General features: G+C 71.0%; 57 protein-coding genes and 2 pseudogenes (2 of these 59 running past the window's edge). 20 read left to right on the forward strand and 39 right to left on the reverse strand.

The window, feature by feature from the left end:
- From ACZ45Z_RS06020 to ACZ45Z_RS06050, 7 genes are all read right to left on the reverse strand, one after another.
- On the reverse strand, positions 1-83 hold the 5' end (the start) of the coding sequence (locus ACZ45Z_RS06020; RefSeq protein WP_468356750.1) for a cytochrome P450. The gene continues 1,336 nt to the left of window position 1, outside the view; only the first 83 of its 1,419 coding nucleotides appear in the window; its start codon is at positions 81-83; the stop codon falls past the left edge of the window.
- Complete coding sequence (locus ACZ45Z_RS06025) at positions 80-652, reverse strand: GTP-binding protein (RefSeq protein ID WP_468356753.1); 573 nt, start codon at positions 650-652, stop codon at positions 80-82. Before ACZ45Z_RS06025 ends, ACZ45Z_RS06020 begins: the two co-directional genes overlap by 4 nt.
- 10 nt (positions 653-662) lie before the next feature.
- On the reverse strand, positions 663-1,025 hold the full coding sequence (locus tag ACZ45Z_RS06030) for a DUF742 domain-containing protein (RefSeq protein ID WP_468356756.1): 363 nt from the start codon (positions 1,023-1,025) through the stop codon (positions 663-665).
- Positions 1,022-1,450, reverse strand: a complete 429-nt coding sequence (locus tag ACZ45Z_RS06035) for a roadblock/LC7 domain-containing protein (protein WP_468356759.1) — start codon at positions 1,448-1,450, stop codon at positions 1,022-1,024. Before ACZ45Z_RS06035 ends, ACZ45Z_RS06030 begins: the two co-directional genes overlap by 4 nt.
- Positions 1,447-2,907 (reverse strand): ATP-binding protein, encoded by a 1,461-nt coding sequence (locus ACZ45Z_RS06040; RefSeq protein ID WP_468356762.1) that lies wholly within the window; start codon positions 2,905-2,907, stop codon positions 1,447-1,449. Before ACZ45Z_RS06040 ends, ACZ45Z_RS06035 begins: the two co-directional genes overlap by 4 nt.
- A 228-nt stretch (positions 2,908-3,135) precedes the next feature.
- Positions 3,136-3,348: a DUF397 domain-containing protein gene (locus tag ACZ45Z_RS06045; protein WP_468356765.1), complete on the reverse strand. Its 213-nt coding sequence runs from the start codon at positions 3,346-3,348 to the stop codon at positions 3,136-3,138.
- Positions 3,345-4,166 (reverse strand): helix-turn-helix domain-containing protein, encoded by an 822-nt coding sequence (locus ACZ45Z_RS06050; RefSeq protein WP_468356768.1) that lies wholly within the window; start codon positions 4,164-4,166, stop codon positions 3,345-3,347. The genes ACZ45Z_RS06045 and ACZ45Z_RS06050 overlap by 4 nt, the downstream gene beginning before the upstream one ends.
- Positions 4,167-4,285: 119 nt before the next feature.
- Here ACZ45Z_RS06050 and ACZ45Z_RS06055 point away from each other — a divergent pair, with 119 nt between their 5' ends.
- From ACZ45Z_RS06055 to ACZ45Z_RS06070, 4 genes are all read left to right on the forward strand, one after another.
- Complete coding sequence (locus tag ACZ45Z_RS06055) at positions 4,286-4,483, forward strand: hypothetical protein (protein ID WP_468357393.1); 198 nt, start codon at positions 4,286-4,288, stop codon at positions 4,481-4,483.
- A complete protein-coding gene (locus tag ACZ45Z_RS06060) occupies positions 4,480-4,707 on the forward strand; it encodes a hypothetical protein (protein ID WP_468356771.1) in 228 nt (75 codons plus the stop codon). Before ACZ45Z_RS06055 ends, ACZ45Z_RS06060 begins: the two co-directional genes overlap by 4 nt.
- A gap of 38 nt (positions 4,708-4,745) precedes the next feature.
- A complete protein-coding gene (gene recO, locus ACZ45Z_RS06065; protein WP_468356774.1) occupies positions 4,746-5,492 on the forward strand; it encodes a DNA repair protein RecO in 747 nt (248 codons plus the stop codon).
- A 66-nt stretch (positions 5,493-5,558) separates the two neighbouring features.
- Positions 5,559-6,374 (forward strand): isoprenyl transferase, encoded by an 816-nt coding sequence (locus tag ACZ45Z_RS06070; RefSeq protein ID WP_468356777.1) that lies wholly within the window; start codon positions 5,559-5,561, stop codon positions 6,372-6,374.
- An 80-nt stretch (positions 6,375-6,454) separates the two neighbouring features.
- Here ACZ45Z_RS06070 and ACZ45Z_RS06075 read toward each other — a convergent pair whose 3' ends face one another.
- The 13 genes and pseudogenes from ACZ45Z_RS06075 to ACZ45Z_RS06135 all read right to left on the reverse strand — a co-directional run bounded on the left by ACZ45Z_RS06075 (position 6,455) and on the right by ACZ45Z_RS06135 (position 17,050).
- Positions 6,455-7,027 (reverse strand): hypothetical protein, encoded by a 573-nt coding sequence (locus tag ACZ45Z_RS06075; protein ID WP_468356780.1) that lies wholly within the window; start codon positions 7,025-7,027, stop codon positions 6,455-6,457.
- A gap of 59 nt (positions 7,028-7,086) precedes the next feature.
- Complete coding sequence (locus tag ACZ45Z_RS06080; RefSeq protein WP_468356783.1) at positions 7,087-7,530, reverse strand: hypothetical protein; 444 nt, start codon at positions 7,528-7,530, stop codon at positions 7,087-7,089.
- A gap of 467 nt (positions 7,531-7,997) precedes the next feature.
- A complete protein-coding gene (locus ACZ45Z_RS06085; protein WP_468356786.1) occupies positions 7,998-8,354 on the reverse strand; it encodes a WXG100 family type VII secretion target in 357 nt (118 codons plus the stop codon).
- Between the two features lie 583 nt (positions 8,355-8,937).
- Positions 8,938-9,528 (reverse strand): GTP-binding protein, encoded by a 591-nt coding sequence (locus ACZ45Z_RS06090; protein WP_468356789.1) that lies wholly within the window; start codon positions 9,526-9,528, stop codon positions 8,938-8,940.
- Positions 9,515-9,886, reverse strand: coding sequence for a DUF742 domain-containing protein (locus ACZ45Z_RS06095; RefSeq protein ID WP_468356792.1), 372 nt, complete (start codon positions 9,884-9,886; stop codon positions 9,515-9,517). The genes ACZ45Z_RS06090 and ACZ45Z_RS06095 overlap by 14 nt, the downstream gene beginning before the upstream one ends.
- The gene (locus ACZ45Z_RS06100; protein ID WP_468356795.1) at positions 9,886-10,290 is read right to left on the reverse strand and encodes a roadblock/LC7 domain-containing protein; all 405 of its coding nucleotides are present in this window, start codon (positions 10,288-10,290) and stop codon (positions 9,886-9,888) included. Before ACZ45Z_RS06100 ends, ACZ45Z_RS06095 begins: the two co-directional genes overlap by 1 nt.
- Positions 10,287-12,506, reverse strand: a complete 2,220-nt coding sequence (locus tag ACZ45Z_RS06105; RefSeq protein ID WP_468356798.1) for a sensor histidine kinase — start codon at positions 12,504-12,506, stop codon at positions 10,287-10,289. Before ACZ45Z_RS06105 ends, ACZ45Z_RS06100 begins: the two co-directional genes overlap by 4 nt.
- Positions 12,507-12,823: 317 nt before the next feature.
- Positions 12,824-13,197: pseudogene (locus ACZ45Z_RS06110) on the reverse strand (transposase); the annotation flags it as partial.
- Between the two features lie 359 nt (positions 13,198-13,556).
- Positions 13,557-13,753: pseudogene (locus ACZ45Z_RS06115) on the reverse strand (IS5/IS1182 family transposase); the annotation flags it as partial.
- Between the two features lie 38 nt (positions 13,754-13,791).
- Positions 13,792-14,220: a Fur family transcriptional regulator gene (locus tag ACZ45Z_RS06120; protein ID WP_468356801.1), complete on the reverse strand. Its 429-nt coding sequence runs from the start codon at positions 14,218-14,220 to the stop codon at positions 13,792-13,794.
- A 153-nt stretch (positions 14,221-14,373) separates the two neighbouring features.
- Positions 14,374-15,267: a metal ABC transporter permease gene (locus ACZ45Z_RS06125; RefSeq protein WP_468356805.1), complete on the reverse strand. Its 894-nt coding sequence runs from the start codon at positions 15,265-15,267 to the stop codon at positions 14,374-14,376.
- The gene (locus ACZ45Z_RS06130; RefSeq protein WP_468356808.1) at positions 15,267-16,034 is read right to left on the reverse strand and encodes a metal ABC transporter ATP-binding protein; all 768 of its coding nucleotides are present in this window, start codon (positions 16,032-16,034) and stop codon (positions 15,267-15,269) included. The genes ACZ45Z_RS06125 and ACZ45Z_RS06130 overlap by 1 nt, the downstream gene beginning before the upstream one ends.
- Before the next feature lie 41 nt (positions 16,035-16,075).
- Entirely contained in the window at positions 16,076-17,050 is a 975-nt protein-coding gene (locus ACZ45Z_RS06135; RefSeq protein ID WP_468356811.1) for a metal ABC transporter substrate-binding protein, read from the reverse strand.
- 188 nt (positions 17,051-17,238) lie between these two features.
- Between ACZ45Z_RS06135 and ACZ45Z_RS06140 the strand changes: the two genes are divergently transcribed.
- A complete protein-coding gene (locus ACZ45Z_RS06140; RefSeq protein WP_468356814.1) occupies positions 17,239-18,621 on the forward strand; it encodes a glycine--tRNA ligase in 1,383 nt (460 codons plus the stop codon).
- 226 nt (positions 18,622-18,847) lie between these two features.
- Here ACZ45Z_RS06140 and ACZ45Z_RS06145 read toward each other — a convergent pair whose 3' ends face one another.
- Positions 18,848-19,264, reverse strand: a complete 417-nt coding sequence (locus ACZ45Z_RS06145) for a hypothetical protein (RefSeq protein WP_468356817.1) — start codon at positions 19,262-19,264, stop codon at positions 18,848-18,850.
- 177 nt (positions 19,265-19,441) lie between these two features.
- Here ACZ45Z_RS06145 and ACZ45Z_RS06150 point away from each other — a divergent pair, with 177 nt between their 5' ends.
- Together ACZ45Z_RS06150 and ACZ45Z_RS06155 are read left to right on the forward strand one after the other, a co-directional pair.
- Positions 19,442-20,656: a sensor histidine kinase gene (locus ACZ45Z_RS06150; protein ID WP_468356820.1), complete on the forward strand. Its 1,215-nt coding sequence runs from the start codon at positions 19,442-19,444 to the stop codon at positions 20,654-20,656.
- An 8-nt stretch (positions 20,657-20,664) separates the two neighbouring features.
- Positions 20,665-21,303, forward strand: a complete 639-nt coding sequence (locus ACZ45Z_RS06155) for a response regulator (RefSeq protein WP_468357396.1) — start codon at positions 20,665-20,667, stop codon at positions 21,301-21,303.
- A gap of 45 nt (positions 21,304-21,348) precedes the next feature.
- Here the strand turns inward: ACZ45Z_RS06155 and ACZ45Z_RS06160 are convergent, their stop codons facing one another.
- Entirely contained in the window at positions 21,349-21,984 is a 636-nt protein-coding gene (locus ACZ45Z_RS06160) for a TetR/AcrR family transcriptional regulator (RefSeq protein WP_468356823.1), read from the reverse strand.
- Between the two features lie 178 nt (positions 21,985-22,162).
- Between ACZ45Z_RS06160 and ACZ45Z_RS06165 the strand changes: the two genes are divergently transcribed.
- Positions 22,163-22,552 carry a VOC family protein gene (locus ACZ45Z_RS06165; protein WP_468356826.1) on the forward strand — a complete coding sequence of 130 codons (390 nt, stop codon included), beginning with the start codon at positions 22,163-22,165 and terminating at the stop codon, positions 22,550-22,552.
- Between the two features lie 54 nt (positions 22,553-22,606).
- Positions 22,607-23,140, forward strand: a complete 534-nt coding sequence (locus tag ACZ45Z_RS06170) for an anthrone oxygenase family protein (RefSeq protein ID WP_468356829.1) — start codon at positions 22,607-22,609, stop codon at positions 23,138-23,140.
- A gap of 34 nt (positions 23,141-23,174) precedes the next feature.
- On the opposite strand, the gene ACZ45Z_RS06175 is transcribed toward ACZ45Z_RS06170, so the two are convergent.
- On the reverse strand, positions 23,175-24,650 hold the full coding sequence (locus ACZ45Z_RS06175) for an MFS transporter (protein ID WP_468356832.1): 1,476 nt from the start codon (positions 24,648-24,650) through the stop codon (positions 23,175-23,177).
- Positions 24,651-24,751: 101 nt separating this feature from the next.
- Between ACZ45Z_RS06175 and ACZ45Z_RS06180 the strand changes: the two genes are divergently transcribed.
- The 4 genes from ACZ45Z_RS06180 (at position 24,752) to ACZ45Z_RS06195 (ending at position 31,840) form a co-directional block, all read left to right on the forward strand.
- The gene (locus ACZ45Z_RS06180) at positions 24,752-25,675 is read left to right on the forward strand and encodes a helix-turn-helix transcriptional regulator (protein WP_468356835.1); all 924 of its coding nucleotides are present in this window, start codon (positions 24,752-24,754) and stop codon (positions 25,673-25,675) included.
- A gap of 187 nt (positions 25,676-25,862) precedes the next feature.
- Entirely contained in the window at positions 25,863-26,990 is a 1,128-nt protein-coding gene (gene dusB / locus ACZ45Z_RS06185; RefSeq protein ID WP_468356838.1) for a tRNA dihydrouridine synthase DusB, read from the forward strand.
- A 679-nt stretch (positions 26,991-27,669) separates the two neighbouring features.
- Complete coding sequence (gene ppdK / locus ACZ45Z_RS06190) at positions 27,670-30,405, forward strand: pyruvate, phosphate dikinase (RefSeq protein ID WP_468356841.1); 2,736 nt, start codon at positions 27,670-27,672, stop codon at positions 30,403-30,405.
- Between the two features lie 583 nt (positions 30,406-30,988).
- The gene (locus ACZ45Z_RS06195; protein WP_468356844.1) at positions 30,989-31,840 is read left to right on the forward strand and encodes an ArsR/SmtB family transcription factor; all 852 of its coding nucleotides are present in this window, start codon (positions 30,989-30,991) and stop codon (positions 31,838-31,840) included.
- A 115-nt stretch (positions 31,841-31,955) separates the two neighbouring features.
- Here the strand turns inward: ACZ45Z_RS06195 and ACZ45Z_RS06200 are convergent, their stop codons facing one another.
- The 10 genes from ACZ45Z_RS06200 to ACZ45Z_RS06245 all read right to left on the reverse strand — a co-directional run bounded on the left by ACZ45Z_RS06200 (position 31,956) and on the right by ACZ45Z_RS06245 (position 43,657).
- Positions 31,956-32,792 carry a carbohydrate ABC transporter permease gene (locus ACZ45Z_RS06200; RefSeq protein WP_468357399.1) on the reverse strand — a complete coding sequence of 279 codons (837 nt, stop codon included), beginning with the start codon at positions 32,790-32,792 and terminating at the stop codon, positions 31,956-31,958.
- A 115-nt stretch (positions 32,793-32,907) separates the two neighbouring features.
- Complete coding sequence (locus ACZ45Z_RS06205) at positions 32,908-33,858, reverse strand: carbohydrate ABC transporter permease (protein ID WP_468357402.1); 951 nt, start codon at positions 33,856-33,858, stop codon at positions 32,908-32,910.
- Between the two features lie 33 nt (positions 33,859-33,891).
- Complete coding sequence (locus ACZ45Z_RS06210) at positions 33,892-35,124, reverse strand: ABC transporter substrate-binding protein (RefSeq protein ID WP_468356847.1); 1,233 nt, start codon at positions 35,122-35,124, stop codon at positions 33,892-33,894.
- A 314-nt stretch (positions 35,125-35,438) separates the two neighbouring features.
- Complete coding sequence (locus ACZ45Z_RS06215) at positions 35,439-35,705, reverse strand: hypothetical protein (RefSeq protein WP_468356850.1); 267 nt, start codon at positions 35,703-35,705, stop codon at positions 35,439-35,441.
- 636 nt (positions 35,706-36,341) lie between these two features.
- Positions 36,342-36,656 carry a hypothetical protein gene (locus ACZ45Z_RS06220; RefSeq protein ID WP_468356853.1) on the reverse strand — a complete coding sequence of 105 codons (315 nt, stop codon included), beginning with the start codon at positions 36,654-36,656 and terminating at the stop codon, positions 36,342-36,344.
- 409 nt (positions 36,657-37,065) lie between these two features.
- On the reverse strand, positions 37,066-37,869 hold the full coding sequence (locus tag ACZ45Z_RS06225) for a maleylpyruvate isomerase family mycothiol-dependent enzyme (protein ID WP_468356856.1): 804 nt from the start codon (positions 37,867-37,869) through the stop codon (positions 37,066-37,068).
- Positions 37,870-38,107: 238 nt separating this feature from the next.
- Positions 38,108-39,049, reverse strand: a complete 942-nt coding sequence (locus tag ACZ45Z_RS06230) for an oxidoreductase (RefSeq protein WP_468356859.1) — start codon at positions 39,047-39,049, stop codon at positions 38,108-38,110.
- A 218-nt stretch (positions 39,050-39,267) separates the two neighbouring features.
- Positions 39,268-39,699, reverse strand: coding sequence for a nitrite reductase small subunit NirD (nirD, locus tag ACZ45Z_RS06235; protein WP_468356861.1), 432 nt, complete (start codon positions 39,697-39,699; stop codon positions 39,268-39,270).
- Complete coding sequence (gene nirB / locus ACZ45Z_RS06240) at positions 39,699-42,281, reverse strand: nitrite reductase large subunit NirB (RefSeq protein ID WP_468357405.1); 2,583 nt, start codon at positions 42,279-42,281, stop codon at positions 39,699-39,701. The genes nirD and nirB overlap by 1 nt, the downstream gene beginning before the upstream one ends.
- Before the next feature lie 137 nt (positions 42,282-42,418).
- Entirely contained in the window at positions 42,419-43,657 is a 1,239-nt protein-coding gene (locus ACZ45Z_RS06245; RefSeq protein ID WP_468356864.1) for an NAD(P)/FAD-dependent oxidoreductase, read from the reverse strand.
- A 402-nt stretch (positions 43,658-44,059) separates the two neighbouring features.
- On the opposite strand from ACZ45Z_RS06245, the gene ACZ45Z_RS06250 reads away from it, so the two are divergent.
- Positions 44,060-44,737, forward strand: coding sequence for an LPXTG cell wall anchor domain-containing protein (locus ACZ45Z_RS06250; protein WP_468356868.1), 678 nt, complete (start codon positions 44,060-44,062; stop codon positions 44,735-44,737).
- A gap of 136 nt (positions 44,738-44,873) precedes the next feature.
- Here ACZ45Z_RS06250 and ACZ45Z_RS06255 read toward each other — a convergent pair whose 3' ends face one another.
- The 3 genes from ACZ45Z_RS06255 to ACZ45Z_RS06265 form a co-directional block, all read right to left on the reverse strand.
- Positions 44,874-46,904 (reverse strand): glycoside hydrolase, encoded by a 2,031-nt coding sequence (locus tag ACZ45Z_RS06255; protein WP_468356871.1) that lies wholly within the window; start codon positions 46,902-46,904, stop codon positions 44,874-44,876.
- A 73-nt stretch (positions 46,905-46,977) separates the two neighbouring features.
- Positions 46,978-47,202, reverse strand: coding sequence for a DUF397 domain-containing protein (locus tag ACZ45Z_RS06260; protein ID WP_468356874.1), 225 nt, complete (start codon positions 47,200-47,202; stop codon positions 46,978-46,980).
- The gene (locus ACZ45Z_RS06265) at positions 47,196-48,023 is read right to left on the reverse strand and encodes a helix-turn-helix domain-containing protein (RefSeq protein ID WP_468356877.1); all 828 of its coding nucleotides are present in this window, start codon (positions 48,021-48,023) and stop codon (positions 47,196-47,198) included. The genes ACZ45Z_RS06260 and ACZ45Z_RS06265 overlap by 7 nt, the downstream gene beginning before the upstream one ends.
- 174 nt (positions 48,024-48,197) lie before the next feature.
- Here ACZ45Z_RS06265 and ACZ45Z_RS06270 point away from each other — a divergent pair, with 174 nt between their 5' ends.
- Both ACZ45Z_RS06270 and ACZ45Z_RS06275 read left to right on the forward strand, forming a co-directional pair.
- The gene (locus tag ACZ45Z_RS06270) at positions 48,198-48,515 is read left to right on the forward strand and encodes a hypothetical protein (RefSeq protein WP_468356880.1); all 318 of its coding nucleotides are present in this window, start codon (positions 48,198-48,200) and stop codon (positions 48,513-48,515) included.
- 40 nt (positions 48,516-48,555) lie between these two features.
- Entirely contained in the window at positions 48,556-49,344 is a 789-nt protein-coding gene (locus tag ACZ45Z_RS06275) for a sulfite exporter TauE/SafE family protein (protein WP_468356883.1), read from the forward strand.
- Positions 49,345-49,362: 18 nt separating this feature from the next.
- Here the strand turns inward: ACZ45Z_RS06275 and ACZ45Z_RS06280 are convergent, their stop codons facing one another.
- Positions 49,363-49,692: a cupin domain-containing protein gene (locus ACZ45Z_RS06280; protein WP_468356886.1), complete on the reverse strand. Its 330-nt coding sequence runs from the start codon at positions 49,690-49,692 to the stop codon at positions 49,363-49,365.
- Between the two features lie 412 nt (positions 49,693-50,104).
- Here ACZ45Z_RS06280 and cutA point away from each other — a divergent pair, with 412 nt between their 5' ends.
- Together cutA and ACZ45Z_RS06290 are read left to right on the forward strand one after the other, a co-directional pair.
- A complete protein-coding gene (cutA, locus tag ACZ45Z_RS06285) occupies positions 50,105-50,401 on the forward strand; it encodes a divalent-cation tolerance protein CutA (protein ID WP_468357408.1) in 297 nt (98 codons plus the stop codon).
- Position 50,402: 1 nt separating this feature from the next.
- Positions 50,403-51,542 (forward strand): trypsin-like serine peptidase, encoded by a 1,140-nt coding sequence (locus ACZ45Z_RS06290; protein ID WP_468356889.1) that lies wholly within the window; start codon positions 50,403-50,405, stop codon positions 51,540-51,542.
- A 35-nt stretch (positions 51,543-51,577) separates the two neighbouring features.
- Here ACZ45Z_RS06290 and ACZ45Z_RS06295 read toward each other — a convergent pair whose 3' ends face one another.
- On the reverse strand, positions 51,578-52,264 hold the full coding sequence (locus tag ACZ45Z_RS06295; RefSeq protein WP_468356892.1) for a SanA/YdcF family protein: 687 nt from the start codon (positions 52,262-52,264) through the stop codon (positions 51,578-51,580).
- Between the two features lie 230 nt (positions 52,265-52,494).
- On the opposite strand from ACZ45Z_RS06295, the gene ACZ45Z_RS06300 reads away from it, so the two are divergent.
- Positions 52,495-53,067 (forward strand): gamma-glutamylcyclotransferase family protein, encoded by a 573-nt coding sequence (locus ACZ45Z_RS06300; protein WP_468356894.1) that lies wholly within the window; start codon positions 52,495-52,497, stop codon positions 53,065-53,067.
- A complete protein-coding gene (locus ACZ45Z_RS06305; RefSeq protein ID WP_468356896.1) occupies positions 53,064-54,089 on the forward strand; it encodes an adenosine deaminase in 1,026 nt (341 codons plus the stop codon). The genes ACZ45Z_RS06300 and ACZ45Z_RS06305 overlap by 4 nt, the downstream gene beginning before the upstream one ends.
- A 108-nt stretch (positions 54,090-54,197) precedes the next feature.
- On the opposite strand, the gene ACZ45Z_RS06310 is transcribed toward ACZ45Z_RS06305, so the two are convergent.
- A protein-coding gene (locus ACZ45Z_RS06310) for a molybdopterin oxidoreductase family protein (protein WP_468356898.1) crosses the window boundary here: on the reverse strand, positions 54,198-55,140 show its final stretch. It continues 1,175 nt past the right edge of the window; only the last 943 of its 2,118 coding nucleotides appear in the window; the start codon falls outside the window, past its right edge; it ends in the stop codon at positions 54,198-54,200.

The following is a 55,140-nucleotide window of genomic DNA, read 5'->3' on the forward strand; positions in this document are numbered from 1 at the left end:
CAGCCCGCGGGCGGCTGGGGCACGTCCTGGACCGGGCAGCCCGGTGGCGGCGTGGCACCCGGCTGGTGGTGCGGGGAGGTCACGGGGTCTCCTGGGGCGTATGGGCCAGGACGTGGCCGACGAGCGCGATCAGCGCGTCGACGGACTGGTCCCGGTCGCGGGCGTCGCACAGCACGAGGGGCGTATCCGGGTGCAGGTCGAGGGCCTCGCGGAGCTTTTCGACGTCGTACTGCGGCGCGTCGGGGAAGGTGTTGACGGCGACGGCGTAGCGCAGCCCGGCCTCCTCGACGATGTCCATCACCTCGAAGGAGTCCGCGAGGCGGCGGGTGTCGGCGAGGACGAGGGCGCCCAGCGCGCCGCGGGCGATGTCCTGCCACAGGGGCCGGAAGCGCTTCTGCCCGGGCGTGCCGAACAGGTAGAGCACCAGGTCCCCGGGCAGGGTGAGCCGCCCGAAGTCGATGGCGACGGTGGTGGTGGTCTTGTCCCGGACCCCGGCGAGATCGTCGACGATCGCGCCGGTCTGCGTCATGACCTCTTCGGTGTGCAGCGGCGGGGTTTCGGACAGCGCCCGGATGAGGGTGGTCTTGCCGACGCCGAAGGGGCCCGCCACCAGGAGCTTGACCAGCGTCTGGTCGTCACCCGAGAGGTACATGTTGCCGGTGTTAGGACTTGAGAGAGCGGAGTCCATCGAGAACCCTCTCCAGGATCTGCCGGTCGAATTGCTCGGCTTCGGGAATGGGGACACGGGCGTGCAGACGGCCGGCGTCGACAAGGTCGGCGACCAGCACCTTCACCACGCTCACGGGCAGGTGGAGGTGGGCCGCGACCTCGGCCAGAGACAGCGCGCCGGGCTGGAGCAGCTCCAGGATCCGGTGCTCTTCCGGACGGACCTCACTGGTGATCGGCATCCCCGCGCTGTGCAGTAACGAGAGCCGGTCCAGTGTGTTGCGGCTGGGCCGGGCGCGTCCGCCGGTCGCCAGATAGGCCGGTACGAGGCGCCTGCCGCTGCTCTGGCGCGGGGTCATGCCGGGCTACCGAGATCCCGTGCCGGGCTGTTCATGACCTTCTTGCCGAGGGTCGTCACCTGGATCTGCATGTGATGCGCGACGACGCCCATGTTCACCTCCGGCCCGCAGAAGACGGCCAGGCAGGTGTTCTCGCCCGCCGGTATCGCGAAGACGAAGCCCTCGTCGGACTCGATGACGGTCTGCCGCAGCTTGGCGTCGTCCTGGCCGGCGAACGCCGCGGTCACCGCGCGCCCCGCCCCCTGGAGCGCGGACATCATGGCGGCCACGCCCTCGGCGGCGTCCCGCTGGAGGCCGGGCGAGCAGCCCTCGATGAAGCCGTCGCCGGAGATGACGGCCGCGTGGATCACGTGCGGCAGGTCGAGGAGCGGGGCCAGCACCCAGGACTTGTCCTCGGTGACACGGCGGCGGGTCGGGCTGTTCATGAGTGGGCGTTCCCTTCAGGACGGTGAGGGGGTTCTGTCTGGGCGGCGGCCGCCCGGCCGGATTCGGTGCCCTGCTGGAGCGCGGCCCAGCGGGTTCCGGTCTCCTCCGGGGACCGCTCGGGAGCCGGCTCGACGCGCGGCGCGGCGTCCTCGGGCTCGGACAGCGGCTTCCGGCGGCGCCGGCGCGGGAGTTCACCCTCGGCGGGCGCCGGGCCGTCGGCCGGGTCGGCGGGTACGTCCGCCCGGTGCCGGGCCGCGGCCGGAGCCGGTGCGGCACCGGTGGCGGTGGCGGTGGCGGTGGCCGGCGCCGCGGCGCCGGCCGGGAGGATGGGGGCGGACCGGTCCTGCGCACCGGAGTGGCGCGGCAGCGGGGCCATCACGGACATGGGCTGGGCGCTCTCGTCGAGGACGGTGAGGAGGGGGTCACCCGGGATGTACACGACCGCACGCACCCCGCCGTACGGCGACGACTCGACGTGCACTCCGAAGCCGTACTGGCGCACGAGCTGGCCGGCGGCCGCGAAACCGGACCGGGGCGGGTCGCCGAGCTGCGTGAGCAGCACGTCGTCGGAGCCGGACAGCAGCTCGGTCGCGCGCTTGATCTCGTCGTCGTGCATGCCGACGCCGTAGTCGTCGATGATGACCGAGGCGCCGCGGTTGCCCTGCTGGAGGGTGACGACGACGGGCAGCTCCTGGTGCGAGTGGTGCAGCGCGTTGGCCAGCAGCTCGGTGACGGTGATCGCGATCGGCTCGACGGCCCGGGCCACGACCGCCACCGGGTCGCGCAGTTGGTTGCTGACCTGGACGCGCTCGTAGCCGCGCAGCCGGGAGGTGGCGCCGACGACCAGCTCGGCGAGGTAGGAGTCCTCGCGGGTCAGGCCCGGCCAGGCGCCGCACACCACGCCGGTGGCCTGGACGCGCCGCAGCGCCTGCTCGTTGAGGAAGTCGGCGGTCAGCAGGTCCTGCGCCACGTTCGGGTCGTCGTAGCGGTGCTGCATCTCCTGGAGCGCCGTCTGGAGCTGGTAGAGCAGCGCCTGGATGGTGGTGGTCGCACCCCGCAGGGTGGACTGCGCGGCCGCGTCGACGCGCTGCCGCTCGGTGGTGACCGCGTCGCCGAGCTGGTCCAGGACGGCCGTCAGCGCGTGATCGGTCTCGCTGCCCGCGAACCGGGAGTCGAGCAGGCCGCGTACGGGCACGTGCGGGTGGGCGAGCGCCATCGTGAGGTCGGGGATACGGGCCCCGGCCAGGTGCCGGATCTCGGCTTCGGTGGCCCGCAGCCGGGCCGACAGCTCCGTATTGCTGTGAAGGGTGGCGCTGCTTCGTTCCTCGGCGGAGCTGAGACGCGCGCTCAGGTCCAGGCGCCGCTTACGGGCCCGGAACAGCAGCGCCGCCAGGACCACGGCGGCGGCCGTACCTGCGCTGAGGCACCACAACAGCGCCTCCGGTATGGATGTCATCGAGATCCTTGTGTGGGGTACTGAGGGGGGACGGCCGGCCATCACGGCGTCGGGCCGCCGATCATCACGCGATGCTACCGGGGAGTTGACGTCCCGTGAGGTGGAGTTCCCGGGCCGCGACTGAGAAGTACGGAAGGTCACGTTCCGCCCGCGATGACCGGACCGTAACGTGATGCGACCCCGCCATCCCAGGGGGGATGACGGGGCCGGTGGGTCGCTGAGGCCCGATCAGGCGCGCGGAAACGCCCCGCCCTTCACGCCGTCGATGAACGCGGTCCAGCCGGCGGCGGGGATGACCAGCGCGGGGCCGTGCGGGTCCTTGCTGTCGCGGACGGGGACGACGCCGGGAAGTCCGTCGCGGACCTCGACGCAGTTGTCCCCTGCGCCGCTGCTGTAGCTGCTCTTGCGCCACTGGGCGGTGGACAGGTCGTATCGGCTCATGTCGTCCTGTAGCTCTCCGCCGCCGACTCGATCATGGATAGGGACGCCTCCGGCGACAACGCGGCGGCCCTGAGGAGATCGTAGACCTCTTGAGCCTCTCTCACGATGGCTGGATCATCCAGCAGTTGGCCCCAGAACAAGCCCTCTGTATAGACGGTGGGTGGTGTGTCCTCGAACTCCATGACCCTGAGGGTCTTGTTCATGGCCGCGTAAGCTCCCTGTGCGTACGGGATCACCTGGATCAGCATCCGGTGGTTGCGCGCGACAGCCACGACGTGATCCAGTTGCTCGGCCATGCAGGCCCTACTTCCGACCGGGATTCTTAGCATCTGCTCGTGAACGATTGCCCAATACTCTGGCGGCGAGGGCGACTTGAAGATGTCTGCGCGCTCCAGCCGCGCTTTGACCCTCTCGTGCACGTAGCTGTCGGGGGCGAACGGAGTGGCTGCCACCACTACCGCGCGGGTGTAAGCGGCAGTCTGAAGCAATCCAGGTACGAGCACTGGCTCGAAATCGCAGATCTTGGTCGCAAGGGCCTCCAGCTCCGCAACGGCTGCGAAATAGTCGGTGAACCCCGAGACATCGATCAGCTTGCGCCACATCCGCTCGGAAAAACCGCCGGTTTGTAGCGTCTCGTCGATCCGAATCGCCACATCCAACTGAGGCTTACGGATCGCCTGCTCGAACTGGCCGATATAGCCGCCCGACACGAAGACCCGTAGGCCCAGGCTTTCCTGGGTCAAGCCGGCTTCCTCGCGGCGCCGCTTCAGCTCCGCGCCGAAGAACTCCCAGGCGGCCTGCCGTTGACCATTGGCCATGGACTAACTCCCTGACTGTACGCGGCGGTTGTAGTGCCCACCTCGTTGCGCAGCCTAGCTCCGCACCGTCACGCTCTGAATGCGAACGGTGAAAGATCTCACGGAAAGTGTGCATGGCGATGAAGCGGATCAAGGAAGTCGAAAGCGCGACGAGGGAATTGCGCGAGGCGCTCGCGCAGGCCGGCATCGTGCTGCCCTCGCTCGGCCCGGACCCCGTCTCGTGCGCCAATGAGGCGATGCTGCCGCTCGTCGAATTGGGGCGGTGCTCGATCGACGTGGCGCGGCGGCTGGCCGACGTACTGGTGGAGCGCGGGTGACCGGGCCGGAGGAGCCGGTGCCCGCCTCGTACGTCGTCGACACCCGGACCGGCCGGGTGGGCCGGGTGATGGGCCGGGAAGGCCCGTATCTCCTGCTGCGGCCGGTCGGGGGCGGGCGGGAATGGGAGTGCGCGCCCGGCGCGACCCGGTGCGCCACGGCGGGCGAGCGGCTGAGCGCCGCCACCGCGTACGCCAACGCGCGCAGCAGAGGGGAGCTGGCCTGAGGCGAGGCGGCGCGCGGTGATGCGCGAGAATAGGCCGTATGAGTCTGTTCCGCGACGACGGCATCGTGCTGCGCACCCAGAAGCTGGGTGAGGCGGACCGGATCATCACGCTGCTCACCCGGGGCCACGGACGGGTCCGTGCCGTGGCCCGGGGCGTGCGCCGGACGAAATCCAAGTTCGGGGCGCGCCTGGAGCCGTTCTCGCACGTCGATGTGCAGTTCTTCGCGCGCGGCGGCGAGCTGATCGGGCGCGGCCTGCCGCTGTGCACGCAGAGCGAGACGATCGCCGCGTACGGCGGCGGCATCGTCACGGACTACGCCCGCTACACGGCCGGTACCGCCATGCTGGAGACCGCCGAGCGGTTCACCGATCACGAGGGCGAGCCGGCCGTGCAGCAGTACCTCCTGCTGGTCGGCGGGCTGCGCACGCTCGCCCGGGGCGAGCACGCGCCGCACCTGGTGCTCGACGCCTTCCTGCTGCGCTCGCTCGCCGTCAACGGCTACGCGCCCAGTTTCGACACCTGTGCGAAGTGCGGGCTGCCCGGTCCCAACCGGTTCTTCTCGGTGGGGGCGGGCGGCGTCATATGCGGCGACTGCCGGGTGCCGGGCAGCGTCGTACCCTCCTCTGAGGCCATCGGCCTCCTGGCCGCGCTGCTCAGCGGCGACTGGGAGACCGCGGACGCCTGCGAGGCGCGGCATGTCCGGGAGGGCAGCGGGCTCGTCGCGGCGTATCTGCACTGGCACCTGGAGCGGGGGCTGCGTTCCCTGCGGTACGTAGAAAAATAGTCCGACCAGTCCGAGCCGAGATCTGACGAGATCCGACCGAGAACGCATATAGGAGACGTGGGCCGCATGGCACGACGCGGGATTCTGGGCCGTAACCGACGTGAGTACGACAGGCCCGAGCCGCACCCTTCGGGTGCGCGTCCGCCGAAGATCCCTGGGGAGCTGGTCCCCAACCATGTGGCCGTCGTCATGGACGGCAACGGCCGGTGGGCCAAGGAGCGCGGACTGCCGCGTACGGAGGGCCACAAGGTCGGCGAGGGCGTCGTCATGGACGTCCTCAAGGGCTGCATCGAGCTGGGCGTGAAGAACCTTTCGCTGTACGCCTTCTCGACGGAGAACTGGAAGCGATCGCCCGACGAGGTGCGTTTCCTGATGAACTTCAACCGCGATGTCATCCGGCGCCGGCGTGACGAAATGGACGCGCTCGGTATTCGTATCCGCTGGGTCGGGCGGATGCCGAAGCTGTGGAAATCCGTGGTTCAGGAACTCCAGATCGCGCAGGAACAGACCAAGGAAAACGACGCGATGACGCTGTATTTCTGCGTCAATTACGGCGGGCGGGCGGAGATCGCCGACGCGGCGGCGGCCATCGCGGCGGATGTGCGGGCGGGCAAGCTGGACCCGTCGAAGGTGAACGAGAAGACCGTCGCGAAGTACATGTACTACCCGGACATGCCGGATGTGGATCTCTTCGTCCGGCCGTCGGGCGAGCAGCGGACCTCGAATTACCTGATCTGGCAGAGCGCCTACGCCGAGATGGTCTTCCAGGACATTCTCTGGCCGGATTTCGACCGGCGGAACCTGTGGGACGCCTGCCACGAGTACGCCCGCCGCGACCGCCGATTCGGCGCGGCCCCCGCGGAGGACGACTCCGCGACGTAGGGATGGACGTAGGGATGTAAGGACGTAAGACGGGCGCGGCCCGGCCCCCCCCGGGAGTACGGGGAGCCGGGCCGCGGGCGTCAGGAGTGCCAGATCTCGCTGAGCCGCGAGACGTCACCGGAGCCGTTCAGGGTGATCTCGTAGATGTCGCCGCTGCACGCCAAGGGGGGCCTGACGCTCTCATGCCGCAGACAGGCCGTGAGGTGCTCGGTCCACTGGGCGACCGTCACCGTCCGGTGGTCGACCGCGCCGGTGGCCAGCTCGGCCGTGGCCTGTGAGGACAGCCGGTAACGCGCGGCCTTCCCCGTCCCCGCGTACCCTCCGCCGTTGGGATCGCAGGCGAACTCCGCTTCCTTGACGGGCAGCACCCCGCCGGACGGGGCGCCCGTGATCCGCACCATCCGGTGGCCCTTGGCCAGTTTGCGGGGCGTGCAGTCGGCGGTCGGTTCCGGGTCGACCGGCAGGTCCTTCACCGGCGAGGCCGAAGCCGAGGGGGAGGCCGGGTCGGACGGCGCGGACGCCGTGGCGGAGGCGGCCGAAGCGGACGGTGTGTCCGTACCCGGGGAAGCGGCCGGGTCGGTGCCCTTGCAGGAGGTGAGCGTGGCCAGGGCCGCGCCGAGGACGGCTGCGGTGAGCAGGCGGCGGGTGAACATGAGGGTGTTCTCTCTCGTGTGCGTTACGGGGACCGGGGCGCCGGAGACCGTGGTGCGGACTACAGGCCGTTACGGCGGTAGGGCACGTACGGCTTGCCGATCGACCTCTCGTGAGCGGCGTCGCCCGAGTAGTACGGGTAGGGGATGACGTGCGAGACGGTGCCCTGCGAGCCGTTGTCCTCCAGGGCGATGTACTTGGTGTGCGCCTCGTCGGCCCAGCCGCCGAAGACGACGGTGTGGTCGCCGGCGATCAGGGCGTCGCCCGGCTGGAGATCGTCCTTGGTGATCACGTGGGCGACGTCCTTCTCCATCAGGCCGTACGTGTTGAGCCCCGGCGGCTCCAGGCCCCAGGCGGCGGAGACGAAGCCCGAGCAGTCGTCCCGGTAGCCGTTGGTGGTGGCCGACTGGCTGTAGCCGATCCGGTGCTCCACCCGCTCCAGGGCCCGGTCGATGATGTCCTTGCGCTCCTTGGGGAGCCCGGAGGCGTCGGGGGCGTCCTGCACGCCCGCACCGGTGGTGGTGTGGTGCTTGCCCGGCGACCAGGCGTCCCAGTCGCCCTTCGTCTCCCACTTGCCGTCGCCGTGCCCCTGGGCGGGGGCCTGCCCGGTGCCGCCACCGCCCGCACCGCCGGTGCCGCCGGCGCCACTGCCCGCACCGCCGCCACCGCCCCCGCCGCCTCCTGTGGAGCCGGCGCCGTGCGAGGTCCGGGAAGTTGCGCGAGCGGTGCGGTCGCGAGGTCGATCCCCGCCGCGGTGACCAGCGTCTGCTTGATCTCCCCCAGCCGCTGGTTGAGTTCCTGCATCCGCCGGCTGACCGCGTGCCAGTCCTTCTCGATCTTGGCCAGCTCCGCCACCTCGACACCGAACGTGTCGCCTGCCATCTGTCACAACCCCCGTGATGTGTGTTGAACGCGAAGAACCCAGCGCGAAGCGCCCGTCGCGCCCGATGGCGACGGGATGTTGACGAAGTGTCAGTAGACCTGGGAAAGCCGGGTGACGGCCTTGCCCAGTGTGGAGAGATCGTCGGAGATCTTGTTCATCTCCTTGACGCGGCCGTGTGCGACGCTGGTGAAGGCGTCGGATGCCGGGCCGTGCCAGGTGAGGTGGTCGAGGGCGGTATTGATCTCTTTGGTGAGTCCGTCCAGTTCGGAGCTCAGCTTCGTCAGCTCGCCCGCGATCTTCTGGAGGTCCGCCTCGCCGCCGCCGAACATCTGGGTCAGCACCCAGTGCGCGATCTCGGCCGGCGCCATCATGACGTCCTTGCCGATCTCGACCACGTCACCGACGAGCTTCTTGCCGTCGTCCCAAAGCTCGCCGATAACGCCCATTGCTACCCCCCGGTACGTGCCTGATGCTCCGTCAAGAATATCAGCGGCGTGTACCTGTCATGCGTGGCAGCCATCGCCTACCAGGCCGCACTCCACCTCGCCGGCATCCTCATCCGGACCCGACGCTGACCATGAAATTCTGGCCCACAGGCCCCACCAAGCGACTGATCAGGCAGCGCCCCTGTGTGCCGTCCCCGAACCGCTCACCCGCGCACGGACCCCCACCTCGACGCGCGCCGAAGAGACCGCCTCGGTGGAGTCCTGCACGAATACCGACACGCAGCCTGAGCTGCACGGATGGGGTTTTCGGCAGGCGCAATGCGGGGTGGCGTCGATGCTCACCTACCCCTTGTGAGTCAAGCCGCCCCGTAGTGGTGGGCGCGCCCGCCCCGCCCTGTCACCCCACACCGGATCATCGAGCAGGCCCGCCGCATCCGGCAGTCCGGCTCGACGCAGGAACTCCAAGAGGTCGGTGTCGTCGTGCGCGAGGCCGTCCGCGCGCGGTGACGCGACGCCCGCGCGGCGACGGCGGCCCGTTTACAGCCCAGGGTGACTGAGCGGCGTCTCGGGCGCGTCGCGGGTGTCAGCCGGTCGCCGCGACCCCGGCTTTGATGATGAGCATGTCGAGAAGCGCGAGCAGGGCACCGCGAGCTTCGTCACGGGAGCGGGCATCGAGCATACGGATGGGTGTGTTCGGGTCACGCAGATGCAGCGCCGCCCTGATCTCCTCGGCGGTGTAGGGCTGTTCGCCGTGGAAGCAGTTCGCGGCGACCACGAACGGAAGCCCTCGGTTCTCGAAGAAGTCGACGGCCGGGAAACTACGGTCAAGGCGTCGTGTGTCAACAAGGACGATCGCACCGAGTGCCCCGTTCAGCAGGTCGTCCCACATGAACCAGAAGCGCTCCTGGCCAGGTGTGCCGAACAGGTAGAGCACGACCTGTGCGTCGGTGAGGGTGATGCGGCCGAAGTCCATCGCGACGGTGGTAACCGCCTTGGACTCGATGCCGTCGAGGTCATCGACGCCGACGCCCGCGCTCGTCAGCCGCTCCTCGGTGCGCAACGGCTCGATCTCGGAGACCGTCTCGACCAGGGTCGTCTTGCCGACGCCGAACCCCCCAGCGATGAGGATCTTGACGGGGGCCGCTTCCTGGGCAGGGGTGTCATATCCGGGCAAGGTTGTCCCTGATTCTCATGAGCAGGTGGACATTGGTGGTCTCGGTCCCTTCAAGGGGCGACCGGTGCTCGATCAGCCCCCGATCCGCGAGTTCGCCGAGAAGAAGCGTCATGGGAGTGAGGCGGATGTGCATGCGCGCCGCGATCTCGGCGACCGCCAGGCCGCCCGGAGGCGAGCACATCGCGAGGATGGCCTGCCACTCGCTGGGCAGAGCGCGGTGGCCGTCCGCGACGGCCACCGCCGTGATCGTGGTGTCCATGGTGAGGGCGGCGTGTGCAGCCGCCGTACGTCCATCAGTCAGCGCGTACAGCCGCGTCCGGCGGCGGCCTCCCTCTCGCGGCCCAGGCTCGTCCGCCATTACGACCGCTGCGCCTGGCCGCGCTCAGGCGTGCTCAGCCACTCACCGAGCGCCTGGGCGGTGCGCACGGCTTCACCGCCCAGCTCCCCTAGCCGCGCATTGCGGGAGGTCACCACGATAAGCGTGCTGCCCTCCCCGCACCCGACGATGCAGAGATAGCTGTCGTCCATCTCGACCAGCTGGCGGATCACCCGGCCGCCGTCGACCTCCCTGGATATCGCCTTCATCGTGGAAGCGATACCGGAGGACGCGGCGGCTATGCGCTCCGCCTGGTCCCGTTCCAGTTCGTACGAGCTGAGCTTGATCCCGTCGTTGGACAGGAGTACGGCTCCCTGGATGCCGGCGATCCTGCTCAGGTTGTTGTCCAGGACGCTGTAGATCATGTCGTTCGTTGTCGTCGTCATGGCTGATCCTGTCGGAGTTCTTCTTCCACTGTCTGAGTCCCGTGTTCGTAGTCCGCCCAGGCGTCGGCCACTTCTTCGGGTGTCGCCGTGTCCTGATGGACGGCAGTCTCCGGTGCGTGTGGCGCGCGGAGCTGCTCGGTGATGTGAGCCTGCGGGACCCGCTCGGGGAGGGCCGGCTTCGCGTCACCGTCCCGTGTCACGGGAGGGACCGGCGGCTTGCTCTCCACCGGCCGCTCGGGCGAGCGCTCCGGCGTCCTACGGCCGGCCGGCCCGGTCTTCGTGTGCAGGACCAGCTCGGGCTTGCGTTCGTCGAGCGGGCCCGGTGCGGGGGCGGGCGTCGCCGCCGCACGCGGCGCTTCCTTTCCTGCCCGGACCGGTTCGGTCGGCACAAGGAGTTCCTCGGGAAGGATCACCACGGCCGACGTCCCCCCGTATACCGAGCGGCGCAGCGTCACTGTGGCCCCGAGCTGTTCGGCGATGTGGCCGACCACGAAGAGTCCGAGCCGGTGCGCGTTCTCCGCCAGGACGGAATACGGCGGGGCCGAGTGCAGACGCCCGTTCATCTCCTCGTAGGTTGCGGCGGTCACCCGAGGCCCGCGGTCCTCGATGTCGACCAACAGCCCGTCTGTCACCAGTTCGGCACGGACGACCACCTTCGACCGCGGCGGGGAGAACCGGGTGGCATTGTCGAGGAGTTCTGCCAGGAGGTGGCTGATCTCGCTGATCACCCGCGGTGCCACGCTGATCTCGTCCAGGGCCTGGCGCTCGATCCGCCGGAAGTCCTCGACTTCCGCGGCGGCTTCGCGCAGCAGGTCGGCGACACGCATGGGCTCGGTGTGCGGATCGGGGATCTCCCCACCTGCCAGGATGAGCAGGTTCTCGATCTGCCGCCGCATACCCACCGTCAACTGGTCGGATCGCATCAACCGGGCGAGAAGCTCCTCGTCGTGACCGAAGGCGTCCTGCAGTTCGTCGGTGAGGGCCAACTGGCGGCTGACCAGGTTTCCGGTGCGCGAGGCGATGCCCGCGGCGAACATACCGAAGCCCTGACGCTCGGCCGCGAGCTGCGCATGCCCGTCGACGGATACGGAGACGACCCGGGCGAACGCGTCGCTGATACGTCCGACCTCGTCCTGGTCTCCGCTCACCGCGGGCAGCGCATCGTCGTCGACGGGCTGCCCGCGCTGGAGCCGGGCCACGACCTCCGGCAGCGTGTCCTCAGCAATGGCCACCGTGCGTTGGTGCAGACCGCGCAGGCGGCGGAGCACGGAGCGCGTGGTGAGCACGATGACGGCAGCGATGGCAAGGAGGGCTGCGCCGTTTCCGACGATCAGCCAGAGGACCTCGGTCTCCAGCTGCGTGGCCTTGGCGTCGGCGTGCACGAGTAGTGCTCGCGCCTGTTTCGCGTCGAGCGCGGCAACGCGCGCCGCGAACTTGTCATACGCGGCCCGCCAGGCGTCGACCTCCTTGGGCAGCTTGATGCCGGACGCGGTGTTCTGGTGGCGGGAGATGACCGCGTCCTCGATGCGGACCTTCGTCTTCCAGGCGCCCGAGGCGATGACCTGGTCGTAGGCCGCTCTCTCCTCGGCCGTCAGATACGGCGCGACCCACTCGTCGTACTGGTACCGCTGGGATCCGACGGAGTTGACGAATTCGGCGAACCCGGAGGGGCTCAGCCGCCTGGACGGCCCGGCCGTGGCGAGGATGGTGGTCTCGCGCGCCACCATCTCGGACACCGTGAACACCGTGACGACCACGCCGCTCTCCTGGATGAGCTCGGCGTCTTCCGCATGGCTGAACTCGTTCTGGTACACCCGGATGATGCGGTCGACGAGGTCGGAGTAGTAGCCGATCGTCCGCTCCGCGCCTCCGCTGCGGGCGTCCGCGCGCTCGCGGTACGCGGCCAGATCCGCGAGGCTGTGCTTCAGCTCCGCGACGTAAGGTTCGTCCTCGCGCCCGGTCGCCGCCAGAGCTGCGTCCGCCGACCGGCGGAACTCGTCCGCGGCCCGGTCCGTGGCCGCGCGCCGCTCGCGTAGCTCGTTCTCGGACACGGAGCCGCCCGCCCACCGTGTGGCGGTCATCGTCCGCTCAGCCTGCACTTTGACCATCAGCCTGGTCAGGGGTACGTCGGTCCGCTCACCAACTGCCACATCAGCGCGCAGGCGCTCCGACTGGTGCACCAGCCGCTGTGCGGTCATGACCACTTGGGCACTCATCGCCAGAATAGGGACGATTGCCAGCCAAATGAGCAGCGTACGCAGGCGCAGGGTACGCCGCCGACGAGTCGTCGACTGCCCTCGCGTGCCTTCGGGTTCTATGGGAGACATCAGTCCTCGGAGAGCGGGGAAACAGTGGGGACGGCCCAACAGCCGAGACCAGACGCAGTCCTGGGTTCAGGACTGGGGGAAGCCTGGTTCGGCTTTGGCGCGATGTGGGGTGCCGATCATAACCAGCCACACCGGAGAAACGGAGAGATGACTTCCGTTGATCACATGTGGTAGTGGCGACGGAGACGTTGCGCACCGGACGTTGGCCAGGAGATCGTGCGCTCGACGACGTAGCGGAAGATGCCCAGGCCCGTACCGTGCGGCTGGCCTCGCTCTGCGATCACGGGTCGGATTCCGCGCTGCCAGAGGAGTCGACGGTACTTGTCGTGGTCGTAACCGCGGTCGGCCAGGAGGGCATCTGGCAGTCGGCGTGGTCTTCCGACGCGGCCCGCGATGGCCGGGATCTTGTCGAGGAGCTGCAGAAGTTGAGTGACGTCATTTTCGACCGCAGTTCCTTCAGCAGCACGACGTGCAGGCGGTCTCAGACACCCGCCTCGTTCCACGCGGCCAGCCGCGGCCAGCAGGTCATGCCGAAGCCCAACCCCTGAGGCAGGTACTCCCATTGGATGCCGGTGTGCAAGTGCCTTACCGCGCTCACACACCGCGGTGAACCCGTCGACCCGGTCACGATGCTGTGGGAGGCTCAGCACCGGGGCCTCCTCACCCAAAGCACCACCTCACGCGACCTGATGACGCTGCGCTCCACACCGGTCGGTTTGCCCAAACACTGGGGCGAGAAGATCGTGCAGCGTGCCCTGCTCTACCGCGCGCTCACACGGTCGCCGACCGCATTCCGCCTACACCAACGACCCGGCCAACACACCCCACCAGTTGATCACCGGAAGCCGCCGCATCCTGGCCGATTTCACCGCTACGCGCACCCGATGGCAACGCAGCACCGCCCCTGCCTCGCCGCCCATCTCCCGCACAACGAGATGTGTTGCGCTCCTTGTAAGCCTCGCGGTCGAAGCCGGGCGGGCGGCCGCCTCGGCGGCCTCGCCGCTGGCGGTGGCCGATCTGGTCGGACGGCTGCGGGATGACCGCGCGGATTCGGCGGCGCCGCAGGCGAGCGGTCGTGCACCGCCGTCCGCGGCCAGGTGGAGCTTCGTGCTCAGCCCGCCGCGGGAGCGTCCGAGTGCGTGACCGGTGGGCTCGCCGGAGCGGGCCGCCCCCTCTAGCCCTCCTGGGCGGCCCGCTCGGCGCAGTCGCCGCAGGTGCCGAAGATCTCGATGGTGTGCGCGACATCGCGGAAGCCGTGCTCGGCGGCGATCTGGTCGGCCCACTTCTCCACGGCCGGGCCCTCGACCTCGACGGCCTTGCCGCAGGCGCGGCACACCAGGTGGTGGTGATGGTCGTCGGTGCTGCACCGGCGGTAGACGGCCTCGCCGTCGCTGGTGCGCAGCACGTCCACCTCGCCGGCGTCGGCGAGGGACTGGAGCGTCCGGTAGACGGTGGTCAGCCCGACGGAGTCACCCCGGTGTTTGAGCATGTCGTGGAGCTCCTGCGCGCTGCGGAACTCGTCCACCTCGTCGAGTGCGGCCGACACAGCGGTCCGCTGCCGCGTCGACCGGCCGCGTACCGGAGATCCCGCGCTCGTCGCCACCGTTGCCTCCCTAAGACGTCAGGTCCGCCCCCTGGTCGCGGGGCGCCCCTCCCGCGCCCTTGAGGCGTGGGGGAGTCCGGCCATTGTGCCAGGTGATGACCGGACCCCTGGTGGGACGCTTACGCCTTCGTCGCTCTGCGTGTCGTCGCCGCGTCACACACTGACATCGTCCGCCGGGCTCCGGCCGCCGGGTACCTCAAGAGTGCACCCCTTTCCCGTCCGCGCGGCAGCCCTGGCACGCTTTTTCGCCAGGGGCGCGGCGAGCCCGGTGAAGAGCACGAAGAGGGCGATGGCGTAGAGGACGATGGTCGCGCCCGACGGCACGTCCACGTAGTACGAGGTGGTGGTGCCGGTGAGGGTGACCGCCACGCCGATCCCCAGGGCGAGCGCGAACGTCGTCGCGAAGCTGCGGCTGAGCTGCTGGGCGGCCGCCACGGGGATCACCATCAGGGCGCTGACCAGCAGCAGGCCGACGACGCGCATCGCGACGGTGACGGTGACCGCGGCGGTCACGGCGACCAGGAGGTTCAGCAGACGCACCGGCAGGCCGGTGACGCGGGCGAACTCCTCGTCCTGGCAGACCGCGAACAACTGGCGGCGCAGGCCGATGGTGATCAGCAGGACGAAGGCGGCCAGCACGCAGATCGTCGTCATGTCCTGTGGCGAGACGGTGGTGATCGAGCCGAAGAGGTACGTGCCGAGGTTGGCGTTGGAGCCGGCGTCGGAGAGGTTCATCAGCATCACGCCGCCCGCCATGCCGCCGTAGAACAGCATGGCCAGCGCGAGATCGCCGCGGGTCCTGCCGTACCAGCGGATCAGCTCCATCACGACGGAGCCGGCGACCGCGACGGCGGTCGCGACCCACACCGGGCTGGTGTTGAGCAGGAAGCCCAGGCCGACGCCGGTGAGGGCGACGTGCCCGATGCCGTCGCCCATCAGGGCCTGGCGGCGCTGGACGAGGTAGATGCCGATGGCCGGGGCGGTGACACCGACGATCAGCGCGGCGAGCAGGGCCCGCTGCATGAAGGCGTAGTTGAGGATTTCCATCAGGTCAGCAAGCCCGTCCGGATCGGTTCCGCGGCCGCGTCGGCGTGCGGGTGGACATGGTCGTGGCCCGGCAGCGCGTGCTGGCCGACGGCCTCGGGCGGCGGCCCGTCGTGGACGACGCAGCCGTCCCGCAGCACCACCGCGCGGTCGATGAGCGGCTCCAGCGCGCCCAGCTCGTGCAGGACGAGCAGCACGGTGGTGCCGGCCGCGACCTGCTCGCGCAGCGCGCCGGCCAGCACTTCCTGGCTGGCCAGGTCGACGCCGGCCATCGGCTCGTCCATGATCAGCAGTTCGGGTGCGCCGGCCAGCGCCCGGGCTATCAGCACCCGCTGGTGCTGGCCGCCGGAGAGCGCGTTGACGGAGTCCTTGGCGCGGTCGGCCATGTCCACCAGCTCCAGGGAGCGGCGCACGGCGGCGCGGTCGGCCTTGCGCAGGAGGCCGAGCTTCGTACGGGCGAGCCGGCCCGCCGTGACGACCTCGCGGACGGTGGCGGGCACACCGCTGGAGGCGGTGGTGCGCTGCGGGACGTAGCCGATGCGGGCCCAGTCGCGAAAGCGCCGGAATTCGGTGCCGAAGAGGGACAGCTCGCCGCCGGTGAGCGGCACCTGGCCGATCACCGACCGTACGGCCGTGGACTTGCCGGAGCCGTTGGCGCCGAGCAGGGCGACGACCTCGCCGGCGCGGACGGTGAGGTCCACGCCGCGCAGGACCGGACGGGCGCCCAGCGAGGCGCTGGCCCCGCGCAGGTCGATGACCGGCTCTTCCATGGTGACCTCCGTCACGTGCTGGGTCGGTGGGGCGTCGGGGATCACTTGCTGCCGAGGGCCTTTTGGAGCGCGGCGAGGTTGGCGCGCATCACGCCGAAGTAGTCCTCGCCGCGGGACTTGTCCGTGATCCCTTCGAGCGGGTCCAGGACATCGGTCTTCAGGTGGAGGTCGCCGGCCAGGGCCTTCGCGGTGGCCGGGTTGGCGATCGTCTCGAAGAAGACCGTGGAGACGTGGTGCTCCTTGGTGAGCTCGTGCAGGTCCTTCACGCGGTTGGCGCTGGGCTCGGACTCGGGGTCGAGGCCGCTGATGGCCTCCTGGGTGAGGCCGTAGCGCTCGGCGAGGTATCCGAAGGCCGCGTGGGTGGTGACGAAGGTGTCGGAGGACCGGTTCTTCAGCCCGTCCTCGAACTGCTTGTTCAGCCCGTGGAGCTTCTTCACCAGCGCGTCGGTGTTCTTGCGGAAGTCGGCCTTGTGGTCGGGGTCGGCCTTGGCGAGGGCCTTGTTCACGCCCTCGGCGACCTCGGCGTACTTCACGGGGTCGAGCCAGATGTGCGGGTCCTTGCCGGCCTCGGCCTTGGAGTGCGAGTGGTTGTCGCCGGTGGAGTGGTCGTGGCCGTCGACCTCGGTGCCGTGTTCCTTGAGGCTGGTCAGGGAGGTGGCCTCGACGATGTTCTCGACACCGGACTGCGCGACCGCGTCGTCCACGGCGGGCTGGACGCCCTTGAGGTAGAGGACCGCGTCGGACTCGCCGAGCTGGGCGGTCTGCTGCGGGGTGAGGTCCAGGTCGTGCGGCTCGACACCGGGCTGGGTGAGGTCGGTCACCTCGACGTGCTTCCCGCCGATCTCCTTGGCGAGGAACTCCAGGGGATAGAAGGAGGCGGTGACGCGCGGTTTGCCGTCGGCGCCGCCACCCGAGCCGCCCGCGAAACCGGAGGTGGAGCAGGCGGAAAGGGCCAGAAGGCCGAGCGCCGAGGCTCCGGCGAGGGCGGCGGTGGATATGTGGCGGCGTACGTTCATGACAGTCATTTTCAACTAAGTTGGAAACGGTTGTCAACAAAGCGGGTGCCGGGCCGGGCACGGCGAGAGGTCACGCGTGGACGGGAGCAGACTGGAGGCCGGGGAAGCCGGAACCGATTTGATCCGGGGGGTACGGCCGCCGGTACCCTGAGCCATTCGCTGTTCGTCGTCGTAATGAAGAGAGCACCGTGGCCGCCGACAAGATCGATACCATCGTCAGCCTGAGCAAGCGCCGTGGCTTTGTCTACCCCTGTAGTGAGATCTACGGCGGCTCCCGCGCTGCCTGGGATTACGGTCCCCTCGGCGTGGAGCTCAAGGAGAACATCAAGCGCCAGTGGTGGCGCGCCATGGTCACCTCGCGCGAAGACGTCGTCGGTATCGACTCGTCGGTGATCCTGGCCCCCGAGGTGTGGCAGGCGTCCGGCCACGTCGCCACCTTCACCGACCCGCTCACCGAGTGCACCTCCTGCCACAAGCGCTTCCGCGCCGACCACCTGGAAGAGGCGTACGAGGCCAAGCACGGCAAGCTCCCCGCGAACGGCCTCGCCGACCTCAACTGCCCGCACTGCGGCAACAAGGGCGGCTTCACCGAGCCCAAGCAGTTCTCCGGCCTGCTCTCCACCCACCTCGGCCCGTCCCAGGACACCGCCTCGGTCGCCTACCTGCGCCCCGAGACCGCCCAGGGTATTTTCACCAACTTCGCCCAGGTGCAGCAGACTTCGCGCAAGAAGCCGCCGTTCGGCATCGCCCAGATGGGCAAGTCCTTCCGCAACGAGATCACGCCCGGCAACTTCATCTTCCGCACGCGTGAGTTCGAGCAGATGGAGATGGAGTTCTTCGTCAAGCCGGGCGAGGACGAGCAGTGGCAGGAATACTGGATGGAGCAGCGGTGGAACTGGTACCGCGACCTCGGTATCCGCGAGGAGAACATCCGCTGGTTCGAGCACCCCGCCGAGAAGCTCTCGCACTACTCCAAGCGCACCGCTGACATCGAGTACCGCTTCAACTTCGGCGGCACCGAGTTCTCCGAGCTGGAGGGCGTGGCCAACCGCACCGACTACGACCTGACCGCGCACTCCAAGGCGTCCGGCCAGGACCTGTCGTACTTCGACCAGGAGGCCGGCGAGCGCTGGACCCCCTACGTCATCGAGCCGGCCGCCGGCGTGAACCGCGCGATGCTCGCGTTCATGCTCGACGCCTACATCGAGGACGAGGCGCCCAACGCCAAGGGCAAGATGGAGAAGCGCACGGTCATGCGCCTCGACCCGCGCCTGGCGCCGGTCAAGGTCGCGGTCCTGCCGCTGTCCCGCAACCCGGAGCTGTCGCCGAAGGCCAAGGGCCTGGCGACGGACCTGCGCAAGAACTGGAACATCGAGTTCGACGACGCGGGCGCCATCGGCCGCCGCTACCGCCGCCAGGACGAGATCGGCACGCCGTTCTGCGTCACGGTCGACTTCGACACCCTCGACGACAACGCCGTCACGGTGCGCGAGCGCGACACGATGAAGCAGGAGCGGGTCAGCCTCGACCAGATCCAGGCTTACCTGGGCGGGCGACTGCTCGGTTGCTGATCGGTTGTCGACCGGTCGCCGGTCACTTGCTGATCGGCGGCTGAGGGGGCGGGGTCGGCCGCGGAGTGATCCGCGAGGACCGTCCGCCGAGTGAACCTGGCGCCGGCCGGGCTCGATCCTCTTCGAGTCCGGTCGGCGCTTTTGTGTGCCGGGTTGCGCGCCGATGTGTGTGCCGACGTGCGGGACGGGCGGCGGGCGCGTGCCGGGTTCGGGGGCGCGCGCCGGGTCACGGGCGGCGGGCGGCGAGGGCCGTGCACAGGGCCGCGAGGGGGAGTTCCGCGCCGAGGGCCATCGCTATGGCGCAGGCCAGCTCGGCTCCGGGGGCGGCCGTCGCCAGGTCGAGACAGGCGTCGGCGACCAGCAGGACGGCCGCCGCGGCCGCCGGGGCGCGGTGACGCGGATCGGCGCGCAGCAGGCGGACGCCGGCCGCCAGGAGGCAGGCGGCCTCCAGCGAGTCCAGGGCCACCCAGGCCGCGGCCTCGCCCGGTGGCAGCGTCCCGGCGAGGTAGCCGAGCCACGGCAGCAGCGCCAGCCCGGCGCCCGTCAGGACCCGACCCTGCCACCGGCGGGCGGTGGAGACGGCGGACGGTCCTGATGCGTAACTACCCGACTTTATGGGGCAGTTGAGGGCGGTGAGTGCCATGGAAAGGGGCCTCTTTCGGCTGTCGCGAACCCGGCCGTCGGGCTCACCACCACACTCCAATCCCGGCCGGCCACAGTCAGTAACACCGCTTTCCGACTTGGGGTGGCACTGGCTTCACCCCCGTTCCGGACACTGCCTTCATGGCCGCCGCCGACCGCCGCCGCATACCGTTGGATCATGACCATCCCGCCCCGCCCGCGCCGCGCACTCGTGCGGCTGCGGCGCGACGTCCTCTTCCTCGCCGCCGGCGTGCCGCCGCACCTCGTCCCGCTCCCGCTGTTCTTCTGGGCCCTGCTCCTGACGAGCCGAACGGTGGCCGGGACCTCCTCCGAGGCCCCCGTGATCCTGGCCGCCCCGCTCTGCCTGCTGGCGGTCGCCGGGTACGGACTGACCGAGGCCCAGCGGTGGCGCTTCCGGGCGCTGTGCGGAGTGGAACTACCGCGGCTGCGACGGAAGGAGGCCAAGCGGCAGTTCGCCTACAACTGGCTGATCGGGCCGCTGCTCGGGCTGCTGGAATTCCTGCTCCTGGCGCTGCTGCTGGCCGGGCTGGCGGCCGCGCTGACCCTGGTGTGGATCTGGCTCGTGCCCTCGCAGTGGCGGATCGAGCACCCCGGCTACACCACCCAGGCCACCTACTTGACCGTGCTCGGGCTGGCGGTTCTCGCCGCGGTGCCGGCGCTGGCCGCCGGGCTCGTACGGCTGGAGGAACTGGTCGGGCGGGCGGTGCTCGGCGTCAGCCGCTCCGACGAACTGGCGCGGCGGGTCGAGGACCTCACCGAGAGCCGGGCCGGCGCGGTGGACGCCGCCGACGCCGAACGCCGACGCATCGAACGCGACCTGCACGACGGCGCGCAGCAGCGCCTCGTCTCCTTGGCCCTCAACCTCGGCCTGGCCAAGGCCACACTCACGGATCTGCCGCCGCAGGCGCGCGAGGTCATCGACACCGCGCACCGCGAGGCGAAGGACGCCATCGAGGAGCTGAACAGCCTGGTGCGCGGCCTGCACCCGGCCGTCCTGGACGAACTGGGCCTGGACGCCGCCCTGTCCGGACTCGCCGCCCGCGCCCCGCTCCCCGTACGGCTGCGGGTGGACCTGGCGCGGCGGGCCGCACCGGCGGTCGAAGCCGTCGCCTACTTCGTCGTCTCCGAGGCCCTGACGAACATCGCCAAGCACGCGCGCGAGGCGACCAGGGCGGAGGTGACGGTCACCCGGATCGGCGCGATACTGCGGGTGGTGATCGCCGACGACGGACCGGGCGGCGCCGATCCGTCCAGGGGGAGCGGCCTGAGAGGGCTCGCCCAGCGGGTGCGGTCGGTGGACGGGACCTTCCGGATGAGCAGCCCTGTGGGGGGCCCGACCATGATGAACGTGGAGTTGCCGTGCCCGATGTGAAACGCGCCGTGATCGCCGAGGACTCCGTGCTGCTGCGGATCGGGCTGGTCAAGGTGCTGGAGATGGCCGGCTTCGAGGTGGCGGCCGAGGCGGGCGACGCGCAGGGGCTCCTCGCGGCCGTCGAGGAACACCGGCCCGACATCGCGGTGGTGGATGTCCGCATGCCGCCCGGCTTCACCGACGAGGGGGTACGCGCCGCCCTGGCGATCCGCCGGCAGTGGCCCGGCACGGCGGTGCTGCTGCTGTCGCAGTACGTCGAGGAGCGGTACGCGGCCGACCTCATCGCGACGAACACCAGCGGGGTCGGCTACCTGCTCAAACAACGCGTCGCCGACGTGGAGGAGTTCGTCGAGGCCCTGCGCCGGGTGGCGGCCGGCGGCACGGCCCTGGACCCGCAGGTCGTCGCCCAGCTCCTGGTGCGTCGCGCGAGCGACCCCCTCGAACGCCTCACCGCCCGCGAACGCGAGGTGCTCGCCCTGATGGCCGAGGGCCGTTCCAACGCCGGGATCGCCGCCCAACTCGTCGTCAGCGAAAGCGCGGTGGCCAAGCACATCAACAACATCCTCGCCAAACTGGACCTGCCGAGGGCGGACGCGGACCACCGACGGGTGCTGGCGGTGCTGCGGTTTCTGGGGGTGGGGGGTTAGCCGTTCGCTGTTCGTCGTCCTCCGTTCGCCGTTCGCCGTTCGCCGTCAGGCGACGGCGTAGTCGGCGAGTGCGGGCTCCAGCAGATCGAAGACGACGGTCGCCTCGGCCCCGACGGCGTCGGCGATCTCGGCGTTGGCCCGGCCGGCGAGGGTGAGTTCCTGGATGCGCTGGAAGAGGACCCGGTGCGCGGTGCCCAGGAGGGCGGCGGCCGTCCGGGGCGTGATGGTGTCGGAGGTGACGCCCGTGGCGTCGGCGAGAACCTCCGCCAGGGCCTCCTCGCGCTGGTCGTGCAGTTCGCGCAGACGGGCGGTCAGGGTGGGGCTGTCGAAGACCATGCGGGAGAACTCCCGGCCCGCGAATCCCGCCACCGGATCCTGACTGCCGACGGCGGCCAGGAACGCGCGGCGCAGCGCCGCCAGCGCCGACTCGCCCGCCGCGCGGTCGGCGACCGTGAGCGCCAGGCTCGCGACGAACTCCTCGTGGTGGTCGAGGGCCAGATCCTCCTTGCGGGGGAAGTAGTTGGTGACCGTCTTCTTCGCGACCCGGGCCGCCGTGGCGATCTCCGCGATCGTCGTCCGCTCGAAGCCTCGCTCGACGAACAGCCGGGTCGCCTGGTCGGAGATGAGCTGCCGCGTCTCCCGCTTCTTGGACTCCCGGAGTCCCATCATCTCGATAGTCATGGCGCAATCTTACATCCGTAGCAAAAATCTCTTGACGGCCTCCATGCGCTCGGTCTAAATTTACGCCCGTCATAAAAATACTCCGAGGGAAGATCCCGACAAGGGGCCACGCACCTCAGTCGTGACCACACCGCCCCCGCACCGCCTCACCACACCGCGCCGCTTCACAGGAGCCCCCTTGCAGATCACCGCCTCCGCCGTCTCGCTCACCGTCGAGGACATCGCCGCCTCCCGGGCCTTCTTCACCACGCACCTCGGCTACGAAGAGGTGGCCGCCGCCGACGGGTTCGTCTCGCTTTCCCGCCCGGACGCGGCGGTTGACCTGGTCCTGCTGCGCCGGGGCATAGAGGTGCTGCCGGCCGACCAGCGCGACCAGCGCGCCACCGGCCTCATCCTGGCGTTCACCGTCACCGGCCTGGAAGCCGTCCAGCGGCGGCTGACCGACGCGGGCGTCGCCCTCACGATGCCGCTCCGCGAAGAGCCGTGGGGCGAGCGGCTCTTCCAGGTCACCGACCCCAACGGCGTCGTCGTCCAGTTCGTGGAGTGGACGCAACCGTCCAGCACCTGAAAAACGTCCCCCCTCGCACCACGGCCCGCGTCACCGCACCGGAAAGGGAGGGCGATGAGAGCCCTGCAAACCGCCACACTCCTGGCCGCGACCCTCACCGCGGGCCTCATGGCCGGCCTGTTCGCCGCGTTCGCCTACGCGGTGATGCCCGGCCTCGGCCGGTCGGAGGACCGCACGTTCGTCCAGGCCATGCAGAACATCAACAGCGCCATCGTCAACGGCTGGTTCCTGCTCCCCTTCCTGCTGCCCCTCCCTCTCCTCGTCCTGGCGACGGTCCTGGCCTGGCGCGGCCAGGGCCGGGTGGCCCTCCCGTGGATCGTCGCCGCACTCGTGCTGTATCTGGTGGCGTTCCTGATCACGGGCGGGGTCAACGTCCCCCTGAACGACGCGCTCGCCAAGGCCGGCACCGTCGGCCACGGTGACCACCTCAAGGCCGCCCGGGCAAGCTTCGAAGGTCGCTGGGTGACCTGGAACGTCGTACGCGCCCTGGCGCACACCGCCGCCTTCGGCTGCCTGGCCTGGGCCCTCCACCTCCACGGCACCCATGGCGGCCGAGCTTCGGCCGCCATGGACGCACTGGCCGGGTAACCGGCCCCGGCCCGGCCCGGCCGGAGTGAGCGGTTCAGCGCAGCGCGCGGGGGAGGCGGAGGCCGAGCGCCGTCGTGGCCAGCACGAGAGCCAGTTGCGTCAGCAGGGCGGCCAGGAGCGCGTCGCGGATGCCGACGGAGGGCACCAGCGCCAGGAAGAGCGTGCCGAGGGTGGCGACGCCCAGTGCCAGTCCGGACTGCTGGGTGGTGACCATGACGCCGCCGCCCACCCCGGCCTGCGTCGCCGGCAACTCGCTCAGCACGATGCGCATCAGCACCGGCAGCACCATGCCCTGCCCCAGCCCCAGGATCGCCATGCTCGGGGCGAGGCCGGCCACCGAAAGCCCGGGCCAGCCCGCGCGGATGGTCAGCGCCAGCGCGACCAGCCCCGTCGCCTGGATGAGCGAGCCCGCCAGGACCACACGCCGCCCGAAACGCAGCACCAACCGGGGGCCGGCCAGCGAGGCGAAGAAGAAGGTGACGCACAGGGGCGCCAGGGCCAGACCCGCCGCGAACGGCCCGTAGCGCAGGCCGTCCTGGAGGGCGACGGCCACCACGAACATGAAGCCGCCGAAGCCCACCGAGAACGGCACGATCATGGACAGACCGCTGTGTACGGACGGGATGCGCAGCAGGGAGGGCGGGACCAGCGCCGTGCGGCCCGCGCGTTCGGCGCGCCGCTCGACCAGGACGAACGCGGCGGCCGCGAACGGGAATCCGGCCAGCAGCAGCCAGGACCACAGGGGCCAGCCGGCCGCCCGCCCCTCCGTCAGCGGCAGCAGCAGAGTGATCAGGGTGACGGCCAGCAGCGCGGTGCCGGGCCCGTCCACGCGGGACGGACGCGGTGAACGGGTCTCGGGGACCGTACGGGCGGTCAGTAGCCAGGCCGCCGCGGCGATCGGCACGTTCACCAGGAAGACCGCGCGCCAGCCCGTGCCGCCCAGGTCCGCGGAGACCAGCAGGCCGCCGAGCACCTGGCCGACGGCGCTGGACACACCGGCCGTGCCGCCATAGAGGCTGACCGCCTTGGCGCGCCGCTTGCCGGTGGTCGTGGCCTGGATGGTGGCCAGCGCCTGCGGTAGCAGCAGGGCGGCCGCGGCTCCCTGGGCGACCCGGGCGGCCACCAGCGTCCAGGGGCCGGGGGCCAGGCCGCAGGCGAGCGAGGTCACCCCGAAGGCGGCCAGGCCCCACAGGAACAGCCGGCGGCGACCGATCATGTCGCCGAGCCGGCCGCCGAGGACGAGCAGCATGGCGTACGCGACGCCGTAGCCCGCCACCACCATCTCCAGCATCGCGGGGCCGGCGTGCAGGTCGTGGTCGATGGTCGGCAGCGCGACGTTGACGATGAAGAAGTCGATCATCGGCAGGGCCGCGCCGAGCAGCACGGTCAGCAGGCCGAGCGGGGTCAGGGCGGTGGTGGCCGACAGGGGCGGTGCGGAAGTGGTCGGGGAGGCGGGCAGGGCCTCGGGGGCAGCCGCTGGGACGGTGCTCGGTGCTCGGGTATCGCTCACGGGAAAGACGATCGCCGGTCTCTCAGGCTGGTACCAGAGTCTTCTTATCCTGGTACCCGCTCTACCTGGCAACGGGCTTGCCGCTCCGGCACCCTGGGGGCATGACCGTGGACGTGAGCCCGCCCCAGCCTGCCGTATCCCCCGGCAGGACCGCCCCGCGCGCCAACGACGGCGACGGCGCCGACGCCGTTCGGCGTGCCGAACTCGCCGCCTTCCTGCGCAGCCGGCGCGAGCGGATCACGCCCGAGCAGGTCGGACTGCCCCGCGGCACCCGCCGCCGTACGCCGGGACTGCGCCGTGAGGAGGTGGCGCAGCTCGCCGCGGTCGGCGTCACCTGGTACACGTGGCTCGAACAGGCCCGGGACATCCACGTATCGCCGCAGGTCCTCGACGCCGTCGCCCGCGCGCTGCTCCTGGACCGGGCCGAGCGCAGCCATCTCTTCTCCCTGGCCGGCGCCGTCGACCCGCTGCCGGGCACCGAATGCACCGGCGTGCCCCGGGCGTTGCGGCAGATCCTGCACCAGCTCTCGCCGTTCCCCGCCCTCGTCCAGAACAGCCGGTTCGACATCCTCGCCTACAACACCGCCTACGGGAGCCTGATGTGCGACCTGGACGCGGTGCCCGAAGAGGACCGCAACTGCATGTGGCTGGCGTTCACCGATCCCCAGTGGCGGGCACGTGTGGTGGACCGGGACGCCACGGTGCGGATCATGGCCGCCAAGTTCCGGGCGTCGATGGCCGAGCATGTCGCCGAGCCGGCCTGGAAGGCGCTGGTGGCGCGGCTTTCGGAGGCGTCGGCGGAGTTCCGGGAGATCTGGGCGCGCCATGAGGTCGTCCGCCCGGTCAGCGACACGAAGGTGTTCCGGCACCCCCGGGTGGGCATCCTCCAGCTCTCCCCGGCCAGCTTGTGGACGGGCCCCAACCCCGGCCCCAAGGCGCTGGTCTACACCCCTGTGGACGAGGCGTCCCATGAACGGCTGGAGCGGTTGCAGCGCCTGGGGGAGGAGCCCCGGGCCGGGGGGTGAGCCACGACCGCTCCCTCGGCGCCACGGCGGCCGCCATACCCGCCCGGAGGGGCCCGCTGACGCCCAGGGCGGTGCCCCCGGCAGCAGCCGGACGGGGCCGGTCGCGCGGTGCGGGACAATGGGAGGTCGCGACGCCCGCTCGCCCGGCGGTCGCCGCCCGCCCCGACCCGTCGAAGGAACCTCTCCCATGACTTTGCTGAAGATCGGTCCGCACGCGGTGCAGCCGCCCGTCGTGCTCGCGCCGATGGCCGGGATCACCAACGCCCCGTTCCGGACGCTGTGCCGGGAGTTCAGCGGCGGCAAGGGCCTGTTCGTCAGCGAGATGATCACGACGCGGGCGCTGGTCGAGCGCAACGAGAAGACCATGCAACTGATCCACTTCGACGCGACCGAGAAGCCGCGCTCGATCCAGTTGTACGGCGTCGACCCGGACACCGTCGGCAAGGCCGCCCGCATGATCGCCGAGGAGGACCTCGCCGACCACATCGACCTGAACTTCGGCTGCCCGGTCCCCAAGGTCACCCGCAAGGGCGGCGGCTCCGCGCTCCCCTACAAGCGGAACCTGCTGCGCTCCATCCTGCGCGAGGCGGTGGCCAACGCCGGCGACCTGCCCGTGACGATGAAGATGCGCAAGGGCATCGACGACGATCACCTCACCTACCTCGACGCGGGCCGGATCGCGGCCCAGGAGGGCATCACGGCGATCGCGCTGCACGGCCGGACCGCCGCCCAGCACTACGGCGGCACGGCCGACTGGGACGCCATCGCGCGCCTGAAGGAGCACGTGCCGGAGATCCCGGTGCTCGGCAACGGCGACATCTGGTCGGCGGACGACGCGCTGCGGATGATGCGCCGGACCGGCTGCGACGGCGTCGTCGTGGGGCGCGGCTGCCTGGGGCGGCCGTGGCTGTTCGGCGATCTGGTCGCCGCCTTCGAGGGCACGGGGACGTACTCCCGACCGGTCTTCAAGGAGGTCGCGGCGGTGATGGTGCGCCACGCGACGCTGCTCGGTGAGTGGATCGGCGACGAGACGCGCGGCGTGATCGACTTCCGTAAGCACGTCGCCTGGTACACCAAGGGCTTTTCCATCGGGTCCGAGATGCGCCGCAGCCTGGCGGTCACCTCCTCGCTCGACGAGCTGGACGCCCTGCTGTCGGAGGTGGACCAGGACCAGCCGTGGCCCGAGGGCGCGGACGGCCCGCGCGGGCGCACGTCGGGCCGCAACCGGGTCGTCCTGCCGGACGGCTGGCTGGAGGACCCCTACGACTGCGCGGGCGTGGACGCGGACGCGGAACTGGACACGTCGGGCGGCTGAGAGCTTGCCGGTGCGCGCGGGCACTCACGGGTGCGCGCGGGCGCTTGAGGGCCTTTGGGGGGCTCGCCGCCGGGGCCGACCGGGGCCGGGGCGCGGTCGGGCGGTATACGACCCCGGCCGTCCGTGCGGTGTTCCGCGCGCCCGAAAACGATTGGCCGGATCCGGACGCTCGGCGGCTCCCGAACGGGTCGCCCCGGGCCCTGTTGGGCGCGTTTTCCAGGCTCTCCGTACGGCGTGCCCCCTCACCACCCCTGGCGCGCCCTTTCACCACCCCGGCGACGTCCTCCCCGGGTGTCCGGCGATCGTCCGGAAGCGGGTCCGGATGATGGGATCGGCGGGCGCCCGAGCGCGTGATTCTCGCCACCCCTGATAGGGGTCGCGCTCAGATGAGCGTTTGGGGCGGGACTCCACCTCTCCAATGATGGCACCGGGTGCCACGCGTCATTCGTTCGAATGATCAAGCCATGCGTGGCGCTGCGTAGCACAGCGGCCGTCCTCCGATTGCGTAGCGGAGTGATGCATTCAGGTAATGAACTCACCTCTTCGAGTGAGATCACTTTCGATCTGCTGGCGGACGGCTGGTTACGCACACATGTCGACCAAGTGGACGTACCCATGTGCCTTCGATCTGGGTATGTTCCTCGCCGTCAGGGCAGCCCGTCGGCGAGGAGTCAGTCCCGTGCCGGAAACACAAGATCCCCACGTAAGCCAGCCTTCGTCCACGAAGTTCGTCTACGACTTCACCGAGGGCAACAGAGACCTCAAGGACCTCCTCGGTGGCAAGGGCGCGAACCTCGCCGAGATGACCAACCTGGGGCTTCCCGTCCCTCCCGGCTTCACCATCACCACCGAAGCCTGCAAGGTCTACCTCGACAGCGGCACGGAACCGGCGGCACTGCGTGCCGAGGTCTCCGAGCACCTCGACGCCCTTGAGCAGAAGATGGGCAAGAAGCTCGGCCAGGCCGACGACCCGCTGCTCGTATCGGTGCGCTCCGGGGCGAAGTTCTCCATGCCCGGCATGATGGACACCGTCCTCAACATCGGCCTCTCCGACGCGTCGGTTTCCGGCCTCGCGGCGCAGGCCGGCGACGAGCGGTTCGCGTGGGACTCCTACCGCCGCCTCATCCAGATGTTCGGCAAGACCGTCCTGGACGTCGACGGCGAGCTCTTCGAGGAAGCCCTCGAAGAAGCCAAGCAGGCCAAGGGCGTCACCGTCGACGTCGACCTGGACGCCGCCGATCTGCGCGCGCTCGTCGACCAGTTCAAGGAGATCGTCGCCAAGGAGACCGGCCGCGACTTCCCCCAGGAGCCCCGCGAGCAGATGGACCTCGCCGTCCGCGCGGTCTTCGACTCCTGGAACACCGACCGCGCCAAGCTCTACCGCCGCCAGGAGCGCATCCCCGGCGACCTGGGCACCGCGGTCAACGTCTGCTCCATGGTCTTCGGGAACCTCGGCCCCGACTCCGGCACCGGCGTCGCCTTCACCCGCGACCCGGCCAGCGGTCACCAGGGCGTCTACGGCGACTACCTCCAGAACGCGCAGGGCGAGGACGTCGTCGCCGGTATCCGCAACACCGTGCCGCTCGCCGACCTCGAAGGCATCGACAAGGCGTCGTACGACGAGCTGATGCAGATCATGGAAACGCTCGAAACGCACTACAAGGACCTGTGCGACATCGAGTTCACCATCGAGCGCGGCAAGCTGTGGATGCTCCAGACCCGTGTCGGCAAGCGCACCGCCGGTGCCGCCTTCCGGATCGCCACCCAGCTCGTCGACCAGGGCCTGATCGACGAGGCCGAGGCCCTCCAGCGGGTCAACGGCGCGCAGCTCGCGCAGCTCATGTTCCCCCGCTTCGACCTCGACGCGAAGTCCGAGATGATCGGCCGCGGCATCGCCGCGTCGCCCGGCGCCGCGGTCGGCAAGGCCGTCTTCGACTCCTACACCGCCGTCAAGTGGTCCCGGTCCGGCGAGAAGGTCATCCTCATCCGCCGCGAGACCAACCCCGACGACCTCAACGGCATGATCGCCGCCGAGGGCATCCTCACCTCCCGCGGCGGCAAGACCTCGCACGCCGCCGTCGTCGCCCGCGGCATGGGCAAGACCTGTGTCTGCGGCGCCGAGGAGCTGGAGGTCGACACCAAGCGGCGCCGGATGACCACCAAGGACGGCACCGTCATCGAGGAAGGCGACGTCGTCTCCATCGACGGCTCGACCGGCAAGGTCTACGCCGGCCAGGTGCCGGTCGTACCGTCCCCGGTCGTGGAGTACTTCGAGGGCCGCATGCACGCCGGCGCCGACGACGCCGACGAGCTGGTCAAGGCCGTCCACCGGATCATGGCGTACGCGGACCGGGTGCGCCGGCTGCGCGTACGGGCCAACGCCGACAACGCCGAGGACGCCGCCCGCGCCCGCCGCTTCGGCGCGCAGGGCATCGGCCTGTGCCGCACCGAGCACATGTTCCTCGGCGAGCGCCGCGAGATGGTCGAGCGCCTCATCCTGGCCGACACCGAGGCCGACCGGGACGCCGCCCTCGAAGACCTGCTGCCGCTCCAGAAGGCCGACTTCACCGAGCTTTTCGAGGCGATGGACGGGCTGCCGGTGACGGTGCGGCTGCTGGACCCGCCGCTGCACGAGTTCCTGCCCGACATCACCGAGCTGTCGGTCCGCGTCGCGCTCGCGGAGGCCCGCAAGGACGCCAACGAGAACGACCTGCGCCTCCTCCAGGCCGTGCACAAGCTGCACGAGCAGAACCCGATGCTGGGCCTGCGCGGTGTACGCCTCGGCCTGGTCATCCCCGGCCTGTTCGCGATGCAGGTACGGGCCATCGCCGAGGCCGCGGCCGAACGCAAGAACGCCAAGGGCGACCCCCGCGCGGAGATCATGATTCCGCTGGTGGGCACCGTCCAGGAGCTGGAGATCGTCCGCGAGGAGGCCGAGCAGGTCATCGCCGAGGTCGAAAAGGCCCGCGGCGTCAGCCTCAAGCTCACCCTCGGCACGATGATCGAGCTGCCCCGTGCCGCGCTGACGGCCGGGCAGATCGCCGAGTCCGCCGACTTCTTCTCCTTCGGCACCAACGACCTCACCCAGACCGTGTGGGGCTTCTCCCGGGACGACGTGGAGGCCAGCTTCTTCACCGCGTACCTGGAGAAGGGCATCTTCGGCGTCAGCCCGTTCGAGACCATCGACAAGGACGGCGTGGGCTCCCTGGTCCGCAGCGCCGCCGAGGCCGGCCGCGCCACGCGCCCCGACCTCAAGCTCGGTGTGTGCGGAGAGCACGGCGGCGACCCGGAGTCGGTGCACTTCTTCCACGAGGTGGGCCTGGACTACGTCTCCTGCTCGCCGTTCCGCATCCCGGTCGCGCGCCTGGAGGCGGGCCGCGCGGCGGCCGAGTCCCTCGGGAGCGACAGCCGCTGAGCATGACCCGGGCAGGTGTGCGCCGCACGCCCTCCTGCCCCTGAAACCACCCGGAGCCGGCGGCCTGGTACCCAACCCTCAGCCTCGCCGACGGGCTCCGGAACCCCAACGAGGGCGGCACCTGTGCGGAGGTGCCGCCCTCGCTTTTCTCCGGACTCCCCCCTCGGGAGTTGCCGCCACCCCAGTCGGCGCGGGAAGGCGGCCTTCAACGGAACTGCCGAGCGGCCGGTTAACTGCCCATCACCCCCCACGGGATCGAGCAATCCGTTCCGTTCGCACCGCCGTTGAATTGAGTACAGCATTCCTCGCGCGCCCCCCGTGGCGCGACCCGTTTCAACTCTGGCCAAAAGGGCATGGTGACCGCGCGTGTTGGCATGCATACTCAGGCGTGCCGGGGGCCGACTGAGGAAACAAGAGTGGGGGATCGGTGTTACGCGTCCATTTCAGTGGACTCGATCTGGCCCGCGTGCGGATTGCTGCACGCCCTGACGCACTGTGGGAGACCGTTTTAAGTTTTCACCGTCTGCGCGACAGGCGCGACGAGGCGGCGTTCGGGAAATGGCGGGCGGAAACGCGCGGAAGGTTGAATGGCGAAACGCGGCTGCTGGCTCCGCTCGTACCCACCCGCGGCTACTTTCCCGATTTCCTGACGCCCGCCGAGGGACTCCTCGGGCTGGACGACGCGCTGTCCGCACTGCGCGAGACGCCCGCCATCCGGCTGCACGACGAGCTTTCCCGGCTCTCGACCGCCCGGCCCCTGCCGTCGTGGCTACGGGCGATGGCCGACGGCGAGACGCGTCAGCTCGGGCGCCTCGCCGGCATGCTCCGGCGGTACTACGAGGCGGCCGTCGAGCCCTACTGGCCACGCGTCCAGGGCCGCATCGAGGCCGACCGGGCCACCCGCGGCCGGGCGCTCCTCGACGGCGGCGCCGACCGGCTCCTCGCCTCGCTGCCGCCGATGATGCGCTGGCGGCCACCCGTCCTGGAGGCGGACTACCCGGTGGACCGGGACCTCCACCTCGGCGGCCGCGGCCTGTTGTTGCTGCCGTCCTACTTTTGCCGCCGTACTCCCGTGACGTTCCACAACCCGGACCTGACGCCCGTACTGGTCTACCCCGTCGAGCACCAGGCGCCCCGGCTCACGCCGCCGCCCCCGCCCGAACGCTCGCTGGGCCGGCTCGTCGGCCAGACCCGCTCCGCGATACTGCAGGGCATCGGCGTCGGCTGCACCACCAGCGAACTCGCCCGCCGCGTGGACGTCTCCCTCGCCTCCGCCAGCCAGCACGCGACCGTACTCCGCGACGCCGGACTCCTGGTCACCCTCCGGCAGGGCAACGCGGTCCTGCACACCCTCACCCCGCTGGGCGCGGCCCTGCTGCGCGGGGCACGACCGGCGGAGGCCCCGGGGGTGACTCCGGCGGAGGCCAGGGGGTGAGGGGGAGGCCAGGGGGTGGTGGGGATCCGGGGTGGCACCGGGACGGCGCGGCCGGAGAGGGCGCTCCCCGCACCCGCCCCGCCCCGCGGCGTCGTCAGTCGCCAATGCCGCTGCGCTAGTCGTCAATGCCGCTACGCTCCACCCCCGCGACGATGTACCGCTGGAGCAGCAGGAAGACGACCACCAGCGGAGCGATCGAAACGGCCGCGGCGACGAAGAGTTCGTGCAGGTTGACGTTCTGCGCCGTGGTGAACGTGGACAGCGCCACCTGCACCGTCCACGCCTCCTGATCCTGGCCGATCACCAGCGGCCACAAGAACGCGTTCCAGGCGCCGATGAAGACGATGGTGCCCACCGCCGCGAAGACCGGCCGGGCGTTGGGCACGACGATGCGCCAGTACGTCCGCCAGTAGCCGAGCCCGTCGACCCGCGCCGCGTCCTCCAACTCCTGGGGAAAGCCCAGGAAGTACTGCCGAAAGACGAAGCAGGCGAACGCGCTGAACAGCGTCGGAATGATCAACCCGCGCAGCGTCGAGATCCACCCGAGCGAGGACACCAGCACAAAGCTGGGCACGAACGTCACCGCCGCCGGGACCATGAGCGTCCCCAGGATCGCGTAGAAGACGACATTGGCGTGCCGGTAGGGGATACGGGCCAGGCCGTACCCGGCGAGCGAGGCGAGCACCACCGTCCCCACGGTCGTCGACACCGCGATCACCGCGGAGTTGAGCAGCGACCGCGCCAGCGGCAGGCTCGGGTCGTGGAAGACCTCGGCCAGATTCGACCACTTCAGCTCGCGCGGAAAGAACGTCCAGTCGGGCGCGGTGATGTCCTGCTCGGTGGCCAGCCCGTTGCGTACCAGCAGATAGAACGGGATGAGGAAGAGCAGCGCGAGCGCGACGAGCAGAACCACCCGCAGCGCGCGCCCGGCCCGGATCAGCCCGTCCTGCACCGTACCGACCCGTCGCACTGTCCGTCCTCGTCGCCCTCTTGCCCCTCTTGGCTCTCTTCGTTCTCTTCGTTCTCTTCGTTCTCCGCGCTCCCCGTACCCCCTCCTCATCGTTCCCTCACTCCTCCTTGCGGCCGAGGCCGAGCCAGCGGGCCTGGGCGACGGTCGCCACCGCGATGATCAGCGCCAGGATGACCGCGCCGGCGCTACCGAGTCCGAGGTTCTGCTCGCGCCCGAGCGCGGTGTAGTAGAGGTAGACCAACGGCGGCCGGGCGTACGGCGGATACCCCCGCGCGTCACTCAGCAGGTTGTAGAACTCGTCGAACGCCTGGAACGCGTTGATCACCAGCAGCAGGACCACGGCGACGGACGTGGCCCGAAGCTGCGGAAAGGTGACGTATCGGAAAACCTGCCAGCCGGGCCGGGCCCCGTCCACCGCCGCCGCCTCGTACAACCGCGGCGAGATCCGTTGCAGCCCCGCCAGGAACAAAATCATGTAGAACCCGGCCTGCAACCACAGCCGTACGGTCACGATCACCAGCCAGTACCAGGGCGGATCGGTGGTGGACAGCCAGGCCGTCTGGTCCGCGCCGAACCACCCCAGCACGGTGTTGGCCAGCCCGAACCGCACCCCGTTGAAGAGCGACAGCTTCCAGATCAGCGCGGCGACGACGTACGAGCACGCGGTCGGCAGGAAGAACACCGACCGGAAGAACGCCTGGGCGAACCGCAGACGGTTGACCATCAGCGCGAGTGCGAGCGAGAGCGCGTATGTCGCCGGCACGATGAACGCCGTGAACAGGACAAACGTCCCCAGGCTGCCCAGGAAGGCGTCATCGGTCAGCATCGTGCCGTAATTGCCCAGTCCGACGAAGTCCGTCGGGGTCACGGTGTTGTGCGCGTCGAAGAAGCTGAGGTAAACGCTCCAGGCCAGCGGCACGTACGTGAACAGCCCCAGCCCGATCGCGAACGGCCCGACGAACACCCAGAACCAGAGGTTGCGGCGCTGCGCCCCGAGGACGGACGGCCCCTGCGCCCGCGCGACCCGCCGCCCACTCACTCCCTCCACTCCCACCACTCCCACCCCTCCTTCCCCCTTCTCCTACTTCTTCCTGACCCGCTGAAGCTCGGCGTTGACCGTGCGCACGACGCTCCTCAGCTCGCTCTCCGGGTTCGCGCCGTCCTTGATGATGCGGCTCAGCGCGTCCTGGTAGGCCGTACGGTCCGCCGTCGTCCACAGCAACGGCTCCGCGTAGCCGTACTCGGTCGCGAACCGCACGGCGTCCGCCGCCGCGCCCTCCTGGAGCCGCGCGGCCTTCTTGGCGAGCGAGAGCCGGGCGGGGATATGGAAGCCGTACGAGAGCGCGAAATCCTGCTGGTAGTCGGTGCGGTCCACCCACAGCCACTTCGCGTACGCCTTGGCCTCCGCCTTCCGGGCGCTGCGCGCGCTGACTGCGGAGGCGTACGCGCCCACCGGGACCGACGGCTTCCCCGCCGCCCCGTCCGCCGGAAACGGCAACACCCCGAAATCGTCCCCCAACGCCTTTTTGACCTGCGGCAACGCCCACAGCCCGGACCACTGCATCGCGGTCAGCCCCTGGAGGAAGGCGGCCGGGTCCGACCAGTCCGCCGGGGCGCCCAGCAGCAGCGACTTGTCCGCGTACAACTGACGGATCTTGCCGAGGGAGCGAGCGGCAGCCGGATCATCGAACCCGACCTTGCCGTCCTCACCGATCAAACTCAGCCCCGCCGCGAACAACGGCGTACCGCCGAGCACCCCTGCCCCGCCGTCGTTCCCCAGGAACAGTCCCTTGACCTTCTTCGTGGTCAGCTTCTTCGCCGCGTCCACCAACGCGTCGAGGGTGCGCGGCGGTTCGACCCCGGCCGCCTTCAGCAGGCTCTTCCGGTAGTAGAGCAACTGCATGTCGATGGCCTGCGGGATGCCCCAGATCTTGTCCTGCCAGATCTTCGGCGCCAGCACCGCCCGGGCAAAATCATCCTTGACGGGCTCGACCTCGGCGGTCACATCGACCACCTGGCCGCCCCGGATCTGGTCCAGCAGCGGCCCGTTGACCTCAAACACATCGGGCCCGGAGTCGGTCAGCAACGCGGCCGCGGTCTGCCGGTCGTAGTCCCCGGGCCGCCACTGCACCCGGACCTCGGCCTTCTCATAGGCGGCGGCATATCGCTTCACGGCCTGCTCGACACCTGGCTCACCGTACTGGTGATACCACTGACTGATCCCAGAACCCGAACGACCGCCGCCCCGCCCGGTGTTGGCCCCACAGGCCGCGAGCGCACCGGCGAGCGCGAGACCACCGAAAGCGGCCAGCAACCGCCGCCTGTCGACCGCCCCCGCACCGCTGAGGCGCCCATCTTCCCCCGACCCGTGCCCGCGCTGGTCCTCTCTCTGCCTAGGGCCGTTTCCCGTTCCGGTTGCCCTTCCCGTTCCCGTTCCGGTTGCCCTTCCCGTTCCCGTTCCGGTTCCGGTTCCGGTTCCTGTCACGTCCGTCCACCCCCAGCGGTCCGAGCCAAGCCAACCCCTCGCTGATCGTCGATCACCGAGTGCTACGTCCCGACCACTTTGCCCCACCCACGTGAAGCCCGCATGGCACCTGTGCGAATCCGGCTTGGGGCGAGGAGTTTTTCTTACACCACGTCGGGATCGTCCCAGTGGCCCGAGAGAATGGCGATCCAGTGGGGGTGCTCGGCGGCCACCGGGTCGATTTCGCGGGCCCAGGAAGCCAGGGAGCGTTTTGCGTCCGACTCTTCTGACCAGACGGTGAAGCCACTTTCACGGCGCTTCACGGCGAGGGCCAGCAGGGTAAGGGCTTGCCTCAGGCCACCACTGACGAGATATCCGGCATCGCCGTCGCCGACATCTGTCACGTAGAGGTGTCCGGACGTCCCGTCCACCACCAACTCCCCCTGACCCACCTGCCCACACGGAAGAAGGGACCGGAGCCGGCGGAGGCGGGCAGGACGGCCGGGCGAGCGACTTCCGTCAGCGAATGCGGCTCGGCGAAGGAGACGTAACGGAACTCCTCACCAAGCGTCGGGAGCCCGATCTCGGTGAGGCGTGACCTTGGACTTCCGCAGCGAACGAACGCCAGACCTGGGCGCATTCGATCAGCTTGTCCTCGTCCGCGGTAGGCCAGTTGAAGCGAGGTTCCGTTCCGGTGCGGAATTGCCGGCGTCGGGAGGGCGGAACCCGAAATGTGGCCGTTAGGTTTTGCCGCATCCCTCGCGTGTCCGCATGACGTGTGCGGCCTGCTCGGTGACTCGTGGAAGCTCTCGCCCTCGACTACTGCCTGGGCATGGAGGTCCCTCGGGGCCTGCCGCGCGGGCCCGCTCCCAGCGTGCTCAGACCGGTCATGAGCCGCTTCACCGGGTCGTCGAAGGCTTCGCCCAGGTCGCTGAAGCTGGTGCCCTCAGGCCTCGGGGGCCTCATGGTGTTCTGGGTGGGCGGTGACAAGCCGCCAGGCACTCCCCGGCAAGGACATGGAGCGTACGAGAGGTGAGGACGTCCGAGAGGTGAGGACGTACGAGACGTCAGGACGTACTTGGACGGTAGAAGCGGTGGTAGAGCTCCACCGCCTCCTTTGGGGGGAAGTTGGGCAGGAACGTTATATCGCCGTTCACCTTGGAGATGGCGACGTTGCTGCCACCGGGGTCGGTCGGCGGGGCGTCGGGGTTCTCCCGGGCCGGCCAGCTCGCGTGCACCAGGTAGCCGACGTCGAATTCGTGGACGTGCAGACCCGCGGGGCCGCCGGCCGAGCCGACCTCGGGGAAGTGCTGCCGACCGATCTCCAGGGCTTCCTCCTGGCTGGTCGGCACCGGCTGCGGTCCGCTTTCCGTCGCTCCCACGTGCGGAGGGGTGGGGGGCGGGGACGGCGGCAGGGGTGGCGTCGGGGCAGCCTGACCGGGGTTGCTACCCGCCGTGTCGTGATCACTCATGGACGCTGCCGCTCCTTCTGCCCGATCTTCCCGGAGGTGGTCAACTCTTCTCCGGGGCGGTCAACCTAACGCACGCCGTTTGGGCTCGGTCGGTTCCCCACAGCGCTGAGACCCGAGGCCGACGAGGGCGGCAGCCGTGGCTCGGGTCCGTCAAAGGGAGCGCATCGCCGTGACCTTGGGCGGCGCGGCCGTCGGGTCGGACCAGGCCTGCTTGTTGCTGGGCGCCACGGTCGGATTGCCACCAATCGGCATGCGCTGCCCGGTCACCCGAAGCCGAGCCGTGCCCCTCTCCGGTCGCCCGACCCGCGCCCTGTTCCGGTCACCCGAAGCCGACCCGTGCCAGCCAGAAGTCGAGGAGGTCGGAGTCGCCGAGGATTTCGATGTCCGGGCTGTGGGCGGGGCGGCGTCGGTAGACGAGGAGGAGAAGGTCGGACAAAGGGGCCCGGACGGCGACGGCGGCCTTCTCGTGGGCGGGGCGCCAGGCGGGCGTGGGGCCGGTGAGGTCGACCAGCCATTCCGCGGCGGCTTCCGGCGGCGTGTCGGTGGCGTGCAGGTGGAGGGTGCGGCCGGGGCCCAGGAGGTCGCGGAGGTGGGGCTTGAAGTCGAGGGTCTGGGGCAGCGAGCCGAGTTCCATCCACTCGTCCATGGCGTCGAGGGCGACGTCCGTGGCCACGTCGTACCGGGCGCCGGTGGCCAGGGTCGCGTCGGCGCGGTGGATGACGGTCTCGTGCGTCATGCGGCGGGCGAAGGACGAGGCCGTGCCGCGGGTGCCGGGGAGCGGGCTCCACATCTCCGCGTCGGGCCCGGCGGCGCGCAGTGCCCCGACCAATTGCTCCGCACCCTCGGCGAGCCAGGGGTCGAGAACCGCGAGGTCCTCGTCGGTGTAACGGGTGAGGTCGCGGACCGGCTCCTCGGCGGACGGCTGGGCCACCCGGGTCCGTACGACCTTCTCCGTCCAGCGGTGTGCGCCGCCGAGGTGGCGCAGCAACTGGCCGACGTTCCAGCCGGGGCACGACGGCACCGGGGTCGTCGGGTCGGCGCCCTTGACGGTGTGCCTGAGCAGGTCGGTCTGGGTGAGGAGTTCGGCGCACTGGCGGTCGTAGCTCAGGAGCTGGCGGGTCATGCCGTCACGGTAAGGCGTGCCACTGACAACGGTAAGGCGCGCCACTGACAAGCGGCGGCAGCGGCGTCAGCGGCGTCAGCGGCGATGCCGACGTCAGTGACGTCAGTGACGTCAGTGACGTCAGTGACGTCAGTGACGTCAGTGACGAGAGGTGTGCTGACCGGGGGGGGCCAGGTAGCCCGCCCGTCCCCCCCCACACACCACCCGTCACAGAGCCCACCCGTCACAGAGCCACCCCTCACACAGCAGCCCGCAGCGTGAAGTCGTAGCGGACGCCGGTGAGTTCCTCCGAGGCGTCCCACAGGGCCTTGGAGGTGGTGTCGTTTCTGGTCCAGGGGGCGCGGAAGGACTGGGCCGGGGCGCCGCGGAGGCCGTTGCGGGGGCCGACGAAGGAGTCCGGGCGCATGTGGGGGGCGGTGGCCGCGCAGAGGGTGCCCAGGGCGCCGCCGTCGGGGGACTGGCCGATGAGGTGGTTGCCCAGCTCGATGAGCCGTTGGGCGGACCTGCGGCCCTCCATCCGGGCGCCCGCGGTTTGCAGGTTCGTGGAGGCGTAACCGGGATGCGAGGCGGCCGCGACGATCCGGGAGCCGGCCGCCGCCAGCCGCTGGGACAGCTCGTGGGTGAAGAGCAGGTTGGCGCTCTTGGAGCGGCCGTAGGCGATCCAACGGCGGTAGCGATGCTCGCTGTTGAGGTCGTCCAGGTCCACGTCGGAGACGGCGTGCAGCATGCTGGAGACGGTGACGACGCGGGCGCCCGGGGTGGCGAGCAGCTTGGGCAGCAGCAGCCCGGTCAGCGTGAAGTGGCCCAGGTGGTTGGTGCCGAACTGCATCTCGAAGCCGTCGGCGGTCGTGCGCTGCGGCAGGGCCATCACGCCCGCGTTGTTGATGAGCAAGTCGAGCCGGTCGCCGTCGAAGTCGTCCAGGGTGGCGGCGAAGTCCCGTACGGAGGACAGGTCGGCCAAGTCCAGGCGCCGGAACTCGGCCTCGGCGGTGGGGACTTCGGTGCGCAGGCGCTCCAGGGCGGCGGTGCCGCGGGCTTCGTTGCGGCAGGCCAGCAGGACGCGGGCGCCCGCGCGCGCCAGTTCGCGCGCGGTGACGTAGCCGATGCCGCTGTTGGCGCCCGTGACGACCGCCGAGCGGCCCGTCTGGTCGGGGATATGGCTGGTGTTCCACCGGGTCACGCCTGCACTCCTCCGTAGGGGGCCACCCAGGGTAGCCCCGGGGTGGCCGGGGCCCCACGGCGGTCGGTGGTCGGTGGCCGGGAGAAGGCGATGAGGGGCCGTGAGGGGGCTCCATGGGGGCCATGAGGGAGCCCCATGAGGGAGCCATGAGGCCATGAGGGAGCCATGAGGGGGTGAGCGCGCCGGCCGGGCCCCCTCACCCCCTCCTCACCCCCTCCTCACCCCTGGGCCCCGCCCCGCGTGCGCGCCCGGTACGCCGGGACCGACACCGACGGGTCGTCCAGGCAGTCGCCGGTCGCCAGGTCGAAGCGCTGCTTGAGCAGGGGCGAGGCGACGAAGGGGCGGTCGGCGGCGGAGCCGGTCAGGCCGCGGGAGAGGACGTAGGCGCCGGTGAACGGGTCGCGGTTGCCGATCGCGTAGGCGCGGCCGGCGCGGTCGCGGAACAGGGCGATCTGCTCACCGTCCGGCAGGAGGGCGGCGACGCCGCGCCCCGGGATGAGGTCGTCCAGCGCGCAGATCGACACCCAGCCCTGCGGGCACAGGATCTCGACGGTGGTGGACCCGGTGGCTCCAGCGGCCCCGGATCCCGTAGGGGCGCCGGCCGCCGTCTCGGGGGCGGCGGTCGCGGTGGTGGTCGGTGCCGTGGTCATCAGGCTGAGGTCCCTTCCAGGGTGCGTACGGGCAGGGTCGGGCCGGCGAGCAGCGTCAGGTCCGGCTTGACCTGGTCGCGCTCGGGCACGAACCGGACCGACGGGTCCGGGGCGTCCGGCGCGTTGACGAAGGAGACGAAGCGGGCCAGCCGCTCGGGGTCGGCGAGGGTCTCGGCCCATTCGTCGCGGTAGTGCGTGACGTGCGCGGCCATCAGCGCCTCCAGCTCGTCGCACAGGCCCAGGGAGTCGTGGACGACGACGTCGCGGACGTGGTCGAGGCCGCCCTCGATGCGCTCCAGCCAGGCGGAGGTGCGCTCCAGCCGGTCGGCGGTGCGGATGTAGAACATCAGGAACCGGTCGATGAGGCGGATCAGTTCGGCGTCGGACAGGTCCTGCGCGAGGAGGTCGGCGTGGCGCGGGTCGGCGCCGCCGTTGCCGCCGACGTACAGGTTCCAGCCGTTGGAGGTGGCGATGACGCCGAAGTCCTTGCCGCGCGCCTCCGCGCACTCGCGGGCGCAGCCGGAGACGGCGGACTTCAGCTTGTGCGGGGACCTGAGCCCCCGGTAGCGCAGCTCCAGGTCGATGGCCATCCGGACGGAGTCCTGGACGCCGTAGCGGCACCAGGTCTGCCCGACGCAGGACTTCACGGTTCGCAGCGCCTTGCCGTAGGCGTGTCCCGACTCGAAGCCGGCGTCCACCAGGCGGGCCCAGACCTGCGGGAGCTGGTCGACGCGGGCGCCGAACAGGTCGATCCGCTGACCACCGGTGATCTTGGTGTAGAGGCCGAAGTCGCGGGCCACCTCGCCGATGACGATCAGCTTCTCCGGGGTGATCTCACCGCCGGGGATGCGGGGCACGATCGAGTAGGAGCCGTTGCGCTGGAGGTTGGCCAGGAAGTGGTCGTTGGTGTCCTGGAGGGCCGCCTGCTCGCCGTCGAGGACGTAGCCGTCGGCGCCGACGGACGGCGCGAGGGAGGCGATGATCGAGCCGACGGTGGGCTTGCAGACCTCGCAGCCGTCACCGTCCCGGGCCTCCGGGCGGCCGTGCGAGTCCAGCAGCTCGGCGAAGGTCGTCAGGCGCAGGGTGCGGACGATCTCGTACAGCTCGGCGCGGGTGTGCGGGAAGCAGCCGCAGAGGCCGGAGTCGATGGTCACGCCCGACGCGGCCAGTTCGTCGTTGACGACGGCGGTCAGCATCTTGACGCAACTGCCGCAGCCGGTACCGGCCTTGGTGCACTTCTTGACCTCGGGGACGGTGGTGCAGGAGTGCTCGCTGACGGCGGCGCGCACGGTGCCCTTGGTCACGTTGTGGCAGTTGCACAGCACGGCGCTGTCGGGCAGCGCGGACGGTCCCAGGGCCGCGCCGCCGCCCTCGGAGGCGAATCCGGCGGGCAGCACCAACTGCTCGGGTGCCAGCGGCGGGATGCTGCCGGTCAGCGGGCGCAGCATGCCGTACGCGTCGGCGTCACCGACCAGCACGCCGCCCAGCAGCTCGCCCTCGGAGCCGATGACCAGCTTCTTGTAGACGCCGCTGCGGGAGTCCGAGTAGACGACGTCGAGGCAGCCCTCGGTGGTGCCGTGCGCGTCGCCGAAGGAGGCGACGTCCACGCCGAGCAGCTTGAGCTTGGTGGACAGGTCGGCGCCGGTGAAGGTGGACTCCTTCAGGCCGTCGGTGTCCGGTGTCAGGGTGCGGGCCAGGGCGTCGGCCGCGGTGCGGGCCATGTCGTAGCCGGGGGCGACCAGGCCGTAGACCCGGCCGTCGGAGGCCAGCGCGCACTCGCCGATCGCGTAGACGGCGGGGTCGCTGGTGCGGCACCGCTCGTCGACGGTGATGCCGCCCCGCTCGCCGACCGGCAGGCCGCAGTCCCGGGCGAGCTGGTCGCGGGGCCGGACGCCGGCGGAGAAGATGACCAGGTCGGTCTCGATGCGGGAGCCGTCGGAGAGGTCCATGGCGGTGACGGTGCCGCCGTCGTCCGCGACGATCTCCTTGCCGCCGACGCCGGTGTGCACCTCCAGGCCCATCTCCTCGACCGTACGGCGCAGCGCGCTGCCGCCGCCCTCGTCGACCTGGAGGGCCATCAGCCGCGGGTTGAACTCCACGATGTGGGTGTGCACCCCGAGGCCCTTGAGGGCGCCGGCCGCTTCCAGGCCGAGCAGTCCGCCGCCGACGACGACACCGGCGCGGGCGTTCTTGGCGTACTCCTCGATGGCCAGCAGGTCTTCGATGGTGCGGTAGACGAAGCAGCCGGTGCTGTCCTTGCCGGGCACCGGAGGCACGAACGGATACGAGCCGGTGGCCAGCACCAGCGCGTCGTAGCGGACGGTCAGGCCGGAGCGGGCGGTCACCGTGCGCGTGTCGCGGTCGATGGCGGTGGCCGGGTCGCCGACGTGCAGCTCGATGCCGTGCCGGGCCATGAAGCCGTCCTCGACCAGGCTCAGGTCCTCGGGGGTGCGGCCGGCGAAGTAGGACGTGAGCTGGACCCGGTCGTAGGCCGGGCGGGGCTCCTCACAGAGCACGACCACCCGCGTCCGCTCGGTGACGCCCCGGTCGGCGAGCTCCTCCAGGAAGCGCTGGCCGACCATGCCGTGCCCGACGACCACGAGGGTCGGGCGGGCGGCCTGGTCCGGGCCGGGGGCGGTGTCCTGAGCGGCCGGTGCCGGTACGGACGGGACCCCCGTCGCGGTGGGGTTCGGGTTCGGGGTGGCGGCTGCGGCCATGATCAGAAGCCTCCATCGGTGGTGAGCAGGTGGAGCAGCGGGGCTGCGGGGAGCGGCTCGTCGCCCTCCCAGGTGCGGGCGAGCGCGCCGACGGTGCCGAGATCGCCGAGGAGGATGCCGCCGACCAGCCGGTCGCCGCGGACGACGACCTTCCGGTACGACGTCCGGGTGGCGTCGGAGAGATGGACGACGTCATCGCCGGGAAGCGGGGTGGTCTCGCCGAAGGCGGCGAGGTCCAGGGGAAGTTGACCGTTGAGGGTCAGGCGGGTCAGGGCGCGGGTGCCGGGGTAGCGGCTCACGTCGCCGTCCCCGAGCAGGACGCCGGCCAGCAGGTCGGCCTGTTCCAGGGCCGCGCCCGCCAGACCGTAGACGCGCCCGTCGTGCTGCGCGCAGTCGCCGAGGGCGTGGATGTGCGGGTCGTCGGTGCGCAGCTCGTCGTCGACGACGATGCCCTGCTCGACGGTGAGCCCGGCGGCCCGGGCGAGTCCCACCCGGGGGCGTACCCCGCAGGCGAGGACGACGAGATCGGCCGCGGGGGCGTGCCCGTCGGCCAGTTCCACGGCCCGTACGGCGCCGGCTTCGGTGCGCAGGCCGCGCACCCGGCACTCGGTGTGGACCTCCACACCCAGGGACTCCAGGTGGCCGCGCAGCAAGCGGGCGGCCTGCGCGTCGAGTTGGCGTTCCATGAGGTGCTCGCCCTGGTGGGCGAGGATCACCTGCGCGCCGCGCTCGGCCAGCGCGCGGGCGGCCGAGACGCCGAGCAGTCCGCCGCCGATCACCACGGCCGGTACGCCGTCGGCGACCGCGTCGCTCAGTGCCAGGCAGTCGTCCATGGTGCGGAAGGCGTGGACGCCCGCCGGCAGGTCGTGGCCGTCCGGCGTGAAGAGGCCGCGCAGGGGCGGTAGGACGGGGTTGGAGCCGGTGGCGAGCACGAGGGTGTCGTACGGGACGGCGCCCCCGTCGTCGCACAGCACCCGGCGCTCGGCGCGGTCGATCCGCACCGCCCGTATCCCGCGCCGCCACCGCACCCCGTCGTCGGGCGCCGGCAGCGCGGTGACCTCGGGCGCGTAGCGGCCCGCGAGCACCTCGCCGAGCAGCACCCGGTTGTACGGCGCGCGCGGCTCCTCACCGATGAGGGTGAGGTCGATACGGTCCGCGCCCGTCCCGGCGTGAATCCGTTGGGCGAGCCGGGCGGCGGCCATCCCGCCGCCGATCACCGTCACCCGCGTTTTCGAGGTCATGCCCTAGAGATTGCGCCGCCGCTGTTACCCACCCGCATCCACGTTGTTTCCCCGGAGGAACGCTGCCCTCAGTGAGCGCCGCAGCGCTGTGTGAGGAACGAGGAGGGGGCGAATGCGGGCACTCTGGGGCATATGGAGGCCGTGGCGACTCGGGTCGCCCGGCTGGCGGGGCCTGCCCGGCCGGCAGCCAGGCGGTCCGGCCGACAGTCAGGCGGTCCAGCCGACAGCCGGCGGTTCGGCCGTGCCCCGTTCTCGCCGTTCCTAATCGTTACGTGGGACTAATGGGGCGCGCGGCTCCCTATGTGGCATTAGCGTTTTCAGGTGCCTTGACGGACTAGTCAGGGCGGCAGGAAGCTGAGCCGCCCCCCACGGCAACCTCCCTCTTTCACCGTTGGAATGCCCATGCGCCCGCTTGTTTCCGCAGGTTCGCTCACGGCCGCCGTGGCCGTGGCCGTGCTGTTCGCCCCTTCCGCTTACGCCACCCCTCCCGGCGACAACGGCACCGTGAAGATCCATGACGCCAAGACCGGCGAGGAGCTCCGCAAGAACGAGCCCCACGTCTGCACCTTCTACCTCGACGCCTTCGGGTTCGACGGCGGCCAGCAGGTCGGCTGGCACATCGAGGCGTGGGCGCCGACGGCCCACACCAAGGGCGAGACCGTGAAGTCCGGCTCGCTGACGCTCGACGCCGAGGGGCACGGCCGTACGCCGGACCTGTCCCTGCCCGACGGCCACTACAAGCTGTTCTGGAACTTCGACGGCGAGCACGGCAAGGCCAAGCACAAGGTCTTCTGGACCGACTGCGAGGACGACACCGAGCCGGGCGGCGGCACGCCGTCGACGTCCGCCACCCCGGGGACCCCGACCGGGACGGCGCGGCCCACCGCGAAGCCCACGTCGTCCGCTCCCGCGGGCGCCACCCCGACGTCCCCGGCGTCGTCACCGTCCGCCAAGCCCGAAGGCGACCTCGCCGAGACCGGCAGCAGCGCGCCCATCGGCCTGCTGTCCGCGGGCGCCGCCGCGCTCGTCGGGGCCGGCGGCTACCTGGTGGTCCGCCGCCGCAAGGCACAGCAGCACTGACCCACCGGCACACCACCGCACACCACCGCCCCCGTGCTCCGTACGAGCACGGGGGCGGCGCCATGGCTGAACGGTCGCGGCGCCGTGTACGGAACGGTCGCGGCGCCGGACCGTCCCTGGCCGAGCCCTCCCGTCCCTAGGACGCGTCCTTCGGGCACAGCCGGCGAGCCCGCTCGTCGCCGCGGAGTTTCGCGTCGACGCAGCCACCCGGCAGGCCGTCATGGGCCCGGGTGCCGAAGTTGGCGGTGACGGTCAGCGCGCCGTCGCCGAAGACCGTGCGCTGGACGGTGCGGTCGGCCGTCAGCCAACGGAAGGACGTCATCCGCTCGGTGCCGGCGGCGCGGTGCAGCGGGGAGAAGTACTTTTGCAGCGCCGCGAGTTCGGGGCCGTTCCGGGTCAGCGTGGGGCCGTCGAGGACGTAGTTGAGCGGGGTGTTGTAGAGCATCGCGAGCAGTGCGCGGGTGGTCTTCTGCGCCGGCAGCTTGTCGTACGACAGCTCCCAGCGCTCGGCGTTGACCAGCGAGCCGTGCAGCGCGGTCTCGTACAGGGGGACGCGGTACTTCGGGTCGTACATCGCGGTGGCGAGGTCGGCGGGCAGCCGCACCGGCTTGAAGAAGACCTTCGGGGCGTCCTGCGGGTAGTACCCGCCCCAGGTCGGCTTGTCGCGCTCCAGCTTCCACAGGCCGTCCGCGACCGGCGTGCCCGCGCCGTGGTTGAAGGCCAGGACCTGGTTGGCCCAGGGCTGGGCGGTCTCCGAACCCAGGACGAGACGCTGCGACAGCCGCCGCATCCGGGCCAGACGGCTCTCGCGGTCGCCCGCCTTGGTCATCCGGTGACCGGCGGCGTGGTCGCGGAAGACCTCGCCGGTCGCGTCCACGTCGAGGAAGTAGCTGTCGGCGCCGTTGGCGGTCATCGAGCGGGTGCGGTCGGCGAGATAGTGCTTGCGCCCTTCGGCCTTCTCGAAGGCGCGCGAGCTGAGATAGCAGCCGCGGCCCTGGAAGCCGGTCTGCGGCGTGCCGTCCGCCTTTCGTATACAGAAGTCGGGGTAGACCCGGTCCGGCCAGGCGGAGGTGGGGCTGTCGGCGCTCTTGGCGTCCTGTCCGTTGGCGAAGGAGTCGTAGGGGCCGACGAGATAGCCCGCCCGCTTGGCGGCCCTGACAGCCGCCGCGTTCATCGGGTCGGGCCCGGCGTCGTAACCGAGCCACATCCGGTCCACGCCGAGCGCCTTCAGCCGGCCGACACCGGACGCGGTGCGTGCCTCGCCCCACACATAAGCGTGGAAGGCGCCGAGCAGCTTGGCGTTGGCCGGATTGCGCCTGATCTTCTCGCGCAGGCTGCCGAGTTGGCCGCGCTGGGAGAGGTAGGCGCGGTAGTCGGCGGCGGGGGCGACCGGATCGCCGTCGGTGAGGGCGAAGGAGACGGTGTACTCCCGGGTGCCCTCGCCCGCGTCGAAGGCGTGCGCGGCGGTGGCGCGCAGCCGGCCGCCGGTGGAGGCGAAGCGCAGGGAGGTGCCGATGTCTGTGGGCGTGAGGTAGCTGACGCCATGGCCGGCTCCGGGGTGCGCGCCACCGGCCTTGGCGGCCATCGAGTAGCCCCACAGCGGCAGGGTCAGCTCGGCGCCCACGTCGACGGTGCTGCCTGCCAGACCGCCCTTCTCCGCATTCCAGAACGCGTCCCCTACGGGGAGGTCCAGGCCCTCCCCGCGCGGGAGCTGCAGGGCCGAGGCGGCCGGGTCGGTGCCGGTCACCGGCCAGTTGACGGATCCGTCGCGGTCCGCCCGCAGCCCGATCCGCAGCCGGCCGTGGTCGGTGCGGGCCGTCACGCTCAGCCCCTTGGCGGGATAGGTCCAGCGCGCCCCGTCGGCGGTGCGGGTCACCGGTCCCGGCTTGCCGAGCCCGCCGTCCGCCGGGGCGGACAGCACCAGCTTGTGCCCGTCACCGGTGCGGGCCGTCACCGCCAGGGAGGCGGTGTCGACGACGGCCGTGCCGCCGCTGACCGGCAGTTCGAGCCGGTCGCCCTTGAGGGTGCCGGCGGACGCGCTGTCGCATCCGGTGACGCCGACGGTGGTGGCGGTCAGCGCCAGACAGGCGGCGAGCACGCGGGTGCCGCGCCGGCGACGGGACGGGGCGGCGCCGGGGAGGGGCGCGGTAGGGATCTTCAGTTCCATGGTGACCTGAATAGTCACCGGGCTTAAGAGAGTTGTGAGAGCGGCCCGCGGCAGGCGGAACGTTCGGTGCCGGTCAGGCGGGGAATTCCCCGCGCTTGACCGCCGAGACGAACGCGGACCAGCCGCCCGCGGGAAAGACGAGCGCCGGGCCGCCCGGGACCTTGCTGTCCCGCACGGGGACGAGGCCGTGGGCCTGGGTGAGGGCGCGGGAGAACTCGACGCACTGGCCTCCGTCGCCCCCGCTGTAGGAGGACTTGACCCATTCAGCGTTGAGAAGAGCGAAGTCGGTGCTCACCATTTGTACTCCTTTAACAGGGACTTGATGAGGGCCAGCGAGCTCTCGGGAGACAACGCGTTCGCCCTCAACCGATCGTAGCTGTCAACGTGTGACGCGACTGTCTCGGCCGAGTCGTACAGCTTTCCCCCCTGTGGACCATCCGCGTAAAGCACAGTGGGAGAGTCGCCAAATGCCAGCAGCGTGAACGGCATGTGCACTGCCGGTGCTCCCGCTGAGTAAGGCAGGACTTGTAGCTCAATGTGAGGTGATGCGGTAACTGTCAGCAGATGCTCAAGTTGCCCGGGCATGGCCTCGGCGCCACCTACATCCGTTCGTAGGCACGCCTCATGAAGAATGACCCACAGGAGCGGAGGAGCGTCCGACTCGAAGAGCTCGCGACGGCGCAAGCGGGCGGCAACCCGGCCCTCGATCAGCTCTGTGTCCTCGCGTGGATGCGAGGCCCGGAAGACTGCCCGCGCGTACGCCTCCGTCTGGAGGACGCCCATCACGAGGTTCGCCGAGTAGTCCAGTATCCGCGACGCCTTGCGCTCCAGGTTGAGGTAGGGAACGAACCAGCTCGGGTGGTCCCCTTCGTCGATCCTCCGCAGCAATCCCGCGAATAACTCGCCCGTGCCGAACACGGTGTCGCATCCCTTGGCGAACTTCTCGCTGGGCCTGGGCAGGAGCGTTCCGGACTCGACCTTGCTGACGTAGCCCTCGGAGTAGCCCGTGCCCTTCCCCAGGTGCTTCTGCGTGAGTTTGCGGGCCAGACGTACCTGTCTGACGTCACGGCCGAAGCGCTGGAGCGGATTCAAGTGCTCGGGTGGGGTCTTCTCGTCCAACGCGATGACCTTTCGTCATGTCAGCGCACGCCGTCGTCACGGCCCACAACAAGCTTGAGCGCTGCCGGTTCAAGAGCGCCGATTCTATTGGCGATCGCGTTGCCCTGGTGACCAATTGACTACAGCCGGTACATGGCCCGGCAGTCGGACGACGGACCAACACGGAGTGACGACATGACCGACGGTATGCGGAACGCGCGGCTCCTGCCGTGGTCGAGCCCGGAGGGTAAGCGGTGCTTTCTCGTCGGCGACGGGAGCGGGTACGTGTCCCGCATGGCCGACGACATGGAGGCGGTGCAGCTCGGCCTAGCGGCCGACCTCATCGAGAAGGCGCGCCATGTTCTGGACGGGCGGAGGTGGCTCTCCGGTGAATTGCACCTGCTGACCATCGAGTTGACGGAATCACTCGCCGATGTCCACCGGGTCGCGGAGAGCCGGGGCGCACGCCTGATCGTCGGCGACGAGGACGAGGACGACGGCGATCATGCCTGACCCCGGTCAGGAACCATGAGGGGCTCCATAAGATCATCCGGTGCCCTCTGACATAGATCTCTTCACCCTGACCCTGCTCTGCCTGGCGGCCCTCGCGGCGGGCTGGATCGACGCCGTGGTGGGCGGCGGCGGACTGCTGCTGCTCCCCGCCCTGCTGGTCGGCCTCCCGCACACCCCCGCCGCGTACGTCCTCGGCACCAACAAGTCCACGGCCATCGTCGGCACCACCGCGGCCGCCGTGACGTACGTGCGCAAGGCGCCGATCGACGTACGGACCGCGCTGCGCATCGGACTCGCCGCGCTCGGCGGCTCGCTGGCCGGGGCGTTCTTCGCGGCCGGCATCAACAGCGAGGTCCTGCGCCCGCTGATCATGGCCGTCCTGCTCGCCGTCCTCGCCTTCGTCCTCCTCCGCCCGGCGTTCGGTACCGCCCCCGCGCCCGCCGGGCCGGTCACCCGGCGGCGGGTGCTGGCGGCGATCCTCGTCGCGGGGGTGGGCATCGGCTTCTACGACGGCTTGATCGGGCCGGGGACGGGCGCCTTCCTCGTCGTGGCGCTGGCCGCGCTCCTGCACATGGACCTGGTCGCCGCCTCCGCCACCTCCAAGGTGATCAACGTCTGCACGAACGTCGGCGCGCTGACCATGTTCGCCCTCCAGGGCACCGTGCTGTGGCGACTGGGCGCGCTGCTCGCGCTGTTCAACCTCGTCGGCGGCCTGGTGGGCGCCAAGATGGCGCTCAAGCGCGGCGCCGGATTCGTCCGCGGCGTGCTGGTCGTCGTGGTCGTCGCCCTGCTGTGCAAGCTGGCCTTCGACCAGTGGCTGGCGGTCTGAACGGGCGGGGTGGTGCCGTCAGACCTCCGTGACGGCCGTCAGCAGCACCGCCGAGTCCTCGACGGCCGTGAGCCCGTGCAGTGCGCGCGGCAGCACGCACACCTGACCGGCGGTCAGCTCCTGGAGGTTCTCGCCCGCGTCGGCTCCGGTCAGCCGGACCCGGCCCACGAGCACCTGGAGGCTCGCCGCCGGCGGCGACGTGTGCTCGTCCAGCGCGGCGCCCGCCGTCATGGCGATCACGGTCTGGCGCAACGGGCCGTCGTGCAGGAAGAGGTGGGCGCTGCGCCCGTGCGCGGAGGCCCGGGCGTCGTCGAGCTGTTGGCGGGTGAGGGCGTTCAGGTCGTCCATGGTGCGGCCTTTCGGTACGTACCGGCGGCGGTCATCGCGTTCCCATCCTTACCAGTGCGGGGGCGGACGCAACCGGGGGCGGGGTGGGCGGGCGTTTCCGGGGGCGTGGGCCCCGGGGCATGGGGGAGGCGCGGCGCTATCCGGGAGGCGACCGGTGTCCGCGGCATGGCTGGACCCTGGACATGGCGGTATCCGGGTGCATGCCCGGCGTGGACGGCCCGTCAGTGCGGCGTTGTTCACCACCATCCGTACGATGCGACCATCCGACCGCCGTCCCCGTTCGCGAAGGTGCGCACCCGTGGCCGACCCGACCGCCCCGACCCAGCCCTCCGGACCGTCGCTCCCACCCGCCCCGGCCCCGTCCGCCGATCCGGCGGGCGTCCCCGGGCAGCCGGTTCGTTTCCTGACCGTCATGACGACCACCGACAGCCAAGAGAAGGCCGAGCACCTGGCACGCGGCGCGATCGACGCCCGGCTCGCGGCCTGCGCGCAGGTCAGCGCCCCGGTGACCTCGGTGTTCCGCTGGCAGAGCGCCGTGGAGACCACCCAGGAGTGGCAGGTGCTGTTCAAGACGGCGGTGGCGCGCTACGAGGCGCTGGAGAGCTACCTGCTCACGGCGCACGACTACGACACCCCCGAGATCATCGCCACGCCGATCACCCGTGGCGGCACCGGATATCTGGCCTGGGTCGAGAAGGAGACGAGCTGACGTGCGCGGCCGACCCGACATCGAGGAGCGGCCGGGCCCGCGCCGGACGGACGACGGCCGGGACCGGACCGCCGGACGGCGGCGGGGCTGGCGGGCGGCCGCCGCCCTGTTCGGCGTGGCGCTGTGCCTGGCCGCGGCCTCCGTGAGCCGCGCGACCGGCACCGCGCCCGAAGCCGGGCAGGCGGCGTCCCGCACCGCGCGCCCCGCCCTCCAGGGAAAGCCCGGCACTGACGCCGCTTCGGCCGCGTCCGTCTCCGTCACCCGTCACACCGGCTGGACCAGCGGTGACGCCGCCGCCTACTGGACGCCCCGCCGGATGGCCGAGGCCGCCCCGGCCCCCGACGGCACCGAGGACGCCGACGACATCGCGACCCTCGGCGACACGGAGGCTGCCCCGGCCCTGGCCCCGACACCGAGCGGCGCCGGCACGACCCCGCCCGCGCCCGCGTCCCGAGTGGCGGACGAAGCGGAGCACTTCGACGGCGTCCCGACCGTCGGCGTGCTCTTCTCCGTGGACAAGAACGCGCGGGCACACCACTGCACCGCCAGCGTGGTGCACAGCCCGCACCGCAACCTGATCCTCACCGCCGGGCACTGCGACACCGGCGCGCGGGCCGCCTTCGTGCCGCGCTACCGCTCGGGCGCGGCCACCCAGCCGTACGGGGTGTGGGCGATCACCGACACCTTCGCCTACCCGGACCGCGGCACCACCGGCGACGCCGCCGACCTCGACTTCGCCTTCGCCACCGTCGCGCCGGACAGCCGTGGCCGCGCCCTGGAGACCATCACCGGGGCCAACGTCCTCACCGCCACGCCCGGTTACACCAACGACGTGACCGTCATCGGCTACCCCAGCGTCCGTCACGACCCGCAGGACCGGGCCGTACGCTGCACCGCCCGCACCAGCCGGCTCGCCGGGACCCGCCAACTGCGGATGGAGTGCGGCGGCTTCGGCAGCGGGACGTCGGGCGGCCCATGGCTGAGTCACTTCGACAGCGGGACCGGGACCGGCCGGGTCATCGGCCTCATCGGCGGCCTCAACGGCGGCGGTCCGCGCGGCCCGCGCGGCGACCGGGTCTCCTACAGCCCGTACTTCGGTCCGGAACTCCTCGCCCTCTACGCCCGCGCGTCCCAGCCCTGACCCGCCCACCGCTCCGGGAGTGCACGGCGCGGGACCTACCGGAGCGCCTCCGTCAGGCCCTTCTCGTGCGGCCCGAGGAAGTGCGGATCGGGCCGCACCAGCGCGTCCGCCGCCGCCTTGCCCGCCGCGAAGATCTCCCGGACGCCGCCGTAGGCCCAGGTCACGTCGTGCCGGGCGGCGACCCCGACACCGTAGGAGTCGATGCCGGCCGCCTCGCACAGGGCCAGCGCCCGCCGGATGTGGAAGCCCTGGCTGACCAGCACGGCACGGTCCACGCCGAAGATCCGGTGGGCGCGGCTGCACGAGTCCCAGGTGTCGAAGCCCGCGAAATCGCTGACGATCTTCCGGGCCGGGACGCCGTGGCGCAGCAGGTAGGCGCGCATCGCGTCCGGCTCGTCGTAGTCGTGGCGGCTGTTGTCGCCGGTGACCAGGATGGCGCGGACTGTGCCCCGGTCGTACAACTCGGCGGCGGCGTCCAGCCGGTGGGCGAGATAGGGCGACGGCTCGCCGTTCCACAGGCCCGCGCCGAAGACGACGGCGACCGGCGCGGCGGGCGCGTCGGCGACCGTGCGGACGCGGGGTCCGCCCGTCGCGTTCATCCACGTCGCCGGGGCCAGCGCCAGAACCGCCAGCACCACCACCGCCTGATACGCGCGGCGCGCTCCCCGCCGGGTCCGCGGCAGCCGTATCCGCCGCGCGAGCCCCAGGCCCAGCCGTCGCATCCGTGCTCCTCGTCCGCCCCGCCCAGGGGGCCTCCATCGCCGCGGATCGCACTCGTGAGCGATCCCGCATGCTGCGACGCCCGGCGGCCTGGCATGGTTGCAGGGGGACACCAACGTCACAGCGCGCGCCCGCGGCCGGGCCCCGCGCCCGTGGCCGGGCCCCGCGCCCGTGGCCGGGCCCCGCGCCCGCGGATCCCCGTCGTACGTCTCCGTCATAGAGGAACGCCGCCATGACCTCCCAGAGCGCCCCCGCGGCCGGGCCCGGCCCCCGGCCCCACCCGCCGCACGACCCCGACCACCTGCCGTTCTTCGTCTACGGCACGCTCCGCCCCGGCCAGGCCAACCACGCCGCGCTGCTGGACGGCCGGACCGTCGCCGAGGAGCCGGCCCGGATCGGCGGGGCGCTGCTCTACGACGGTCCCGGCTACCCCTACGCGCTCGCCGGACCCGCCGCCGCGCTGGTCCACGGCGCCCTGATCACCCCGAGCGCCGCCGCCTACGACGAGGTGCGCGCCACCCTGGACCGGCTGGAGGGCCACACGCCGGGCGCGGCGGACAACCTCTACGAACGGGTCGTCACCGAGGCGGTGCGCCCGGACGGCAGCACCGTACGGGCCTGGGTGTATCTGGCGGCCGAGCCCCACGCCGCCCGCCTGCGCGCCACCGGCACCCCGCTCGCCGGCGGCGACTGGCTCGGCGCCGCCCCGGCTAACCTGGACGACTCCTCCCGCGCCGGGGATCCCACCCCCGTGGGGGACGCCACCGGCGGTGAGGGCCCTTTCCGTACCGCAGAACAGGTGTGACCCGCGTGCCTTCCTCCCCCTCCGCCGCCCCCGCTCCCCACCCGCTGCCCAAAGCGGAACTACACCTCCACATCGAGGGCACCCTGGAGCCCGAGCTGGCCTTCGCCCTCGCCGAGCGCAACGGCGTCACCCTGCCGTACGCCACCCAGGACGAACTGCGCCGCGCCTACTCCTTCGCCGACCTGCAGTCCTTCCTCAACCTGTACTACGCGCTGATGGCCGTACTGCGCACCGAGGACGACTTCGCCGATCTCGCCGACGCCTACCTCGCCCGCGCCAAGGAGCAGGGCGTCCGGCACGCCGAGATCTTCTTCGACCCGCAGGCGCACACCGCGCGGGGCGTCCCGATCGGCACGGTCATCGGCGGCCTGACCCGCGCGCTGGACGCCGCCCCGCGGACGTACGGCATCACCACCCGCCTGATCATGTGCTTCCTGCGCGACGAGAGCGCCGAGTCGGCCCTGGCGACGTTCGAGGCGGCCCGCCCCCACCTCGACCGGATCGCGGCCGTCGGCCTGGACTCGGCCGAGGTCGGGCACCCGCCGTCGAAGTTCCAGGAGGTCTACGCGCTGGCGCGGGAGGCCGGGCTCAAGTGCGTGGCGCACGCCGGGGAGGAGGGGCCCGCCGCGTATGTGTGGGAGGCCCTGGACGTCCTCGGTGTGGACCGGATCGACCACGGAGTGCGCTGTCTTGAGGACGAGCGGCTGGTGGCCCGCCTGGTGGCGGATCAGATCCCGCTGACCGTCTGCCCGTTGTCGAACGTCCGGCTGCGGGTGGTGGACGACCTCGCCGACCACCCGCTGCCCGCGATGCTGGACGCCGGGCTGCTGGTCACCGTCAACTCCGACGACCCGGCCTACTTCGGTGGCTACGCGGACGACAACTTCACCGCCGTACGCGACGCCCTCGGCCTGGACGAGGAGACGCTGCGCACCCTCGCCCGCAACTCCTTCCGCGCCGCGTTCCTCGATGAGGAGACGCGGGAGAGGTACCTGAAGGAAGTGGACGCGCACCAGGGATGAGGCGCGGCCGAGGGGCCGGGGGCAAAGGGACCGGGGCCTGGGGACAACGGACCAGGGCCGGGGACAACGGACCGGAGACAAGGGGCCAGGGGCCGGACGGCCCGGTGGCTACCCGCGTTCCTCGGTCCCCTCCCGCCCCACCGCCTCCAGCCGCACCGCGCACACCTTGAACTCCGGCATCCGCGAGATCGGGTCCAGTGCCGGGTTGGTCAGGGTGTTGGCGCGTCCCTCGCCCGGCCAGTGGAACGGCATGAAGACCGTGTCCGGCCGGATCGCGCCGCTCACCCGGGCCGGGGCGACCGCCCGGCCGCGCCGTGAGATCACCGCGACCGGCTCCCCGTCGCCGATGCCCAGCTTGTCCGCGAGCCGCGGATGGAGCTGGACGAACGGGCCGGGCTCGGCGGCGTTCAGCTCCGCGACCCGGCGGGTCTGCGCGCCCGACTGGTACTGGGCCAGCACCCGCCCGGTCGTCAGCACCACCGGGTAGACCTCGTCGGTCTCCTCGGCGGACGGCCGGTGCGTGACGGGCACGAACCGGGCCCGGCCGTCGGGTGTCGCGAAGCGGTCCAGGAAGAGGCGGGGCGTGCCCGGGTGGTCCGCGGCGGGCTCCGGACCGGCCGGCTGCGGGCACGGCCAGAACACCCCGTCCTCCTGGGCGATGCGCCGGTAGGTGATGCCGGAGTAGTCGGCGGGGCCGCCCGCCGAGGCGCGCCGCAGCTCGTCGAAGACCTCCTCCGGCGCGGTCGGGAAGCCCTTCTCCCAGCCCAGTCGGGCCGCCAGCCCGCTGAGCACCTCCAGGTCGGTGCGGACGCCGGGCGGCGGGTCCAGCGCGCGGCGCCGCAGCAGCACCCGGCCCTCCAGGTTCGTCGTGGTCCCGCTCTCCTCCGCCCACTGGGCGACCGGCAGCACCACATCCGCCAGCGCGGCCGTCTCCGACAGCACGACGTCGGCCACGGCCAGGAAGTCCAGCGACCGGATGCGCTCCTCGATATGGGCGGCGCGCGGCGCCGACACCACCGGGTTGGAGCCCATCAGCAGCAGTGCGCGGATG

This window comes from Streptomyces sp. NPDC031210, from assembly GCF_055570395.1.

Bases quoted from the DNA above. Each gene is read 5' to 3' on its own strand.
- ACZ45Z_RS06025 (WP_468356753.1), bottom strand. From the start codon at position 652: ATGTACCTCTCGGGTGACGACCAGACGCTGGTCAAGCTCCTGGTGGCG.
- ACZ45Z_RS06030 (WP_468356756.1), bottom strand. From the start codon at position 1,025: ATGACCCCGCGCCAGAGCAGCGGCAGGCGCCTCGTACCGGCCTATCTG.
- ACZ45Z_RS06035 (WP_468356759.1), bottom strand. From the start codon at position 1,450: ATGAACAGCCCGACCCGCCGCCGTGTCACCGAGGACAAGTCCTGGGTG.
- ACZ45Z_RS06040 (WP_468356762.1), bottom strand. From the start codon at position 2,907: ATGACATCCATACCGGAGGCGCTGTTGTGGTGCCTCAGCGCAGGTACG.
- ACZ45Z_RS06045 (WP_468356765.1), bottom strand. From the start codon at position 3,348: ATGAGCCGATACGACCTGTCCACCGCCCAGTGGCGCAAGAGCAGCTAC.
- ACZ45Z_RS06050 (WP_468356768.1), bottom strand. From the start codon at position 4,166: ATGGCCAATGGTCAACGGCAGGCCGCCTGGGAGTTCTTCGGCGCGGAG.
- ACZ45Z_RS06055 (WP_468357393.1), top strand. From the start codon at position 4,286: ATGAAGCGGATCAAGGAAGTCGAAAGCGCGACGAGGGAATTGCGCGAG.
- recO (WP_468356774.1), top strand. From the start codon at position 4,746: ATGAGTCTGTTCCGCGACGACGGCATCGTGCTGCGCACCCAGAAGCTG.
- ACZ45Z_RS06070 (WP_468356777.1), top strand. From the start codon at position 5,559: ATGGCACGACGCGGGATTCTGGGCCGTAACCGACGTGAGTACGACAGG.
- ACZ45Z_RS06075 (WP_468356780.1), bottom strand. From the start codon at position 7,027: ATGTTCACCCGCCGCCTGCTCACCGCAGCCGTCCTCGGCGCGGCCCTG.
- ACZ45Z_RS06085 (WP_468356786.1), bottom strand. From the start codon at position 8,354: ATGGGCGTTATCGGCGAGCTTTGGGACGACGGCAAGAAGCTCGTCGGT.
- ACZ45Z_RS06095 (WP_468356792.1), bottom strand. From the start codon at position 9,886: ATGGCGGACGAGCCTGGGCCGCGAGAGGGAGGCCGCCGCCGGACGCGG.
- ACZ45Z_RS06100 (WP_468356795.1), bottom strand. From the start codon at position 10,290: ATGACGACGACAACGAACGACATGATCTACAGCGTCCTGGACAACAAC.
- ACZ45Z_RS06105 (WP_468356798.1), bottom strand. From the start codon at position 12,506: ATGAGTGCCCAAGTGGTCATGACCGCACAGCGGCTGGTGCACCAGTCG.
- ACZ45Z_RS06125 (WP_468356805.1), bottom strand. From the start codon at position 15,267: ATGGAAATCCTCAACTACGCCTTCATGCAGCGGGCCCTGCTCGCCGCG.
- ACZ45Z_RS06130 (WP_468356808.1), bottom strand. From the start codon at position 16,034: ATGGAAGAGCCGGTCATCGACCTGCGCGGGGCCAGCGCCTCGCTGGGC.
- ACZ45Z_RS06135 (WP_468356811.1), bottom strand. From the start codon at position 17,050: ATGAACGTACGCCGCCACATATCCACCGCCGCCCTCGCCGGAGCCTCG.
- ACZ45Z_RS06145 (WP_468356817.1), bottom strand. From the start codon at position 19,264: ATGGCACTCACCGCCCTCAACTGCCCCATAAAGTCGGGTAGTTACGCA.
- ACZ45Z_RS06150 (WP_468356820.1), top strand. From the start codon at position 19,442: ATGACCATCCCGCCCCGCCCGCGCCGCGCACTCGTGCGGCTGCGGCGC.
- ACZ45Z_RS06160 (WP_468356823.1), bottom strand. From the start codon at position 21,984: ATGACTATCGAGATGATGGGACTCCGGGAGTCCAAGAAGCGGGAGACG.
- ACZ45Z_RS06170 (WP_468356829.1), top strand. From the start codon at position 22,607: ATGAGAGCCCTGCAAACCGCCACACTCCTGGCCGCGACCCTCACCGCG.
- ACZ45Z_RS06180 (WP_468356835.1), top strand. From the start codon at position 24,752: ATGACCGTGGACGTGAGCCCGCCCCAGCCTGCCGTATCCCCCGGCAGG.
- dusB (WP_468356838.1), top strand. From the start codon at position 25,863: ATGACTTTGCTGAAGATCGGTCCGCACGCGGTGCAGCCGCCCGTCGTG.
- ACZ45Z_RS06225 (WP_468356856.1), bottom strand. From the start codon at position 37,869: ATGACCCGCCAGCTCCTGAGCTACGACCGCCAGTGCGCCGAACTCCTC.
- nirD (WP_468356861.1), bottom strand. From the start codon at position 39,699: ATGACCACGGCACCGACCACCACCGCGACCGCCGCCCCCGAGACGGCG.
- nirB (WP_468357405.1), bottom strand. From the start codon at position 42,281: ATGGTCGGCCAGCGCTTCCTGGAGGAGCTCGCCGACCGGGGCGTCACC.
- ACZ45Z_RS06245 (WP_468356864.1), bottom strand. From the start codon at position 43,657: ATGACCTCGAAAACGCGGGTGACGGTGATCGGCGGCGGGATGGCCGCC.
- ACZ45Z_RS06250 (WP_468356868.1), top strand. From the start codon at position 44,060: ATGCGCCCGCTTGTTTCCGCAGGTTCGCTCACGGCCGCCGTGGCCGTG.
- ACZ45Z_RS06255 (WP_468356871.1), bottom strand. From the start codon at position 46,904: ATGGAACTGAAGATCCCTACCGCGCCCCTCCCCGGCGCCGCCCCGTCC.
- ACZ45Z_RS06260 (WP_468356874.1), bottom strand. From the start codon at position 47,202: ATGGTGAGCACCGACTTCGCTCTTCTCAACGCTGAATGGGTCAAGTCC.
- ACZ45Z_RS06270 (WP_468356880.1), top strand. From the start codon at position 48,198: ATGACCGACGGTATGCGGAACGCGCGGCTCCTGCCGTGGTCGAGCCCG.
- ACZ45Z_RS06280 (WP_468356886.1), bottom strand. From the start codon at position 49,692: ATGGACGACCTGAACGCCCTCACCCGCCAACAGCTCGACGACGCCCGG.
- cutA (WP_468357408.1), top strand. From the start codon at position 50,105: ATGACGACCACCGACAGCCAAGAGAAGGCCGAGCACCTGGCACGCGGC.
- ACZ45Z_RS06295 (WP_468356892.1), bottom strand. From the start codon at position 52,264: ATGCGACGGCTGGGCCTGGGGCTCGCGCGGCGGATACGGCTGCCGCGG.
- ACZ45Z_RS06300 (WP_468356894.1), top strand. From the start codon at position 52,495: ATGACCTCCCAGAGCGCCCCCGCGGCCGGGCCCGGCCCCCGGCCCCAC.